This is a genomic window from Colwellia sp. 5_MG-2023, from assembly GCF_030547795.1.
GTDB lineage: Bacteria > Pseudomonadota > Gammaproteobacteria > Enterobacterales > Alteromonadaceae > Colwellia.
The window spans coordinates 1-57,671 of the sequence record NZ_JAUOPW010000005.1 but is presented as its reverse complement, the minus strand read 5'-3'; the positions used below and the strand labels follow the sequence as shown (position 1 = coordinate 57,671).

General features: G+C 36.1%; 48 protein-coding genes, 1 tRNA gene and 1 pseudogene (1 of these 50 running past the window's edge). 24 read left to right on the top strand and 26 right to left on the bottom strand.

The window, feature by feature from the left end:
* Positions 1-841, top strand: the 3' portion of a protein-coding gene (locus Q4496_RS05865; RefSeq protein WP_303610052.1) for a DUF808 domain-containing protein. It extends 113 nt beyond the left edge of the window; the window shows 841 of its 954 coding nt (coding positions 114-954); its start codon lies off the left edge, out of view; the stop codon is at positions 839-841.
* A gap of 311 nt (positions 842-1,152) precedes the next feature.
* Here the strand turns inward: Q4496_RS05865 and Q4496_RS05860 are convergent, their stop codons facing one another.
* Complete coding sequence (locus tag Q4496_RS05860) at positions 1,153-4,017, bottom strand: FAD-binding and (Fe-S)-binding domain-containing protein (protein ID WP_303610051.1); 2,865 nt, start codon at positions 4,015-4,017, stop codon at positions 1,153-1,155.
* A gap of 135 nt (positions 4,018-4,152) precedes the next feature.
* Here Q4496_RS05860 and Q4496_RS05855 point away from each other — a divergent pair, with 135 nt between their 5' ends.
* Positions 4,153-6,435, top strand: coding sequence for a peptidase U32 family protein (locus tag Q4496_RS05855; protein ID WP_303610050.1), 2,283 nt, complete (start codon positions 4,153-4,155; stop codon positions 6,433-6,435).
* 266 nt (positions 6,436-6,701) lie between these two features.
* Here Q4496_RS05855 and Q4496_RS05850 read toward each other — a convergent pair whose 3' ends face one another.
* The 4 genes from Q4496_RS05850 to Q4496_RS05835 form a co-directional block, all read right to left on the bottom strand.
* Positions 6,702-8,861 carry an EAL domain-containing protein gene (locus tag Q4496_RS05850; protein WP_303610049.1) on the bottom strand — a complete coding sequence of 720 codons (2,160 nt, stop codon included), beginning with the start codon at positions 8,859-8,861 and terminating at the stop codon, positions 6,702-6,704.
* Positions 8,862-8,865: 4 nt separating this feature from the next.
* On the bottom strand, positions 8,866-9,360 hold the full coding sequence (locus Q4496_RS05845; protein ID WP_215974413.1) for a Rab family GTPase: 495 nt from the start codon (positions 9,358-9,360) through the stop codon (positions 8,866-8,868).
* 96 nt (positions 9,361-9,456) lie between these two features.
* A complete protein-coding gene (locus Q4496_RS05840) occupies positions 9,457-11,238 on the bottom strand; it encodes a hypothetical protein (protein WP_303610048.1) in 1,782 nt (593 codons plus the stop codon).
* Entirely contained in the window at positions 11,238-11,774 is a 537-nt protein-coding gene (locus Q4496_RS05835) for a hypothetical protein (RefSeq protein WP_215974415.1), read from the bottom strand. The genes Q4496_RS05840 and Q4496_RS05835 overlap by 1 nt, the downstream gene beginning before the upstream one ends.
* Before the next feature lie 382 nt (positions 11,775-12,156).
* Here Q4496_RS05835 and Q4496_RS05830 point away from each other — a divergent pair, with 382 nt between their 5' ends.
* The 4 genes from Q4496_RS05830 (at position 12,157) to Q4496_RS05815 (ending at position 16,568) form a co-directional block, all read left to right on the top strand.
* Positions 12,157-13,695, top strand: a complete 1,539-nt coding sequence (locus tag Q4496_RS05830) for a PAS domain-containing methyl-accepting chemotaxis protein (RefSeq protein WP_303610047.1) — start codon at positions 12,157-12,159, stop codon at positions 13,693-13,695.
* Positions 13,696-13,939: 244 nt separating this feature from the next.
* Positions 13,940-15,100, top strand: coding sequence for a murein transglycosylase domain-containing protein (locus Q4496_RS05825; protein WP_215974417.1), 1,161 nt, complete (start codon positions 13,940-13,942; stop codon positions 15,098-15,100).
* A gap of 244 nt (positions 15,101-15,344) precedes the next feature.
* Positions 15,345-15,980, top strand: coding sequence for a PKD domain-containing protein (locus Q4496_RS05820; protein WP_303610046.1), 636 nt, complete (start codon positions 15,345-15,347; stop codon positions 15,978-15,980).
* 60 nt (positions 15,981-16,040) lie between these two features.
* Positions 16,041-16,568, top strand: a complete 528-nt coding sequence (locus tag Q4496_RS05815; RefSeq protein ID WP_215974419.1) for a hypothetical protein — start codon at positions 16,041-16,043, stop codon at positions 16,566-16,568.
* 359 nt (positions 16,569-16,927) lie between these two features.
* On the opposite strand, the gene fdx is transcribed toward Q4496_RS05815, so the two are convergent.
* The 9 genes from fdx to trmJ all read right to left on the bottom strand — a co-directional run bounded on the left by fdx (position 16,928) and on the right by trmJ (position 24,872).
* Positions 16,928-17,266: an ISC system 2Fe-2S type ferredoxin gene (gene fdx, locus Q4496_RS05810; RefSeq protein ID WP_159818885.1), complete on the bottom strand. Its 339-nt coding sequence runs from the start codon at positions 17,264-17,266 to the stop codon at positions 16,928-16,930.
* A 55-nt stretch (positions 17,267-17,321) separates the two neighbouring features.
* Positions 17,322-19,205 carry a Fe-S protein assembly chaperone HscA gene (gene hscA / locus Q4496_RS05805; protein WP_215974420.1) on the bottom strand — a complete coding sequence of 628 codons (1,884 nt, stop codon included), beginning with the start codon at positions 19,203-19,205 and terminating at the stop codon, positions 17,322-17,324.
* 50 nt (positions 19,206-19,255) lie between these two features.
* Positions 19,256-19,783, bottom strand: coding sequence for a co-chaperone HscB (hscB, locus tag Q4496_RS05800; RefSeq protein WP_215974421.1), 528 nt, complete (start codon positions 19,781-19,783; stop codon positions 19,256-19,258).
* A gap of 315 nt (positions 19,784-20,098) precedes the next feature.
* Complete coding sequence (gene iscA / locus Q4496_RS05795; protein WP_159818879.1) at positions 20,099-20,422, bottom strand: iron-sulfur cluster assembly protein IscA; 324 nt, start codon at positions 20,420-20,422, stop codon at positions 20,099-20,101.
* 60 nt (positions 20,423-20,482) lie between these two features.
* Positions 20,483-20,863: a Fe-S cluster assembly scaffold IscU gene (iscU, locus tag Q4496_RS05790; protein WP_215974422.1), complete on the bottom strand. Its 381-nt coding sequence runs from the start codon at positions 20,861-20,863 to the stop codon at positions 20,483-20,485.
* Between the two features lie 75 nt (positions 20,864-20,938).
* Entirely contained in the window at positions 20,939-22,153 is a 1,215-nt protein-coding gene (locus tag Q4496_RS05785; protein ID WP_215974423.1) for an IscS subfamily cysteine desulfurase, read from the bottom strand.
* 98 nt (positions 22,154-22,251) lie between these two features.
* On the bottom strand, positions 22,252-22,743 hold the full coding sequence (iscR, locus tag Q4496_RS05780; protein WP_215974424.1) for a Fe-S cluster assembly transcriptional regulator IscR: 492 nt from the start codon (positions 22,741-22,743) through the stop codon (positions 22,252-22,254).
* A 319-nt stretch (positions 22,744-23,062) separates the two neighbouring features.
* On the bottom strand, positions 23,063-23,911 hold the full coding sequence (gene cysE, locus Q4496_RS05775; protein ID WP_215974425.1) for a serine O-acetyltransferase: 849 nt from the start codon (positions 23,909-23,911) through the stop codon (positions 23,063-23,065).
* 115 nt (positions 23,912-24,026) lie between these two features.
* The gene (gene trmJ, locus Q4496_RS05770) at positions 24,027-24,872 is read right to left on the bottom strand and encodes a tRNA (cytosine(32)/uridine(32)-2'-O)-methyltransferase TrmJ (RefSeq protein ID WP_215974426.1); all 846 of its coding nucleotides are present in this window, start codon (positions 24,870-24,872) and stop codon (positions 24,027-24,029) included.
* Positions 24,873-25,269: 397 nt separating this feature from the next.
* Here trmJ and suhB point away from each other — a divergent pair, with 397 nt between their 5' ends.
* Together suhB and cobA are read left to right on the top strand one after the other, a co-directional pair.
* Positions 25,270-26,073, top strand: a complete 804-nt coding sequence (suhB, locus tag Q4496_RS05765; RefSeq protein ID WP_215974427.1) for an inositol-1-monophosphatase — start codon at positions 25,270-25,272, stop codon at positions 26,071-26,073.
* A 246-nt stretch (positions 26,074-26,319) separates the two neighbouring features.
* Positions 26,320-27,129, top strand: a complete 810-nt coding sequence (gene cobA / locus Q4496_RS05760; protein WP_303610045.1) for a uroporphyrinogen-III C-methyltransferase — start codon at positions 26,320-26,322, stop codon at positions 27,127-27,129.
* Positions 27,130-27,291: 162 nt separating this feature from the next.
* Here the strand turns inward: cobA and Q4496_RS05755 are convergent, their stop codons facing one another.
* The 6 genes from Q4496_RS05755 to queA form a co-directional block, all read right to left on the bottom strand.
* Positions 27,292-28,677 carry a DEAD/DEAH box helicase gene (locus Q4496_RS05755; RefSeq protein ID WP_252727676.1) on the bottom strand — a complete coding sequence of 462 codons (1,386 nt, stop codon included), beginning with the start codon at positions 28,675-28,677 and terminating at the stop codon, positions 27,292-27,294.
* A 267-nt stretch (positions 28,678-28,944) separates the two neighbouring features.
* On the bottom strand, positions 28,945-29,892 hold the full coding sequence (secF, locus tag Q4496_RS05750) for a protein translocase subunit SecF (protein WP_215974429.1): 948 nt from the start codon (positions 29,890-29,892) through the stop codon (positions 28,945-28,947).
* 21 nt (positions 29,893-29,913) lie between these two features.
* Positions 29,914-31,761, bottom strand: coding sequence for a protein translocase subunit SecD (gene secD, locus Q4496_RS05745; RefSeq protein WP_215974430.1), 1,848 nt, complete (start codon positions 31,759-31,761; stop codon positions 29,914-29,916).
* Between the two features lie 331 nt (positions 31,762-32,092).
* Positions 32,093-32,428 (bottom strand): preprotein translocase subunit YajC, encoded by a 336-nt coding sequence (gene yajC / locus Q4496_RS05740; RefSeq protein WP_215974431.1) that lies wholly within the window; start codon positions 32,426-32,428, stop codon positions 32,093-32,095.
* A 164-nt stretch (positions 32,429-32,592) separates the two neighbouring features.
* Positions 32,593-33,726, bottom strand: coding sequence for a tRNA guanosine(34) transglycosylase Tgt (tgt, locus tag Q4496_RS05735; protein WP_215974462.1), 1,134 nt, complete (start codon positions 33,724-33,726; stop codon positions 32,593-32,595).
* A gap of 117 nt (positions 33,727-33,843) precedes the next feature.
* Entirely contained in the window at positions 33,844-34,902 is a 1,059-nt protein-coding gene (gene queA / locus Q4496_RS05730) for a tRNA preQ1(34) S-adenosylmethionine ribosyltransferase-isomerase QueA (RefSeq protein ID WP_215974432.1), read from the bottom strand.
* Between the two features lie 246 nt (positions 34,903-35,148).
* Here queA and aceK point away from each other — a divergent pair, with 246 nt between their 5' ends.
* The 6 genes from aceK (at position 35,149) to argS (ending at position 42,257) form a co-directional block, all read left to right on the top strand.
* Positions 35,149-36,900, top strand: a complete 1,752-nt coding sequence (gene aceK / locus Q4496_RS05725; protein WP_215974433.1) for a bifunctional isocitrate dehydrogenase kinase/phosphatase — start codon at positions 35,149-35,151, stop codon at positions 36,898-36,900.
* A 289-nt stretch (positions 36,901-37,189) separates the two neighbouring features.
* Positions 37,190-37,266 (top strand) — tRNA-Trp (locus Q4496_RS05720).
* A gap of 312 nt (positions 37,267-37,578) precedes the next feature.
* A complete protein-coding gene (locus tag Q4496_RS05715; RefSeq protein WP_215974434.1) occupies positions 37,579-37,980 on the top strand; it encodes a DNA polymerase III subunit psi in 402 nt (133 codons plus the stop codon).
* Between the two features lie 93 nt (positions 37,981-38,073).
* Positions 38,074-38,532 (top strand): ribosomal protein S18-alanine N-acetyltransferase, encoded by a 459-nt coding sequence (gene rimI, locus Q4496_RS05710; RefSeq protein WP_252727678.1) that lies wholly within the window; start codon positions 38,074-38,076, stop codon positions 38,530-38,532.
* 199 nt (positions 38,533-38,731) lie between these two features.
* The gene (gene prfC, locus Q4496_RS05705) at positions 38,732-40,321 is read left to right on the top strand and encodes a peptide chain release factor 3 (RefSeq protein ID WP_215974464.1); all 1,590 of its coding nucleotides are present in this window, start codon (positions 38,732-38,734) and stop codon (positions 40,319-40,321) included.
* A 175-nt stretch (positions 40,322-40,496) separates the two neighbouring features.
* On the top strand, positions 40,497-42,257 hold the full coding sequence (gene argS, locus Q4496_RS05700) for an arginine--tRNA ligase (protein WP_303610044.1): 1,761 nt from the start codon (positions 40,497-40,499) through the stop codon (positions 42,255-42,257).
* 113 nt (positions 42,258-42,370) lie between these two features.
* Here argS and Q4496_RS05695 read toward each other — a convergent pair whose 3' ends face one another.
* Together Q4496_RS05695 and Q4496_RS05690 are read right to left on the bottom strand one after the other, a co-directional pair.
* The gene (locus Q4496_RS05695) at positions 42,371-42,628 is read right to left on the bottom strand and encodes a hypothetical protein (protein WP_252727680.1); all 258 of its coding nucleotides are present in this window, start codon (positions 42,626-42,628) and stop codon (positions 42,371-42,373) included.
* Positions 42,629-42,654: 26 nt separating this feature from the next.
* Positions 42,655-42,990 carry a ribonuclease E inhibitor RraB gene (locus Q4496_RS05690; RefSeq protein ID WP_215974436.1) on the bottom strand — a complete coding sequence of 112 codons (336 nt, stop codon included), beginning with the start codon at positions 42,988-42,990 and terminating at the stop codon, positions 42,655-42,657.
* Between the two features lie 104 nt (positions 42,991-43,094).
* On the opposite strand from Q4496_RS05690, the gene Q4496_RS05685 reads away from it, so the two are divergent.
* The gene (locus Q4496_RS05685; RefSeq protein WP_215974437.1) at positions 43,095-43,997 is read left to right on the top strand and encodes an RluA family pseudouridine synthase; all 903 of its coding nucleotides are present in this window, start codon (positions 43,095-43,097) and stop codon (positions 43,995-43,997) included.
* Between the two features lie 216 nt (positions 43,998-44,213).
* Here Q4496_RS05685 and Q4496_RS05680 read toward each other — a convergent pair whose 3' ends face one another.
* The 3 genes from Q4496_RS05680 to Q4496_RS05670 all read right to left on the bottom strand — a co-directional run bounded on the left by Q4496_RS05680 (position 44,214) and on the right by Q4496_RS05670 (position 46,223).
* Positions 44,214-44,810 carry a DUF2238 domain-containing protein gene (locus Q4496_RS05680; protein ID WP_303610114.1) on the bottom strand — a complete coding sequence of 199 codons (597 nt, stop codon included), beginning with the start codon at positions 44,808-44,810 and terminating at the stop codon, positions 44,214-44,216.
* A gap of 80 nt (positions 44,811-44,890) precedes the next feature.
* A complete protein-coding gene (dapA, locus tag Q4496_RS05675; protein WP_215974438.1) occupies positions 44,891-45,799 on the bottom strand; it encodes a 4-hydroxy-tetrahydrodipicolinate synthase in 909 nt (302 codons plus the stop codon).
* A gap of 31 nt (positions 45,800-45,830) precedes the next feature.
* On the bottom strand, positions 45,831-46,223 hold the full coding sequence (locus Q4496_RS05670) for a hypothetical protein (RefSeq protein ID WP_252727682.1): 393 nt from the start codon (positions 46,221-46,223) through the stop codon (positions 45,831-45,833).
* Between the two features lie 254 nt (positions 46,224-46,477).
* On the opposite strand from Q4496_RS05670, the gene Q4496_RS05665 reads away from it, so the two are divergent.
* From Q4496_RS05665 to Q4496_RS05650, 4 genes are all read left to right on the top strand, one after another.
* Positions 46,478-47,770, top strand: coding sequence for a CinA family nicotinamide mononucleotide deamidase-related protein (locus Q4496_RS05665; protein WP_303610043.1), 1,293 nt, complete (start codon positions 46,478-46,480; stop codon positions 47,768-47,770).
* A 189-nt stretch (positions 47,771-47,959) separates the two neighbouring features.
* Complete coding sequence (locus Q4496_RS05660) at positions 47,960-48,286, top strand: hypothetical protein (RefSeq protein WP_215974440.1); 327 nt, start codon at positions 47,960-47,962, stop codon at positions 48,284-48,286.
* A 107-nt stretch (positions 48,287-48,393) separates the two neighbouring features.
* Positions 48,394-50,082, top strand: coding sequence for a DUF342 domain-containing protein (locus Q4496_RS05655; protein WP_303610042.1), 1,689 nt, complete (start codon positions 48,394-48,396; stop codon positions 50,080-50,082).
* Between the two features lie 7 nt (positions 50,083-50,089).
* Positions 50,090-50,869, top strand: coding sequence for a DUF2884 family protein (locus Q4496_RS05650; protein ID WP_303602193.1), 780 nt, complete (start codon positions 50,090-50,092; stop codon positions 50,867-50,869).
* Positions 50,870-50,934: 65 nt separating this feature from the next.
* Here Q4496_RS05650 and Q4496_RS05645 read toward each other — a convergent pair whose 3' ends face one another.
* Complete coding sequence (locus Q4496_RS05645; RefSeq protein ID WP_215974443.1) at positions 50,935-52,596, bottom strand: electron transfer flavoprotein-ubiquinone oxidoreductase; 1,662 nt, start codon at positions 52,594-52,596, stop codon at positions 50,935-50,937.
* Positions 52,597-52,965: 369 nt separating this feature from the next.
* On the opposite strand from Q4496_RS05645, the gene Q4496_RS05640 reads away from it, so the two are divergent.
* The 5 genes and pseudogenes from Q4496_RS05640 to Q4496_RS05620 all read left to right on the top strand — a co-directional run.
* Positions 52,966-53,718: an electron transfer flavoprotein subunit beta/FixA family protein gene (locus tag Q4496_RS05640; RefSeq protein ID WP_215974444.1), complete on the top strand. Its 753-nt coding sequence runs from the start codon at positions 52,966-52,968 to the stop codon at positions 53,716-53,718.
* Positions 53,715-54,641, top strand: coding sequence for an electron transfer flavoprotein subunit alpha/FixB family protein (locus tag Q4496_RS05635; protein ID WP_215974445.1), 927 nt, complete (start codon positions 53,715-53,717; stop codon positions 54,639-54,641). Before Q4496_RS05640 ends, Q4496_RS05635 begins: the two co-directional genes overlap by 4 nt.
* Before the next feature lie 249 nt (positions 54,642-54,890).
* Complete coding sequence (locus Q4496_RS05630) at positions 54,891-55,229, top strand: stress response translation initiation inhibitor YciH (protein WP_303495271.1); 339 nt, start codon at positions 54,891-54,893, stop codon at positions 55,227-55,229.
* Positions 55,230-55,564: 335 nt separating this feature from the next.
* On the top strand, positions 55,565-56,917 hold the full coding sequence (gene gdhA, locus Q4496_RS05625; RefSeq protein ID WP_215974447.1) for an NADP-specific glutamate dehydrogenase: 1,353 nt from the start codon (positions 55,565-55,567) through the stop codon (positions 56,915-56,917).
* 458 nt (positions 56,918-57,375) lie between these two features.
* Positions 57,376-57,495 (top strand): annotated as a pseudogene (locus Q4496_RS05620) (IS630 family transposase); the annotation flags it as partial.
* Positions 57,496-57,671 lie beyond the last annotated feature (176 nt).

Here is a 57,671-nt window from a genome sequence, read left to right as displayed (position 1 = left end):
CCTTGCCGTCAATGCAGAACAGCTTTCTGGTGGTATACGTGCTGATCGAGAATTACCTGTAGTTTGGGCGGTATTTAAAGGTTCAATGCTCAACAAGGCCATGTTAGTTCCTATAGCCCTGTTACTTAGCTATTTCTTACCCATGCTCATTATGCCGTTACTTATGCTAGGTGGAGCCTATTTATGCTACGAGGGTTTCGAAAAAGTTTGGCATAACGTTACAGATAAAGCCGCAGTTGAAGCGCATAAAGCAAAATTAAAATCCGCATTACAAGATCCAAACATAGATTTAAAAAGTTTTGAAAAAGATAAAATAAAAGGCGCTATCAGAACAGACTTTATACTATCTGCTGAAATTATAATTATTGCCCTAGGTACTATTGCTGATAAAGACATCTCAACACAAATATCAGTATTGGTTTTTGTCGCAATTTTAATGACTGTTGGCGTATATGGATTAGTTGCATGTATTGTTAAAATTGATGATGGGGGTTTAGCGCTAATACAAGATAAGTCGGCATCGATATGGGGAAAGTTCAAACGTGCTTTAGGAAGGCTGATGATTGGCTTTGCTCCGAAATTAATGAAATTTTTAGCCATTGCAGGTACGGCAGCCATGTGGCTTGTTGGTGGTTCACTTATCACACACGGTATACATGCCACGCAAACTTATATAACCGCAGTCGCTGACTTTATGGCAACAACTCCATTTATCGGAAATGTACTTTCAATGATTACACCATTGACCATCGATTTAATTGTTGGCTTTTGTTTAGGTGCTTTGTTGGTTTTTATTGAAGTTATGATTAGAAAAATAGTCGTTAAACCTGAGCATGCATAGTTTTACAAATCGTTATGCTGTGTAGTTCAAGAGACTCAGGGTCTCAGCTTTATTCAACCGTACGTTTGGGATTCCGTATTAAGTGACCTACGGAATGACAGCGCTTGGTGATCATTCTGAACTTGATTCAGAATCCCAATCGTTATGCTGTGTAGCTCAAAGGGCTCAGAATCCCTTTCTTATTCAACCACACGCGTGGGATTCCGTATTAAGTGACCTACGGAATGACGGCGCTTTGTCCGTTATGCTGCACGCTTTGTCGCCATTCTGAATATTCTCCGTTATTATAAACTTAATTCAGGCTCTTACGTTTAATGTCTAACAACCTCGCCTACTTTCTTTGTTGTTACTTTATCAACTAAGTAAATAATCGACTGATAATCAATACCCGCGTGTTGAGATAAGCCAATCTCACAGGTCCTGCTATTACTATAACCTGCGGTACAACCTTGAGGTACTTGAGCTTTTAACGGCGCCAGTGCGTTGTCATTTAGCTCAGGCGTGGTAAACCCTTTATCGCCCGCGAAACCACAACATTGAATATGCTCAGGAATTATCACCTGAGTACTACAACGCTCGGCTAATTGTTGCATTTTTCCAGCTAAGCCCATTTTACTGCTAGAACAAGTAATGTGTAACATAATAGGTTCATCAACAGGAGTGAAGTTCAAATGATTAATCAAAACTTCTTCAACAAAACCAAAAGGTTCAAATAGTGAAAGCCCCCTAATTTTATCTTTATTTTCTAATAACATCGATTTACAAGGGCTGGTATCGATTAAAATAGGATACTTACCTTGCTCACTTAATATCGCTAACTTATCAAGCATTGCATTACTTTTTTGCTCTGCTTGTAAAAACATGCCTTTACTATTAAATGGCATACCACAACATTCGCCCGTAAAATCTGGACTGATAACATCAAATCCAGCTTTTTCTATCAACGATAAAGTAACGTCTGTTAGCGAGCGCTGGTCTGTTGCCGTTAATGATTGCCCCATGTTGCGACTTGAGCAGCTTGGGATATAAACCACTTTAGGTCGATAACCTGCTTCGTTAACATTGCTATTAGCTTTAATTTTCGTAGGATTATAGTGTGCTTTTTGTGGTATATATTTATTCCACAGAGGTAACTTATTTGCTGAAAGCTTTCTAATAGTACCTGTCACTCCTGCCATCACTTTATTACCCAATAAACGTTGGCCAAAGCTTGCGACTGCTAATGTCATTCGAGTTGTTTTTTCAACTGTAGAGAAGTTATTAGCAAAGGCATTAGCCACACCTTGGTGACCTTCATTATTGCGATGACGAAGCTCTCTAATAAGGTCACCCGTATTAATACCGACGGGGCAACGTTCAGCACACAAGCCTGTTGCAGCACAAGTATCGATACCTAAATAATTAAAGTCTTTTTTCAGCTCTGCTAACAATTCAGGGTTTTCATTAGTCGAAGTTAAACGACTAATTTCTCGATAACTGGTAATACGTTGACGCGGCGTGAAACTAAGGCCATTAGATGGACAGACAGGCTCACAAAAACCACACTCTATACATTTATCAACAATAATATCTGCGGCGGGTAAGGCTTTTAAGTTGGTAATATGTGCATGAGCATTATCATTAATAATTACACCAGGATTAAGCAAACTTTGAGGATCAAACAACTGCTTTATTTGCTGCATTAATGCCAACCCTTCGCTGCCCCATTCTAGCTCAACAAAAGGGGCCATATTACGGCCAGTACCATGTTCTGCCTTTAAAGAACCTTGGTAATCGACAGCAACAAGTTGACAAACATCGTCCATAAATGACTGATAACGCTTTATTTCTTTTTCTGTTGAGAAGTCTTGAGTGAAAACAAAATGTAAGTTCCCTTCAAGAGCATGACCAAAAATAATTGCTTCATCATATTGATATTTAGTAAATAACAATTGCAAATCAGCAACCCCATCAGCAAGCCTAGCAACAGGAAAAGCAACATCTTCAATAATTACAGTCGTTCCCGTTTCTCGAACAGCGCCAACAGCAGGAAAAGTGCCCTTTCTTATTGCCCACAATTGAGAATATTCACTCGCAACATCAGTAAATTTAATCGCATTGGTTTGTTCAAAATCAGCTAACATTAATTCAAGTTCAGCCACTTGTTGCCTTAATATTTCAGCGTTAGCTGCACAAGTTTCGATTAACAGGGCGCCAACATGTTCATCAAGCGTATTGATAAAGTCAGGCAAACCATCCATATCGCTAACCGAAGCTAACGCACGTCTATCCATCAACTCCACGGCTGAAACATTTGCACTAGCTAATGCAGAGACAGCATGACAAGTAATTTGCATAGTGGGGAAAAAAACTAAGGTTGATGCACGATATTTATGTTCAACAACCGTGTTATAAGTGATAGAAGAAATAAAGCCTAAGGTACCTTCAGAGCCGATCATTAAATGCGCTAAAATATCGATAGGATCCTCAAAATCCACTAACGAATTAATAGCATAACCAGTGGTGTTTTTTAATCTATATTTATGATTGATTAACTGGCGTAAATTTTCATTCTTATTTGTTTCTAACGCCAAGCTTTTAATACCGCTTAACAAGATACTATGCGTTTTTCTAAATTCACTAACACTATCTTTATCGCCAGTATCTAACACGGCACCATCATGTAAAACAACACGAATACTATCTAAGGTGTGATAACTATTTTGTGCCACACCGCAGCACATACCACTAGCATTATTAGCAGCAATACCTGCAACTTTACAGGTGTTAATGGAAGCAGGATCAGGTCCTATTTTTCGGCCATAAGGCAGTAAATATTTATTTGCATCTGCACCAATAACTCCAGGTCCTAATTTTATTTTTAATCCTAAATCGACTATTTGATGATTTCGCCAACTAGTGGTTAATAAAATAAGGATAGAGTCAGATTGAGCTTGCCCAGAAAGACTAGTACCAGCAGCTCTAAAAGTAACCGGTAATTTAGCAATAGCAGCGTGATTTAATACTTTTATCACCTCCGCTTCGGTATCAAGTATTAATACTAATTTAGGGACTAGTCGATAAAAGCTTGCATCAACCCCAAAAGCTAGCCGCTTGGCATAACTACTAATAATTCGTTCTTCAGGCAAGAAGCAAGCTAACATTTTCGCAAAGTGTTGGTACGGTGGAAGTAACATAAAAACTCTCTAATTAACGAGTAAGCCCTAAGCAAAGGCGACTCAACTTATTTAACGCTATTCTTTCGGTAAGTATACGGGTAAAATCCCTCTTTTAAAATTATACCAATCAAAGTTGTAAAGTAGGTTATAAAAATGAGTTCTGAAATTGAATTATTAGCACCCGGTGGCGATGTTGATGCGATTAAAGCGGCAATAATTGCTGGTGCCGATGCGGTTTACTGTGGTCTAGATACATTCAATGCCCGAAATCGAGCGTCTAACCTATCCTTTGATGAATTAGTGGGTGTTATTCGATTAGCACACCAGTATCAATGTAAGATATTTCTCACATTGAATATCGTTATTTTAGAGCGCGAATTTAAATCATTAGCAAAACTGCTAAGTAAATTAGCCAATACCACGCTTGATGGGGTAATAGTGCAAGATATTGGCATGTTCAATTTAATCACCAAGCACTTTCCTACATTAGACATTCACGCATCAACACAACTTACCACGCATAATGTTGGTCAAATTCCATTCTTGAAAAAGTTAGGTGCTTCACGCGTTAACTTATCAAGAGAGTTGAGCTTAAAAGAAATTAAAGTGATAACAGCGGTAGCCGCAGAGCATGAAACCTTAGTAGAAGTTTTTGTGCATGGTTCACTCTGTGTTGCTTTTTCAGGTTTATGTTATTCAACTTCTGCCAGTGTTGGTAATTCAGGTAATCGAGGCCGTTGTAGCCAAGCTTGTCGTGAAGAATATGAAACAACGCCTTCAGGCAATAACTTTCCGCTGAATATTAAAGACAATTCGGCCTTTTTCGACTTACCAGCCCTTATTGAGGCAGGTGTTCATTCATTTAAAATTGAAGGTCGTATCAAAGGCGCAAACTATGTACATACCGTAGTAGATAGCTTTCGAAAACAAATTGATGGCTTCGTAAATACTGGTGAGCTAACCGAAGATGGCGAGCGTCTTTATCAAGTATTTAACCGTGACTTTTCTAATGCTTTCTTACGTGGTGACTTGAACCAGTCAATGTTTATTGATAACCCACGCGATAATTCAACTAAGCATGCAGTAGATAAAAGCAAAGCAATTTCTGTGGTTCAAATACATGAAGTTGAACAAGAGCTTCATCAACAAAACAAAGAAATTAAAGCCACTGTTTTTGATAAGATCAAACATTTAACCATTGAAAAACTATCACTGACATTAACCTTTTCAGGTGCACTGGATCAGCCTTTAACGATCACAGCAAATGTGATTGAAAAAGACGATAATATTGAATTTAAAGTGCAATCAACCAGCTTACTTACACAAAGTGATAAAGCGAGTATTGATTCAAGCGTTATCGATAAGCGTTTTAAAAGCTTTAACAACAGCAGCTATAATTTAACAGCAATCAATATTGATAATTTAGCACAAGGGTTAAGTATTCCGTTTAAAGAATTAACCGAATTGAAAAAGCAACTCGCGTTAACCTTAAATAACAACAAAGCAGTATTACCCGAAGTGACACTGCCACCACTTAAAAATTATCCTAAACCGACAAACGCTCAAGCAGAATATGTTAAGCCTAAGTTATCTTTACTGATTTGTGATGAAGAAGATATTAATTTAACTAACGTAACAAATGCTAACGTTTACTTTAAATTACCCGATGCTTATAAACGTGGTTGCACTAAATACGTTGATTTTTTCAAACAAAATCCAAAATTAATCCCATGGTTTCCATCGGTATTAATAGGTAAAGATTACGACGTTGCTTTAAATATTTTACAGCAAGTCAAACCTGAATTGATTGTAACAAATAACACAGGTATCGCTTATGAAGCACACCGGTTAGGCATTAAATGGATTGCAGGTCCATTTTTAAATACAACAAACTCTTATGCTTTATTAGCAATGAAAGAAACCTTTGATTGTAGCGGTGCGTTTATCTCAAACGAAATTAACAAGCAACAAATGAGAAGTATTGCCCGTCCTGAAAATTTTGAATTGTTCTACAGTATTTATCATCCTATTTTATTGATGACTAGCCGACAATGCTTCTTCCAACAAAGTGTCGGTTGTGAAAAACCAAGAATAGATAACGGTTGCATGCTCTCGTGTGATAAATCAACGAGCATAACCAACTTGAAAGGTGATAATTTTGCTATTGATAAACAAAAAGCAGGTTACCCAAGTATTTATAATCAGGATCAGTTTTTAAACATGGAGATCATTAACGATCTCTCTGATTTATATGATGGTTTTATGATTGACCTAACCAACATTGGCGCCGGCGATAAAAAGTCACCAGATAAAGTTGTATTGATCCGACAGTTTGAGCAACTACTAGCTAAAGCTGCGGATGAAAAAGAGGTTGAACATAATATTAATGCACTAGTACCACAGTCAACGAGTGTTCAATATTACAATGGCCTTTAGTTGAGTACAATTAGCTTATAATAGGAGGTTCCGTATTAAGTGACCTACGGAATGATGGAATCGACGACTACCGAATTAGCTTCTCGTCATTCTGAACTTGAGTCAGAATCTCATTCGTTATATTCCGTAGTTCAAGGGATTCAGGATCTCACGCACTATTCAACCACACGTGTGGGATTCCGTATTAAAATACCTACGGAATGACGGAGCTAGTGACCTAAGAAGTAGCATTTGAGAAGATCAATGTCATGAACGTATGTGGGTCATTAGCTTGAATGAGACTCAAAATCTTTCTTTTTTTGATTTTGAAGTAACATAATAAAAGAGCTAAACTCAATTGGCTTACTAAAAAAGTAACCTTGCACTGAGTTACATGAGTTTTGTTCAAGGAAGTCTAACTGTTCTTGAGTTTCAACACCTTCAGCAATAACTCCTAAATTTAAATTATGTGCCATAGCAATAACAGCTCTAACAATCGCTTTATCGTTATCATCACTAACAATATCTCTAACAAATGATCGATCAATTTTCAAAAAATCTAAAGGTAGTTTTTTTAAATACGCCAGCGAACTATAGCCAGTTCCAAAATCATCAATAGAGACACTTACACCAATAGCTCTTACTTTATTCAGTAATTTTTCAGTAATAGCATAATCATCAATCATCACGCCTTCCGTGATTTCTAACTCTAATAAACATGGGTCTATTTTATTATTCTTAATACAAGCATGCAGATGAGGAAAAAGGTTTTCATCAAACACTTGAGCAGGTGACAGGTTCAGTGATATTTTAACTTTATGTCCCATTTTGTTAATTTTATCCACCATTTGACAAGCTGTATCAATTACCCACTTACCAATAGTAATAATTAAGCCGCTTTTTTCAGCAATAGCAATAAAAGAGTCAGGAAACAGCATTCCTTTCGTAGGATGATTCCAGCGAATTAACGCCTCTGCTTTTACAATTTTATTAAGTTCTAAATCTATAATAGGTTGCAAAAACAATTCAAATTCATCATTTTTGATAGCTTCTCTTAGCTCATGCTCAACTTCAATAATAAGGCGCGATGCATCTTTCATAGACTGAGAATAAAACTGTAATGAATTAGCTTTTGATCTTTTACCGTTATAAGCACTTAAATCAACAAACTTCATTAATTCTTCAACACTATGTGCATCATGGGGGAAGTTAGCAGCACCTATACTTAAATTAACATTAAAGCTCTCTAATTCACTTGTTTGAAATGGCTCTCTGGTACAGTCAAGAATTCTTTCAACTACACCTTCACAACAAGCTTGATTATCGATATCAGTTAATATAATAGCAAATTCATCACCGCCTACCCTTGCGATGAAATCAGATGTTTTAATACTACTTTTAATACGACCACTGACTTCAATAAGTAACTTATCTCCTTCATCATGACCATAGAATTCGTTATGACGCCTAAAATCATTAACATCAACATACAATAAATAAAAAGGAATATTAGATATTATTTGTTTTTCCAATCTTTGCCAAAACGAAATTCGGTTAGGTAGTTGAGTTAACAAATCCTGTAAATCACTTTTTTCATTTCGTTGTACTAAATATTTAATATTACTTATGTCATTAGCAAAAATAATCCAGTTCTTTATTTCATTTAAATCATCTAAAACGGGATATAAAGCAACTTTTAACCATTTCAATGTCGATGGTGGCGACATCCAACATAGCTCGCCATCCCAACTAGATTTAGTAGCGATAATACGTTCATATTCTGGTAATTGATTTTTTAAAAGTTGTACAATAATATCTACAGGATTTGAAGACTCATGAGTTGAAGAGACACCTTGTTCAAATAAATGTAACGCAGCTGTATTAGCAATAATAGTCGTTAAATCACTTTTTGTAATAAGTACTGCAAAGCCGGCATTCTCAATTGCTTTCGTTAGCGCGGTAATAATATTTTCTTGTTCGTAAGGTTTATTAAAAATAGCGAGAATTCTTGTATGCAAATACTCATTTTGTTCTATTAAATGATCATTATAGAGAGAGAGTTCTCGAGCAGACTGCATTGTACTTTGGCGAAGTGTAAAGTCTTCAGTTTGATTGCTGATAATCAGTAAACTTTGATCGTCTTGTTTAATTGCAATCGCTTCTAAATGTAATTCTTTGTTGTTTGCAACAACTTCAGTCCAAAAGCCAGAGCGAACCCGATTATCTTCACTGCCATTCCATATTAGTTGCGCATCAATAAGAAAATCTTGTAAAAAAGGTGTGTTATCGTCAATACTAAAAACTTTTTGACTAGCAGAAAGAGGAAGTAATTCAGTTGCCCATAAGCAAGAGCCCCCAACAAGTTTAAAAAGATTAAGACTACCCTCAACAGGTTCTATAATCACTTGTTGCATTGCATTGAGTACATTATTTAGTATCGAAGTCATGCGATTAACTCTCTTGCAGCAATTTAGCCAACTCAATAAACATGTTATCTACATTTGCACCGGTTTTAGCACTTGTATAGAAATGTAAATCAAACAAATCGTTATAATCTTCTAGCCCTTTATCTTCCCAATGCCAACTTGGTTGTAAATCACTTTTATTGATAGCCAGAATAGCAGGACATTTAGCAACTTTACGGGCGAGACTGTGAATCTCTAAACCTTCAATTAAAGAGGTTGTGCGTGTTTGATCAGCCACAATAATATAGGCTGAGGCGCCACGTAAATAACGTTCTTGAAAAGCATTATAGCGATCATTACCTTCAATATCCCAAAGCATAAATTGCAGAGAATTATTTTCTAGCGTGACAACCTTTTTATCAATTTTAACACCGATAGTGGTTAGGTATTTTTCATTAAAAATGCCTTCCACAAATTGCTTAACTAAACTTGTTTTTCCTACGCTAGACGCACCGAGTAAACAAATTTTCTTTTGAATCAAAAGCCGTCTCCAATTTCTGTATAGTGCTGTTAAAATGCCAGTTGATATACGGCATATCCCTTTTAACGTTTATTCTACATTTACATTTGTACTTGATTACATTTCATTGTTTGTTTTTTCATCATTACTTACATATAGCACGTTAAAGATAACTTTTCTTGCATTATTTTTTACTTTCATAATATCTATTTGCCCTAAACCTGTAACATACATTTGCGCTTTACTTAGCCCTAAAAGGTTTAAAGCATCACCCGTATTTTCTCCGCGTTGCCTACTTAATAACGTATTCTTAGCAATACTACCTGAATTATCACTACAGCCAATAATGACTAGACCAACGTTTAAATCAAGTTGATCGGCTAATTGATTTAGTTGATGAAAGTATTGATAAAGTTGCTGCAGAGTTAATTGCATACTAGGTGTTACATCAGCACTAGCAACAGGAAACTCAAGTTGAATCGTTGATATTCTACCAACTAAATCTTTAAATATTTGCGCTTTAATCGCCTTACTTGTAATAGCTTCATTAGCAAAAGGAGGCTTAATATCCTCTATTATTAAGTTTCTTTCTAACGTAAAACCAGCAGCCGTCAGTGCACTTAGTAGTTTTGCAGACTTTAATACCGCTAATGTCCCCGACAAGTGTAAAATTTTGCTATGCCACATCATGGTAATTTCAGGGTATTCGAGCAAAATTCTCTGTGCTCTAGTATTTAGAATTTCAAGGTCTAAAGAATGATAAAGTCGCTCAGTTAGTGATAATTGCTCAATAGTTAAATCATTTTTTTGTAACCAATCAGAAACAGAGATAGCATCAGGATCACGTAAAATATCAAGCACAACCTTATTATGATCTTGTACTTCAATATGATTAATAACAACACCTGACTCATGATCTAAAGTCATCAACTTATCGTTTAATACTTGATTTTCCCACCACTTTACTGTCTGAAAGCCAAGAATAATGATAAAAAATAAAACAGCTAACCAAGCAAACCAAGGTGTTTTGTTATTTTTAGGTTCAGTTGTTTTTTGCTCTGCTAATAAACAATCTCTCAGTAAATTTTCGGCAGTAACAAAGGCTTCATTATCGCCGTTAAACTGCATAAGCTCACTAGCATATAAACTGTGAATACTTTCTAATATTATTTGTAGTTTATCACTAACTTTTTGCGGTGGTTTACCTGTTACCGCAGCTACAACCAAGGCATTAGGCCCAGGCTTTATTAATAAGGTGAAATTATCGGTTGTCACCGTTTCTAGCTGTTCTTTTAATCCATCTTCATTATCTAAGAAAGAATCACCAACAAAGTCATTAATTGCCGTTAACATAGAAGAAATTAAATCAGCATCACTTTTCGCTGTGTTATTAAAATTAACCGAGTTAAGTAATAAACCTGTTTCTCGGTGGATCAAAAAAACATGTTCAACTCGATAGACAAATGTTTGTGAAGCAACATATTGGGAGAATTTAACCCCCGCTTGCCAAGCTTTAATACGCCAAGTTAACCCCTTAAATGTGAGACTACTATCAATTAACTGATTTGTTTTTTCCATAAAATCAGTTAGAAAAGCTGTCACGGATTTTCTAACTAAACTGCCCATTAAGGGATAAAGAGAATTAACTAATCTGTCACTATTATGTGCAACCGAATCTTCGACTGCACTTTCTACAATAGGCAATAAAACTTTATTAACTGAGCCATCTTTTTTTTGTCTATCATGTAGTGCTTCAGAAAGTACTTCACCCACAATAGTACGTGCTTCTTTTTGAATAGCGTCGGTTACCACATGACTGTTTTTACCCAGTATTAGCGATCTTAATTGTTCAAGTTGCTGCTGAGATTCAACTTGTTTGGCTTCGGTCGACTTCGACATTACAGCTGGTCATCTTCCAAGTTTGTTGCCATTGTCGCTAGCAACTTAGCCAGTGTTTTCCGGTCTGTTTTAGATGAGCTTAATTCATTTGATACCGCATCAAGGTGATTTTTAAGTTGCTCTAGTTGCTCATTAAAACCATTAGACAGTAAGGCACTTTCGCTGTTCAGCGCCTGTTCAATATCTTTAAAGTCTTGCTGTGTGGCTACGGTAAACATTTCAAATTCTGATACAAGATTGGTATGTTCTTTTTGCATACTCTCTTCATTGTCATCATGACGTTTATCTACAAAATTTACTTGTTTTTCTATATTGTCTAACTGCTGACTAATATCTCTTTGTATTTTTTCTAAACGAATTGTAAACTTTCTCTCCTGTTCGTTGATGGCATGTTCCATATCGCTTCGTAATGTCGTTAGTTGTGTAATTAACTGCTGTTGGGCATCACCAAAGACAATTTGTCTAAGTTGATCAAGTTCTCCAAGGGGGGTAATAGGCTCTTGTGCTGCTTTATCGTTTTTGTTTTTATTTGACATACGAATATTCCATTTAAGCAAAAATAGTGCGTTATATTTTTTGTATTCCAGTAAATTTAAATATACTTATCGAGATAGAGCTTTTTAAACTGATTTAAATTAATACTATAGCACCACAATGATTATTATCTATACAGTATCCTAACTTTATTTTTTAAACTTACTTAATAAAGCTAACATTAAAATTAGCGCAACTATTGAAAAGTTTACTACTATAGTTATGAGCCTCTTAATAGCTCTTTTAATAGCTCTACTTACCCATAATCAGTGTTTAAAATATAACAAATATATATAATTCAATTAGCTACATTAAAAAATATTGACTATAATGGCGTAGCAAAATAAATAAAACGAAGTTTCAAAGTTAACTAAAGGATAATAAATGGCTAATACAACCAACAAAGAACTCAATTTTTCAAATGATGAACAATTAGTTTCTATCACCGACTTACAAGGAGATATTGTTTATGCAAATGAAGAGTTCTGTCGGGTAGCTGGCTATACTTTAGAAGAACTTAAAGGACAACATCACAATATTGTTCGCCACCCGAACATGCCAAAAGAAGCGTTTGCTGATATGTGGAAGAAGTTAAAAAATGGTGAATCTTGGCGTGGTATGATTAAAAATCGTTGTAAAAATGGCGATTATTATTGGGTAGATGCCTACGTAACCCCTTTATCAGAAGGAGGTAGAATTACCGGTTATCAATCAGTCAGGGTAAAACCCACGACTCAACAAAAAAATGATGCTCAAAATTTTTATGATAAATTAAATGCCCAAAAAACTGTGACAGATTTTCACGCAAACACAAAATTAAAACGTCTTATTATCGGACTTATTCTCGCCACTTCCCTTTTATTTTCTTTATTATATTTAGACTCATATATCACCGCAGTTATTATTTTGTTTAATATCATGGCCACAGCACTTATTTTTTCTGAAGAATTATTTACCTTTCCAAACTATGTAGAAGAAATTAAAAAACGTTCTGATAGTCCATCTCGCTTTATTTTTACCGGTAAGGGCTTAACCAATATAACGAAATATCAAACTACCTTATTGCAAGCGCGTATACGTACAGTTCTAGGTCGTAGTTATGACGCAGGAAAAATATTATCAGGTCAAGCGAGTGCTTTAAAGGTAGCCTCAAACGAAATGCTGACAGGAACTGCCAATATTAATCAACAATTAGAGCAATTCTCTACTGCTATTGGTGAAATGAGTGGCACGATTAATAATGTTAGTGAAAATACGGTATCGACCCATGATAAAGTAACACAAGTTCAACAAGAATGTGACGATGCGACCAATTTAGTAACAAACAATCAGAAAAGAATGAAGAGCCTCGCTAATGATGTTCATTCTGCTGCAAACAGTGCTGAGAGTTTAGTGCTCGATGTTGATAAAATTTCAGGAATCATGAGTGAGATTCAAGGTATTGCTGATCAAACTAATTTACTAGCTCTTAATGCTGCAATTGAAGCAGCAAGAGCTGGAGAGCAAGGACGAGGCTTTGCTGTGGTTGCCGATGAAGTTAGAACATTAGCGAGTAGAACTCAAGATGCAACCGGAGATATACAACGTTCAGTGTTAGAATTACAAAAAACTTTACAAGAGTGGAGTAAAGTAATGCTAGTGAGTAAGGATAGTGCTGAAGCATGCTCTGCTAATACATTAATTATTAAACAAGCTATCGAAAATATCATGAACAGTATTGGTGATGTCAGTGATATGACCGCACAAATATCAACCGCTACAGAAGAACAAAGCGTGGTGTCTGAGCAGATGAATAAGCAAATTACAGATATAGATATTATTTCAAAAGAAAATGAAATGCTATGTAATAAAGTAAGTTTAAGTGGAGAAAATGTTAACAAAAGTGCCAAAGAAATCGAAGAATTGAGTACTACATTCCACTAACCCTCTGATTCATCATTAGGCTTAAAAAGCAATTATCAGTATTATTACTCCGTAAATAGTTTATTCCGTTACAAGTGATTTATGGAGTAACCTATGGAGTAACTGAATTATAAAATATAACTCGACTATGGATTATTACTTTTGCCGATCACAAATCTAACAAAACACACTAAAATGAAAAAGCACCGTGATATAACCAACGACAGTGCTACCAATACCCCCAGTGATATAAAGGGTAACCTTAATGTTTAATAACGTATTAATGATTATTCTTATTATCTGCTTAACTAGCTGTAAAACCACACCAAACTTTGATTCTATTCGAAGCGCCGAAACATTAATTAAGCAAATAGAATCCGATAACCCAGATATTATAGCCATTGCGCAGCAAGCGGTTCACACTAATAAACTGATTCAAAAAGATGTCGATGATATTAAAGCATTGCTCAATGAATTAAGCCAAAAAATTGCTGAGGTGTGGGGCGAAAAGAAACCGCAAGTACCTAATAATAAAAAACTGGTTAAATATACAAATAACTACAGAGCTCGTGCCATTGTTGACTTTGAAAAAGGCACTGTGTTGATCGAAACTTTAGCAGATAACTCTCAAACTAAAACACTTACTAATTTACAAAATGCCATTACTACTACTCTATTATCAACAGCAGATCCAAGTAAAACCGATATATTTTCCAGTGATGCTCCAACACTATCAGGCCAACCTTATTTATATCAGCAAGTACTTGATCATGATAATAAAGCGATTCAATACCAATGGCGTGCTAATCGATTCTCCAAGTATTTGACTGAATTCAAGTTACAAAAATACAGTAACAACGGAAAACAAATTTACGCAGTTAGAATTGATATGGTTGAAAAACATCAACATCTACGTGAACAAAAATACAGTACCTTTGTACTCGCTGCAGCTAAGCGTTATCAAATATCACCACAATTAATCTACGGCATAATTGAAACTGAAAGTAGTTTTAACCCGTTTGCAGTGAGTTCAGCTAATGCTTACGGCCTGATGCAAGTTGTGCCCAAAACCGCAGGTGCTGATGTATTTCAGCGTATTAAAAATAAAAGTGGTATGCCAACCAAGCAGCAACTATTCGATCCTGCTTATAACATTGATATTGGTACTGCCTATTTATATATTCTCAATAATAACTATTTAAATGCCGTAACTAATGCTACAAGTCGTCATTATTCAATTATTTCTGCCTACAATGGCGGTGCAGGAAATGTATTAAAAACCTTTCATAGTAACCGAACAACAGCGATGAAAGTTCTCAATACTAAAACATCTAAAGACGTTTATTATTTACTTACCCAAAAGCATCCAAAATCAGAATCTCGCCGTTACTTAGAAAAAGTAACTAAGGCTGAAAAAAGTTACTGATAGATAATAAGTAGAACGCCTCACGATAATAGTCAGTTCTGGGCTGTTGAATAAACCGAGATTCTGAATCAAGTTCAGAATGACGATAAAGAACGCAGCATAACGATTGGGATTCTGAATCAAGTTCAGAATGACGGAGGATATTCATAATAACAAAAAAATGCACATTATTTGCACATTGACCTATTATTATCTACAGCATATGAATCAATCGTAAATATTCCCCCTTTGGAGAATGTGTCAAATGAAACCATCGCTATTACACATAAAAAAAACGTTAAGCTGTAACAATAATGCAAATACCTTACTAAGTTTATTGCTAGCCTCTTCGCTTGCGGCTTGCGGTAGTGGTGCTAGCGATCCAGCTGACGTAGGTGATGTCGATAATACTGTAGGCACTAACACAGTACCTTTTGCTAATGCTGGTGAAGACCAAATCTTACTTATTGGTAGTACCGCCACATTATCAGGCGAAGCAAGTAGTGATACTGATGGCGATACACTTAGCTACTCATGGAGTTTATCTACGTTACCTGACGGCAGTATTGCTACATTATCTAGCGATACAGACTCGACAACATCATTTTCAGCAGATGTAGCAGGTATTTACGTTGTAACGCTAATGGTCAATGATGATGAAGCAAATAGCGAAATTGACAGTGTTAATATTACAGTGTCTGAAGTCATTGATAGTTCAACTACAAGTATTTTATCTGATTATAGTTACCATGCCTATAATGATTCCGATTCAGTGCAATTAGATAGTATTGTCACCTGGAGTTGTACAGATGAGGATCGTGAAATAGCAGCAAACGGCGTTCCAGATCATGCAGTAGGTACATTCCCTAATAACAACACCCCAAAGAACAGCCTCCTCTAGAAATATCTGTTCTTGACAATATCCAGCTAAATAAAATTAAATAAACTATAAAGTGTCATTATGAAATATATAAAAAATAATCTTTTTTCAGTTCTAACCTTATTTTCTAGCATACTCGTGTCACACAACTCATCTGCACATGTCATTGTGGCACAACGTGGCACACTTAATATCCTTAATAACGGTGTGTTTATGGTACTTTCATTGCCTATAAGCGCCTTTGAGGGGGTCGATGACGATAATGATGGTAAGCTTTCTAAAATAGAATTTACTAAACACCGCAGCGTTATCACCAATGTAATTCACGAAAAAGTCGTATTAAAAGATAAAAACAGAAAACTCGTGTTAGAAGATATGATGCTTTCTCCCGTCACTTCTCATCAGTCGCCACAAGATCCTGTATCACAATTAGTTGTAATGGGGCGCTATAACTTGACTGACTTACTGAGCCCATTAGAGTACACAATAGAGTTATTTGGTACGACACCTGCTGAACAAGTATTAGACGTTGTCGCAACCCGTAAAAGTGATAATCAAAAAAGAAAAATAAAGCTAACACCTAAAAATTCGAGTGTTTCTATTTTTTAATAAAAGTAATTACAGAGTGTTATATCGTCTGTTAATAGATGAATTACGATTAACTTCTCTGTTGATATAATATCAATCTCACTAGCTATGTGATCATTTCTACTGGCTAAAATCACCATCCACATCGTTATTTATTTAATAATTATAACAACTAGTTATTGAAAAAAACGCCTTGTGTTTTATGCTTTTTTTTACGTATAAAATTGTTCACTTAATTAATGAAACGGGTATAAAGTATTCGAAACTATTCTACTGTGTTAACAAAAAAGGGTAATAACAGTGATGTTATTACCCTTTCTAATATTACAGGTCTGAGCCTAACTAAGCTAACGAGAAGCTTTCATTAAACTCAGCTCACTTTAATGATTTTCCGATACCATATTCACAGTATACTTAGGAATATCAACAACTAAATCTTCATCACCAACAATAGATTGACAGCTTAAACGAGACTCAGGCTCTAAACCCCATGCTTTATCTAGCATATCTTCTTCCAGTTCATCGCCCTCTTCGATAGAATCGAACCCTTCTCTAATAATCACGTGACACGTTGTACAAGCACAAACTTTTTCACAAGCATGTTCAATACCGATGTCATTTCTTAAGGCTACGTTTAATACACTTTCGCCTTTTTCAGCTTCAACGACGGCGCCATCAGGACATAACTCTTCGTTGGGTAAAAATATAATTTTTGGCATGTTATTTATCTCTTTTTATCTTTGTTTTGTCATAAGATACAAGTAAGTTGTTTCTTTATAATTTATCGACAGACTGACCACTTAGCGCTTTATTAATAGAACTATCCATACGTCGTTCAGCAAATACATCTGTCGCTTGATCTAATTTTTTAATCGCGGCTTCAATTGCATCGGCATCATCACCTTGACTGATTTCAGCTAACGAATTTATCACTTGCTCAATAGTAGACGTTTCTTCTGCATCAAGTAAATGATGGTCTAAGGCGATTGCCGCTTTAACCGATTCAATAACCCGCGCAGCCTCAACCTGTTGCTCTTTTAACATACGAGCATCAATATCCGCTTTAGCGTTGTTCATTGAATCTTTAAGCATTTGTGCAATTTTACTATCGTCTATGCCAAAAGAAGGTTTCACTTCAATGCTTGCTTCAACACCTGATGATTTTTCCATTGCACTAACTGATAATAACCCGTCAGCATCAACTTTAAATGTTACACGGATATGGGCGGCACCTGCTGTCATGGCAGGAATACCTCGTAATTCAAAACGGGCTAACGAACGACAATCATCAACAAGCTCTCGCTCACCTTGTAAAACATGCACAGCCATGGCTGTTTGGCCGTCTTTGAAGGTAGTAAACTCTTGCGCTTTTGCTACAGGAATAGTGGTATTACGATGAATAACCTTTTCAACCAAACCGCCCATCGTTTCTAAACCAAGCGATAACGGAATAACATCAAGTAATAATATATCACTGTCAGGTTTATTACCCGCAAGGATATCAGCCTGAATAGCAGCACCAATGGCAACAACTTTGTCTGGGTCAATCGACGTTAATGGTGTTTTATTAAAATATTTTTCTACTTCACTGCGTACTAAAGGCACACGTGTAGAACCACCAACCATTACAACTTCAAGCACTTCATCAACACTAATATTAGCGTCTTTTAAGCTTCGACGGCATGCTCTTAAGGTTTTTTTCACTAACGCTGAAATCAAGCCATCAAACGTTTCTTTTGAGATGTTAGTTGACCATACTTGTTCATTCTTTTCGTTTGATTCATCAGCACTCAGCGTTAAGGTAACCTCAACATTATCCAAGGTCGTTAGTTGTTCTTTTGCATAACAAGCTTGTTTTATTAATTGACGCTCAAGTGTCGGAGACAATGGACGAGTTAAACCAGCCTGCTCAACTAAATAATCAGCAAGAACAACATCAAAATCATCACCACCTAATGCTGAATCACCTCCGGTAGAAAGTACTTCAAAAACCCCTTTATTCAAACGTAATACAGAAATATCAAAAGTACCACCGCCTAAATCATAAATAGCAATAACACCTTCTTGTCCTGAATCAAGACCATAAGCAACAGCTGCTGCCGTTGGCTCATTAAGAAGACGTAATACATTAACACCCGCTAATTTTGCTGCATCTTTAGTACTTTGACGTTGTGCATCATCAAAATGGGCAGGTACAGTAACAACGACGCCGGTAAGCTCTCCACCGAGTGCTTGTTCAGCACGTTGACTTAAACTTTTTAGAATTTCAGCCGACACTTGTACAGGGTTAATATTACCTTTACGTGTAACAATTTCTGGCTTATTTTCGTCACCCGTAAATTGATATGGTAAAGAAGGATACTTACTTTGAATATCAGCTAAAGAGCGACCAATTAAACGTTTAGCCGATACTATAGTATTTTGAGGATCACTCACGCTTAATGATTTTGCTCCTTCACCTACCAAGATATCATTGGGTTGATAACTCACAATAGAAGGTAATATATCACGCCCATCTTGGTCAACTAACGTGCTCGCTTCACCACTTTGCACACTCGCAATAAGTGAATTTGTGGTACCTAAATCGATACCTGCAGCTAATCTATGTTCATGAGGTACTGTGCTAAGTCCGGGTTCTGCTATTTGTAATAAAGCCATGTTTTAATTATGTTCAGTTATTTGAGTTAAAAAGTAAAAGACGCTGTTTGCTAATCGTCAAACAAACTATCTTCAAGACGATCTACTTCAATATTGAGTTTTTGATAAAATTTCAATTTACGTAAGTTATCGCATGCTAACATATTAGCTGCATCAGTGTTTTCGCAAATTTGTGCTTGTAACAAGCTAAAATGTTGCTGATATTCTTGAGCAAGCTCTTGTTGGGCAGCAGCTAAAGCCGCATCAACATCTTCAGCATGAGTAACCTCTTCCAACATCTCTCTAAGTTCCATTTGCCTCATTAAAAAGCGAGTATCACCAAAAGTATGTTGCTCGTTCGGTAATTCTACACCTCGTAAAGTAAGAATATATTCCGCACGTGCTAAAGGTTGTTTGATTGTTTGATAGGCATCGTTAAGCTCTGCCGACTTTTGTACTGCAATGAGCTGTTCTTGGCTAGAAGCATGGGCAAACTTGTCAGGATGAACCGACTTTTGCAGTGTTTGATAGGTTTGAGACAGTTGATTTAAATCGACATCGAAACTAACTTCAATCCCGAATAATTGGAAGTAATTCACTTGGTTACCTAAAGAATTTAAACTCGATTAAGTTTTTTGAATGATAGTTAAAGTTAACGTTATTTAGTGCTAATACAATAAAAGCTAAAACAAGAGCACGAAAATAGACCTTAATCATTATTTCGTACATCCTGTTTTGTGCTCTATACTTGTATTTTGTACTTCAGTTCAATTATTACTTTTTATGCTTGCATTCCGACTCAGTATTTTTTAGCAATTGACTCTTCAGATAATAATATATTATTCAACGAATTTATAAATACTAATAACACAATACTAGAGCCAAACAGAAGCAAACAATAAAGTACTTAGCCGTTATACGTTAAAGCTTTCACCACAGCCACATTCGCCCTTAGCGTTTGGGTTGGTAAACTTAAAGCCCTCATTTAGGCCTTCTTTAACAAAATCTAACTCGATACCATCAAGATAAACTAAGCTTTTAGTGTCAATGATTATGTTAACGTTTTCAATATTAAACATATGATCATCTTCATTTAAATCATCAACAAACTCAAGTACATAAGCCAAGCCTGAGCAACCTGTCGTTTTAATACCTAAACGCAAACCAAGACCTTTGCCTCGATTCGTCATAAAAGATTGAACTCGCTCTGTTGCCGCTGGCGTCATGGTAACTGACATACTACTTTTCCTGTTTTGATTCTTGTACTGAACTTATCTTATTAACTTAAACTCGGTTTATTAACCGTTTTTACTTTTATAATCTTCAATTGCCGCTTTAATAGCGTCTTCAGCTAAAATTGAGCAATGAATTTTTACCGGTGGTAAAGCTAATTCTTCAGCAATGGCAGTATTTTTAATCTGACCGGCTTCTTCAATTGATTTACCCTTCACCCATTCTGTTACCAATGAGCTTGAAGCAATTGCAGAACCACAACCATAAGTTTTAAATTTAGCATCTTCAATAACGCCATCAGCTGAAATTTTAAGTTGTAACTTCATTACATCACCACACGCAGGTGCACCAACCATACCTGTTGCTACAGATGGATCACTCTTATCCATAGAACCAACGTTACGTGGATTTTCATAATGATCGATTACTTTTTCGCTATAAGCCATAATATTTTCTCCTAACAGTTATCACTTTCTTTTTAATCCTTACCAACCTAATTGCCAGTAAGGAATAGATTAAAATTAGTGAGCTGCCCATTCAATTGAGTCTAAATCAATACCGTCTTTGAACATTTCCCAAAGCGGTGACATATCACGTAAGTGACCAATAGATTTCTGTATTAAGTCGATTGCATAATCAACTTCTTCACTTGTAGTAAAACGACCAAAGCTAAAACGAATTGAGCTATGTGCCATTTCATCATTTAAACCAAGCGCTCTTAACACGTAAGAAGGCTCTAAACTTGCAGAAGTACAGGCACTGCCTGATGATACAGCTAAGTCTTTTAACGCCATAATTAATGATTCACCTTCAACAAAGTTGAAGCTTACATTTAAATTACCAGGATAACGTTTGTCAAAGTCGCCGTTAACAAACACTTGTTCCATTTGGTTTAAACCAGCCCATAAACGATCGCGCATAGCAGTTGCATGTGCAAGATCTTGTGCCATTTCTTCTTTTGCTATACGGCAAGCTTCACCCATACCAACAATTTGGTGAGTCGCTAATGTACCAGAACGCATACCACGTTCATGTCCACCACCGTGCATTTGTGCTTCAAGACGAATACGAGGTTTACGACGTACATATAATGCGCCAATACCTTTAGGACCATACATTTTGTGAGCTGAAATTGATAACAAATCTACTTTTAGATGCTGTAAATCAATATTAATTTTACCAGCACTTTGTGCAGCATCAACATGGAAAATAATTTTACGTGCACGACACATTTCGCCGATTTCGCCAATATCTTGAATAACACCAATTTCATTATTTACATGCATAATACTAACTAAAACAGTATCTTCGCGCATAGCTGCTTCAAGTTTTTTCAAATCAATCAAGCCATTATCTTCAGGATCAAGATACGTAACTTCAAAGCCTTGACGTTCTAATTCACGACATGGATCTAATACAGCTTTATGTTCTGTTTTACACGTAATAACATGCTTACCTTTTTTACTATAAAAGTTAGCAGCACCTTTAATAGCAAGGTTGTCTGACTCTGTAGCACCTGAAGTAAAAACAATTTCACGTGGATCAGCATTAATTAATTCAGCAATTTGGTTACGCGCAACATCAACTGCTTCTTCGGCTTGCCAGCCAAACTTATGTGAACGGGATGCAGGGTTTCCGAAATGACCATCAGTAGTCATATACTGCATCATTTTTTCAGCAACACGTTTGTCAACAGGGGTCGTTGCTGAGTAATCAAAATAAATAGGAAGCTTCATTGGCTCTCTCTCTCCACTTGTACGAATATTTAACTTAGCGCTTTATCAACTAACTATTGCTCTAAATACAGCACTAAATTAATGTAAAAGTTAATACGTTATAAATTAATAGGAATAATGGTTTCTAACGATGACTCTTTTTTACCAGATATATGCATATCACTTTGGCGTTGTGACACAGTTTTCACATCATTTTTAGTAATAAGTTCAGCCAATGATATGTTTTGTAAAAACTCTTCAATACGCTGACTCAAACCTTGCCATAGAGAATGCGTTAAACATTGCTCTCCTCCTTGACAGTTACCCTTGCCCTGGCACTTTGTCGCATCAACGCTTTCATTAACAGCGCTAATAACATCAGCAATAGCAATTTGTGCTGAACATCGACCTAAGCGATAACCACCACCAGGGCCTCGGATGCTAATCACTAAACCGCTTTTACGTAATTTAGAAAACAATTGCTCTAAATACGATAAAGAAATGCCTTGTCGCTCTGAAATATCAGCTAATGATACCGGGCCACTTACTGCATGAATTGTAACATCAAGCATTGCAGTTACGGCATAACGACCTTTAGAAGTTAATTTCATAATGTGCCCATTTAATCCACGTTAGTGACATATTTGATGACATATATAATCAGCTATTTTAATAGTACATAACATTGCGATAACGCACTGAATGCGATAATTGAGCGCAATTTTACATAACCCTACAAAATAGTCAAACATATACCCGAGTAATCTAGTCAAGTATTTTACACTAAGATCATTAAATGGAAAAGTAATACTTGACTATTTTAATCAACTATTACTTTTATAGTAAGAAAATCAAAAACAAAAAAGACAGTAATTAAAACAAAATCAACAACTTATATTTAAATTATATTTATTAAAGCTACATTTCTGTTTAAATTTCAGGATCAAAGCTTTCTACTTTGCTTTCTCGGCGTTTAGCCGCAGCTTTTTTATCTTCCACAAATTCGCCAACACGTAACTCAGGTAAATCGTTCGGGCAAATATTACCACCTAACTGATTCACTTCTTTACAAACCTTTGAAACACGGTCGTCCATTAAATGCATATGATCTAACAAGCGCCCTATTGCTTTAGCCACAGGATCAGGACTATCCGCAGAAACGGCATAAGCATCGAAGCCGAATTTTTTCGCCGCTTTATCGCGCGACTCTTTATCTAAACTGGCACCAAGTTTTTCACCCAACTCTTTATCAAGTAACGAGTTAGTACGGCCATTAACAATACGTGCAGGAATACCAACGGCAGTCGCATTTGCAGGTAAATCTTTAACAACAACAGAATTGGAGCCGACTTTACCGCCCTTACCAATAGTAATAGGACCAAGCACCTGAGCACCAGCACCAATAACTACGTTGTCTTCTAGCGTAGGGTGACGTTTTCCAGCGTTCCAACTAGTACCACCTAAGGTTACGCCATGGTACAAGGTAACATCGTCACCAATTTCAGAGGTTTCACCAATAACAACGCCCATACCGTGATCAATAAAAAAGCGACGACCGAGTTTTGCACCTGGGTGAATTTCAACACCCGTTAACCATCGAGAAAATGTAGATAGTACACGTGCCAATAACTTCCAATTAGCCTTCCATAGTTTATGACTTAATCGGTGAATCCAAATAGCATGTAAGCCGGGGTAATTAAGTAATACTTCAAGGCTGGTACGGGCGGCAGGATCTCTGTCGAAAACACTATTAATGTCTTCTTTAATACGGCTAAACATATTGGTTCCTTTCTTTCATTCACTGACTAAACTTACTGACTGGCTACTAACCATAATTTAATAGTTACTGAGCGCTTTCACAGAGTATTTCTCTTATTAAAATTACAGAACAGTATTAATTTTTTTCACTTTTATGATCGGATGCTTTGTCTATTGAAGTCTTAGCAGAAGCTCTTTCAACTGAAGCAAGAATACCACGCATCATTTTTATTTCTTTTACGTCTGGGCGAGCACGGTTAAACAATCGTCTTAACTTAGTCATCACTAGACCAGGGTGACTTTCAACAATAAAACCAGTACCTAACAATGCATTCTCAAAATGCTGATAAAAGCGCTCAGTTTCTTCCGTTACTGGATACACTTCATTGTCTTCACTTTTCGCATTAATTATTTTTTTACCGATATAATTACCATTACCAGTACTACGCTCTTGATGTTCATTATCAATAGACAACAAATAACTAGTACGAACCTCATAGCTTAGGGTTTGCACTGCCATAGCTAAATTTAATGAACTGTAATCAGGATTAGCTGGGATTTGCACATGAAAATGACACAGCTGTAGTTCGTCATTAGTCAATCCACTGCTTTCTCTACCAAAAACTAAGGCAACCGGATATTCATGTGCTTCAGCAATTAGTTTTTCACCACAACCTCGTGGCTCTAACATAGGCCAAGGTAAGGTACGTGAACGAGCACTGGTGCCAACAACCAAGCCACAATCTTCAATTGCTTCACTTAAAGTACTAACAACTTTGGCATTTGCTAACACATCAGTGGCACCAGCAGCTAACGCTTGCGCTTGACCATTAGGCATTTCTATTGGATCAACCAAAATTAACTGGCTTAACCCCATTGTTTTCATCGCTCTTGCAGCGCTACCAATATTACGGCAATCGGACGTATTTACTAAGACAATACGCACTTGATCTAATAAACTATTACTTTTTGAATCTGACATGTTACTTTATGCTCTTACTTTGTTTCATTGTTGGCTGGCTTTACACTACATTAAAGAAATATATAAAGTAATTGCCTCCCAGTTTTTATGCCTGTGATTCTAACATAGAAGAATACTGCTGTGACTAATAAAAAACACGTAAAATCAACAAATCAAATTCGCTTAACATAGTTTATTTTCCTATATAGCTGCTCACACAAAGTCATAGCAAACATAAACAGCTTATAAATTAAACTATTTATTTCAAGTTCCCCCCTCGCTAAAAAGATTAGAACTTGCTATACTGCGCGCGCTTGAAATTATAAGGGGACTTATCCCTGATAGATAAAAATATATTTTCTCTATCTTTCAAAGCGACTCGTTCTTTTAAAAGCCATTTACAAATAGGTACATTATTATGCATCCCATGCTAAATATTGCCGTGCGCGCTGCGCGCAATGCAGGAAAAGTTATTATTCGCTCATTTGAGCAACTTGATAAAGTAGAAATTGAATCAAAAGGTTCTAACGACTTTGTGACCAGTGCTGATCTTGCAGCAGAAGAAGCAATCATTGAAACTATTCGTAAATCATACCCTGCTCACACGATTATAGGTGAAGAGTCAGGCGTATTAACTGGCTCAGACGATGACTATCAATGGATTATTGATCCATTAGATGGCACAACAAACTTTATTAAAGGCATTCCACATTTTTCAGTATCAATTGCACTGAAAGTAAAAGGAAAACTTGATCAAGCCGTAGTATTTGACCCTATTCGTGGTGAAGTATTTTCTGCAAGCCGTGGTAAAGGCGCACAATTAAACGGTATGCGTATTCGTGTAAAAGCTCATAAAGAATTATCAGGCACAATTATAGCGACGGGTTTCCCACATAAACAAAAGCAGCATACAACGGCCTATATGGCAATGTTTACTACTTTATTTAAAAAATCATCCGATCTTCGCCGTGCAGGCTCTGCAGCATTAGACTTAGCCTATGTTGCCGCGGGTCGAGTTGATGGTTATTTCGAAATAGGTTTAAAACCTTGGGATACTGCTGCGGGTGAATTACTTGTTATCGAAGCCGGTGGTTTAGTAACAGATTTCGTTGGTGGTCATAACCATGCTTCATCTGGAAATATTGTGGCAAGTAGTACAAGACTACAAAAAGAAATTTTACAAAATATTCGTCCGCATTTAGGCGAAGCGTTAAGTAAGTAGTTAGTTGCATAACTAAGTCACTATTTAACTAAGTAAGTGGCTAGCACAGCTAACAATACCAACAACGTATAAGTTATATTTTTAAAAAGCGCCTATTGGCGCTTTTTTTGCTTTAATAAAAGATGAAACATAAATACAATTAAAAAATTATCTTCTGTTAGCGTCTTAATTAGAAGTAAAAACTAGTAACTAATACTGAAACAGTTACGAATATTAACCCCACTATTAAAAGCAGCCAGATCCATAATGAAATCTTTTCCGCAGTATATACCACCAGCACACAAACAACTTTTCACCCATGGCGAAGTTGCTTTAGTTGGCGCAGGCCCTGGTGATCCTGATCTATTAACCTTACAAGCTTTTCGATTCATTCAACAAGCAGAAGTTGTCATTTATGATCGTTTGGTAAGTGAAGAGATAATGGCGCTATTGCCCGCTAGCTGCGAGAGAATCTACGTAGGTAAAAAACAGGCTGACCATCGTGTTCCACAAGACACTATTAATCAAATTCTAGTAGACAATGCCAAGTTAAATAAGAAAGTATTACGACTAAAAGGTGGTGATCCCTTTGTGTTTGGACGTGGCGGTGAGGAAGCGAAATTTATAGTAGATAGAGGTATTGCTTGTCATATCGTTCCTGGAATGACAGCCGCATCCGCCTGTACCAGCTATGCAGGTATTCCATTAACACATCGAAAAGTTGCTCGAAGCTGCACCTTTATTACCGGTAATGTGCAAGATAATGGTGCACTTGACCTGCCTTGGAAGACATTAAATGATCCTGAGCAAACCGTTGTGTTTTATATGGGGATAAAAAGTTTACCTATTATAACCCAACAGCTAATTGAGGCTGGCCGTAGTGAAAATACACCAGCAGCATTAATCAGAAAAGGCACACATCAATATCAACAAGTGATTAAAGGTAACTTAGCAACGTTAGAAGAGCTTGTAATATTACATAACATCAAGCCACCTAGCCTAATTGTTATTGGTGATGTGGTTGATACCTTTGCTGAGCTAGAGTTGAAAAACTTAGGCTATTTAACACCCGCGTAAGTACATTAACAATATAAACGAAGAGCGATAACAAGAGATACCTTAGCCGCTATTATTTAGCTAAACTTGAATGTGACTAATAAAACTTAAGTACGATTAAATTGTTCCTACAACCTATTCGATATAGGCATTTTTAAACGTACTTAAGTACTCTGTAGTGGTTTATGTGTTGTTGTTTCTTCTTTTACTTGCTGTCGCAGGTTTAGCATTACGTGGCTTTTGCTGGGCATTACTGTTATTTTTATTGTTAACACTTTTCTGACCATTGTTGCCAGAACGTTGACCAGCTTTATGTTCAACCTTTTCACCATTAAACGCTTTTGCTTTCTTTGGCTTCTTCGCTTTTAATGCTCTAATTGCTCTAGACTCACCTAACTCATTAACAGGAATAAATTGCTCTAGTATTTTACGTTCAATATGTTGCTGAATAACATTTTCAATATCCCATAGTAAACTCAATTCATCAGCACAAACAAGTGATACAGCTTGCCCTGTGTTACCTGCACGCGCGGTACGTCCAATACGATGAACATAATCTTCCGGTACATTCGGTAAATCAAAGTTGACTACATTAGGTAGCAAGTCAATATCAATACCACGCGCGGCAATATCAGTGGCAACTAATACCTGTACAGTACCGTCTTTAAAAGACGCTAACGCTTTAGTACGTGCACCTTGGCTTTTATTACCGTGAATAGCCGCTGCGGTTAACCCCTCAGCTTCTAAATATTTCGTGAGTTTATTTGCACCATGTTTAGTTTTGGTAAACACAAGCACTTGTCGCCATTCATTTTCTTTAATTAAATGTGTTAATAGCGCTGGTTTACGTTTTTTATCTACCGGTGTTAGCCATTGCGTCACTTTTTCTGCAGTTGAATTTTCAGCATTAACAGAAATTTCTAATGGGTTATGTACTAATCCTTTAGCTAAAGCACGAATATCAGCTGAAAATGTAGCTGAGAAAAGCAAATTTTGACGCTGCTTAGGTAGAACAGAAATAATTTTTTTAATATCACGAATGAAGCCCATGTCTAACATACGGTCAGCTTCATCTAAAATAAATACTTCTAATTGAGAGAATTTAACTGCATTTTGATTATATAAATCCATCAAACGACCAGGAGTCGCAACTAATACATCAACCCCTTGCCTAAGTCGCATCATTTGTGGATTAATTTTAACGCCACCAAAAACAACAGTTGAATGAAGATCTAAATATTTGCCGTAGGTTGCAATACTGTCACTAACTTGTGCTGCTAGTTCTCTAGTTGGCGTTAAAACTAAGGCTCTAACATTATTTGATTGCACTCGACTTTTTGCAGTACCACCTTTGGATAACTTTTCTAATAAAGGTAAGGTAAAGCCTGCTGTTTTACCTGTGCCTGTTTGTGCGGCTGCCATTACATCTCTACCAGCAAGTACTGCAGGAATAGCCTGTGCTTGTATTGGTGATGGTGTGTCGTAACCTTGGTCACGTACGGCTTTAAGTAATGGCTCAGATAAGCCTAAGTCAGTAAATTTAATTGTATTAGTGGCAATGGTGCTCATAAATAATCTCTTGGGTGATGTTCTGGAATACGAGCAGCGATATCAGCGATTAATACCTAATGGTATAAGACAACCTGCTAATTATACCAATGGGGACATTAGAACGGTGCAGCATACAGTATGCGTGTCTGTAGTGCAAAACTTTACCCCTTTTACTCATAAAAAATCGCTGTTGGCGTATAAAAAAAACCGAGCAACAAAGTTGTTCGGTTTTTTTTATTGAGTAGGTTAACCAAGATATTGGATAGCCCGTAAAATAAGACTAGCTTATGGCATCATTTCTTCTTGATCTTCACCTTCTTTTTCAATAACTTCTGGTATTAGATCTTCTCTTGAAATCCCCAAACCTAATGCAACTAAAGAGGCTACATAAATTGAAGAGTAAGTACCTACAAACACACCAAATAGTAAAGCCGTTGCAAAGCCGTGAATTAATGCCCCACCTTTCCAGAACAATGCAGCTAATACTAATAACGTTGTTATTGACGTAATAATTGTTCTGCTCAACGTTTGAGTCAGTGACATATTAATTATTTCTTCTGGTGAAGTATCACGTATTTTTCTAAAATTCTCTCGAATTCGATCTGACACAACAATAGTATCATTAAGTGAATAACCAATAACGGCTAATATTGCTGCAAGTACGGTTAAATCAAATTCTAACTTTAAGAAAGAGAATAGTCCAAGTGTTAATAAAACATCATGAAACAAAGCAACTACAGAGCCAACCGCAAAGCGCCATTCAAAACGAAAAGCAACATATACTAAAATACAAATAAGCGCTGTTAGCATGGCTAAGCCACCCTGCTCTGCTAATTCATCACCAACACTAGCACCAACAAACTCAATACGGCGCATATCTACTTTTTGATGTGTACCTTCTTCAAGAATAGCCAGTATTTCATTACCCAGCATTTCCGCTTTCACGTCATCACGTAGACCTAAACGAATAACAACATCACGACTACTACCATAAAATTGCACCTTGGCATCTTCATGATTATTGTCTTCCATAAGTTGACGTAGTTTTTGTAAGTCGGCAGCTTCTTCAAAACCAACTTCAATTAACGTACCACCAGTGAAGTCTAAACCAAAGTTTAACTTATTAACCGCTAATGAATAGGCTGCAGCCATCATTAATAAAGCACTAAAAACCATCGCAAATTTGCGATACTTCATAAAGCTGACGGTTTCTTTTAACTGTAAAATTTGCATTATATTTAAATTCCCGTCTGACTATATCGATAACTTTTCAAGGCGTTTTCCACCCCAAATAGAATTTACTACGGTTCGTGAAGCAATAACCGATGTAAACATTGAAGTAATAATACCTATTGATAAGGTAACTGCGAAGCCTTTAACAGGCCCAGTGCCAACAGCAAATAATATTAATGCGGCAATTAAAGTAGTTATATTGGCATCAATAATGGTTGAAAACGCTGCTTCATACCCTTGGTGAATTGCTTGTTGAATTGTTTTGCCTTCACGTATTTCTTCACGAATACGTTCAAATATGAGTACGTTAGCATCTACCGCCATACCTACTGTTAGTACAATACCCGCCATACCAGGCAATGTTAATGTAGCTCCAGGAATTAACGACATTATGCCCACAATTAAGACTAAGTTAGCAAGTAATGCAACGTTAGCGACTAAACCAAAAGCACGGTAATAAATAGCCATAAATACAAATACTAAGCCAAAACCTAGTAAGATAGCTTGGAAACCTAATTGAACGTTTTCAGCACCTAATGTTGGACCAACTGTACGTTCTTCAACGATGGTAATTGGCGCAATTAACGCACCAGCACGTAATAATAAAGCTAAGTTATGCGCTTCAGCTTGTGAGCCAGATCCAGTTATACGAAAAGTTTTACCTAAACGTGCTTGGATAGTAGCAACTGAAATCACTTCTTGAACTTTTTCAAAAATAATATTTCCGTCGGCATCACGACGTTCTGTTGGCTTATATTCAATAAATACTGTAGCCATAGGCTTGCCAATATTGCTTTTAGTACCGTTAGACATTTTACTACCGCCAGCACTATCAAGTGAAATATTAACTTGTGGACGAGAGTACTCATCAAAACCTGAAGTAGCGTCAGTAATATGATCACCGGTTAACATAATACGCTTTTTCAATAAGGTCGGTTGACCGTCTTTATCTGTTAGTAAAATAGAGCTAGGTGGAATTCTGCCATTTAATGCAGCAGATAAGTCACCTTCTGTATCAACTAAACGAAACTCTATTGTTGCCGTAGCATTTAGAATTTCTTTTGCTTTGGCGGTATCTTGAACGCCAGGTAATTCAATAACAATATGCTTTTTACCTTGGCGTTGAACCAATGGCTCAGCAACACCTAACTCGTTCACACGGTTACGAATAATAGTAATGTTTTGTTGAAGGGCATATTCTTGAATTTCTTTAAGTTTTGCCTCAGTCATTTGTGCTGTAAGCGTTAACGTGTCGTCATCAGAGTTGAATAATAAATCGTTATAACGTCTTTTCAGTAACGATAAACCTTGCTCTAGATCTTCTATTTTACGGAACTTAACTGTAATAAAGTCGCCATCATCTTTTACGCTGCGGTAACGAATTTTTTCGTTAAGTAAATCACCACGAAAATCACCAACCATACCTTCTTTAACTTTGTTAATGGCTTCTTGCATATTAACTTCCATTAAGAAGCTAACACCACCACTCAAATCTAAACCTAGTTTCATTGGTGTGCCACCAATGCTTGCCAGCCAATCAGGCGTTGCCGGTGTTAAGTTTAGGGCTACTGAATATTCGTTTCCTAGACTATCATCTAACACATCACGTGCTTTTAATTGGTCTTCGGTATTTTTAAAACGTGTTAATACTTGGCCGTTTTCTAAGGCAACACTAGCGTATTCAATATTGTTGTCAGTTAAGTGCCCTTTAATTGTATCAAGGGTGGTAACGTTTGCTTCAACACCACGTAAACCAGAAACTTGTACGGCTGGATCTTCACCATATAAGTTAGGTGTGGCATAGAGCGCACCTAAAGCAACGATTAACGCTACCATTAGTGTTTTCCATAAAGGGTATTTATTTAACACAATTCTTCCTTTTTCTATTTATTGTGTTCATGTTTTATTCTTATAATAATTAAGTTAATCTAATTATTTGAATGAAACATAAACGAAACAGCTATTAGTTTTCTTTATTTCAACTTTTCTCTTTATAGCTTTCGTTAATGCATCAACTATTCACTATATATCAACGACCTACCTGCCGTTAGTGTTAAACTTGTGATCTCATATTTAAACATCTATTCAGTTAGTAATGTCACTAAAAGGAAATACTAAATTGACTAATACCAATAAGTATTTCCTTCCTGCTACAATGTTAAATAATCTCAATTCAAGTTAAATAGCAAAGAGGTGAATACTATAAAGATTTCATTGTGCCTTTAGGAAGTACTGCATTAACAGCGCCTTTTTGTACTGTTACTTCTGTACCTTCAGCGATGCTTACAACGATAAAGTCTTTTTCGTCAGATACTTTAGTTATTTTACCAACGATGCCGCCTTGCGTTAAAACTTCATCACCTTTCGATAAAGCTGACATTAAGTTTTTATGTTCTTTAACACGTTTAGCTTGTGGACGATAAATCATAAAGAAAAATACTAAACCAAATACCGCTAACATTATCATCATTTCCATACCACCACCGGTTGATGCTGGAGCGCCTGCGGCGTGGGCTGTACTTATAAATAAACTCATAATATCCTCTTACTTTTTTATAATTAGTTAGTTGCTTTTCAAGTAATGCTAAGCGACTAGGTTATTTCACATTTGACGATTATTCGTCGTTTTTTTCTACTATATGATGTGCTCTTAATATATATATTCTAAACATTTATATTGTAAACATTCATATCTGAATTTTAAATTTGTTTACTACCTTCGGCTAAAGGTGGTACAGGCAAACCTCTAAGTGAGTAAAACTCTTCAACAAAGTCGTCTAATTTACCTTGCTCTATCGCATCACGCAAACCTTGCATGACTTTTTGATAAAAGTGTAAGTTATGTAATGTATTTAGTTGCGAGCCTAAAATTTCTTTACACTTATCTAAATGATGTAAATAGGCTCGTGAGTAATTTTTACAGGTATAACAGTCACAGGTTGGATCTAATGGTCCAGTGTCGGTTTTATTTGTAGCATTACGAATTTTTACCACCCCTGTATTAACAAATAAATGTCCATTACGTGCATTTCGTGTTGGCATCACACAATCAAACATATCAATACCGCGACGCACACCCTCAACTAAATCTTCAGGTTTACCAACACCCATCAAGTATCGGGGCTTATTTTTAGGAATCAAGGGGGCAGTATGATCTAATATTCTGATCATATCTTCTTTTGGTTCACCTACTGATAACCCACCGATTGCATAGCCGTCAAACTCAATAGCTTTTAGACCGTTAATTGATACTTCGCGTAAGTCTTCGTACATGCCGCCTTGTACAATACCAAATAATGCATTAGGGCTGTCACCATGTGCATCTTTTGAACGTTGTGCCCAACGAAGTGATAGTTCCATTGAATCTTTAGATTCTTTATGTGTTGCAGGATATGGCGTACATTCGTCAAAGATCATAACAACATCTGAATTTAAACTACGTTGCACTTCCATTGAACGCTCAGGCGTTAACATAATTTTCTCGCCGTTTACAGGTGAACTAAAACGTACCCCTTCTTCGGTAATTTTACGCATTTTACCTAAACTAAAAACTTGAAAACCACCTGAATCAGTTAAAATTGGCTTATCCCAATTCATAAAGCCATGTAAACCACCATGCTGCTCGATAATATCTGTACCTGGACGTAACATTAAGTGGAAAGTATTACCTAAGATAATATGGGCACCCGTTGCTTCAACTTCTTCAGTTTTCATGCCTTTTACAGTACCGTATGTACCAACAGGCATAAAAGCAGGTGTTTCTACTATGCCACGCTCAAAGGTTAAGCGACCACGACGAGCCTTGCCGTCAGTGTTTAATAATTCATACTTCATTCGTTGTGTCATAAATAATTATTCCTACCTATCAGCGAAACAGGCTGATGGTTCTTATTCAAAGTGTCTACCTTGTACGGCTAAACATTAATTATTGTTCCGTTAGTGATAGTGTTGTTAACTATTTTTAGCAAGTTCTTGTTTTGTAAGAAACATAGCATCACCATAACTAAAGAAACGGTATTTTTCACTAATCGCATGTTGATATGCATTCATAATATGATCATAACCTGCAAAAGCGCTCACTAGCATTAATAAAGTTGATTCAGATAAATGAAAATTAGTTAATAATGCATCAACTAACTGAAATTCATACCCTGGTGTAATGAAAATATCAGTATCACCATAAAAAGCCGTTAACTCAGTTCCTTTTTCTTGTGCTGATTTTGCCGCACTTTCTAATGAACGCACAGAGGTCGTACCAACAGCAACAACTCTGCCACCAGCAGCTTTAGTTTTATTTATTTGACTAACAACTTCATCTGGCACTTCAACATATTCGGCATGCATAATGTGGTCTGCAATTTCATCAACTTTTACTGGCTGGAATGTGCCTGCGCCTACATGCAAAGTAACAAACGCAAGTTCAACACCTTTAGCTTTAATTTGCTCAAGTAAGGCATCGTCGAAATGTAACCCTGCGGTCGGTGCAGCTACAGCACCAGGCTTTTCATTGTATACAGTTTGATAGCGTTCACGATCACTATTTTCATCTGGTCTATCTATGTATGGCGGTAACGGCATATGGCCAATATCATCCAAAATAGAAAGTATTGATTTATCACCTTTAAATTTCAGCTCAAATAAAGCACCATGGCGAGCAACCATCGTTGCTTCCGCCTTTCCTTCAAGTATAAGCTCAGCACCTATTTTAGGTGATTTACTCGCACGTATATGCGCCAATACCGTACTTTTATCAATGAGTCTTTCAACCAAAACTTCAATCTTACCACCACTGGCTTTTTGTCCAAACATACGTGCTGGAATAACGCGGGTATTATTAAACACTAATAAATCACCTGCGGTTAATTGTGCCAATATGTCTTTAAAACCAAGATCAGCGATTGCGCCACTATTGCCGTTAAGCGTCATTAAACGACTTCCTGTGCGTTCTGCCATAGGAAAACGAGCAATTAACTCGGAGGGTAAATCAAAAGAAAAGTCAGATACACGCATAGTAAATAGTTAAGAAAACCTTGCTGAAAATAAAGAGAAATATGAAGCGCGTAATTTTAGAGATCCCCGCCTTTGATAGCAAGTTAAATAATGTTTTTCCCTTTACAAATGCTAGTTTAAGCTCTGTTACATTAATACATATCAATATAACTATGAATTATGTTGAATATTTTACTAAAAGAGTCTGTTTAATTACTTATTTTCGAGTATGCTTTTATTATCTTTTCTCAATATTTGTGCCTGATTATGACTAACCTTGCTTCTACAATAGCGAAACATATAATTAACGGATTTGACCGACATATACACCTGTTTATTGAAATTACGAAATCAGCACAACAACGTTTTCAGCAGTGTCAATGGGCAGAAATTCAAAAGGCTGCGAAAGCAAGAACTACTTTTTATGAACAACGAGTAGAAGAGTCTTTTAATACACTTAAAAAAGATTTTTCAATTACGTCGCTTGATGACGAACTATGGTTACAAGTTAAAAAAGAATATATCGACTTATTAGCTGTTCATAACCAACCGGAACTTGCTGAAACATTTTATAATTCAGTATTTTGCCGTTTATTTGAACGTAAGTATTATCACAATGATTATATTTTTGTAGAGAGTACCGCTCATCGTTTAGATGATAGACCAACCCCTAAAATTTACACTAGTTACAAACCAGCTGAAAAAGGTTTAAATCAAACCATTTGCGATATTATGAACGCGCACAAAAGCACAGTGCCTTTTGTTGATCTTGAGGGTGATGTAGAAGTATTAATTCGTGCCTTTCGCCGCAAAGCACACAAAACACTTGCGAAGGTTAAAGATTTACAATTTGATATTTTAAACTTCACTTTTTACCGCAATAAAGGTGCTTACTTAATTGGTAGAGTTTTATCACCTGCCGGTGAAACACCTTTTATTGTTGCTGTTTTAAATAATGAAAAAGGCGGTTTGTACATTGATGCGTTACTAACTAAAAGTGAAGATATGGCGGTAGTATTCGGTTTTGCTCGTGCTTACTTTTTTGTTGATTGTATACATCCTTATGCATTAGTAAATTTCTTAAAGAGTTTAATTCCACATAAAACAAAAGCTGACTTATATTCTGCTATTGGTTTTCATAAAGAAGGAAAAACACAATTTTACCGAGATTTTTTAAATCATCTTGATAACAGTGATGATAAGTTAACCTTAGCGCCTGGCATAAAAGGCATGGTGATGTCGGTATTCACGTTGCCGTCATACCCTTATGTTTTTAAAATAATTAAAGATAAATTTTCCCCAAGTAAGAATATGACTCGCGCTGATGTAAAAGGAAAGTACCGTTTAGTTAAACTTCATGATCGCGTAGGACGTATGGCGGATACCATGGAATATTCCGAAGTTGCCTTTCCTAAAGATCGATTTAACGATGAATTATTAGAAGAACTTCACAAAGTTGCTCCCTCCCTAATTCGCTATGAGGATGATTTACTGATTATTGAGCATTTATATATAGAACGCCGAATGGTGCCGCTAAACCTTTATTTAGCAAAAGCGAATGATGAAGAGTTAGAGGAAGCACTCTACGGTTATGGTCAAGCCATTAAGCAACTTATTTCGGCTAATATATTCCCTGGTGATATGTTGCTAAAAAACTTTGGCGTGACTCGACATAATCGTGTGATATTTTATGATTATGATGAAATTACCTATATGAATGAAGTTAACTTCAGAGTAAAACCTGTTGCGGTTACTGAAGAGCAAATATATGCCGCTGAACCTTGGTATTCTGTTGCACCTGGCGATATGTTCCCTGAAGAAATAGCAACATTTGCCTTGGCAAACCCTAAATACCTGAAAGCATTTAAAATTCACCATGAAGATTTACTAACGGCAAGTTACTGGCAAGAGTGTCAGAAAAATGTAGCAAAAGGTCTTTATGTTGATGTTTATCCTTATCCCGATAAATTCAGGTTTTGTGAAATGAGAAAGTCGATGAACAAGCAACCTGTGACTTAAATAGAAAATGAAACTCGCTCCTAAGCTAAATGTTCTACTTAACATTTAGCTTATTATTTTCTTTAATTAGCTATTTTCAAGCTCATTAACAAACTAATGAGCCAAATTCAGGTTTTCACTTAGACTGCTGTCACTCAATTTAGCGACTAAGGTTATTCCAAATGAATCATAGTTAGTCGTAAATACAACAAATTATGGCGGTTAAATAACCGAACAGACAAATAATTCAATTTTATAACAATTTATTCTTTACCTTTTGCTGTTCATCAGTATAATTCAAATCCGTTGCAGGGGTGTAGTTCCAATTGGTAGAACAGCGGTCTCCAAAACCGATGGTTGGGAGTTCGAGTCTCTCCACCCCTGCCATATTCTTAAGGCCTAGAATTTATTCTAGGCCTTTTTCGTTTCTTCTTCTTTATTTTTTATTGCTTAGGGTAAACATTCGAAGAATCTCCCCTCACAATCAATATTCTTTGATTAGACCTTATTTATAGCAATCACCCTGCACAATTTTCAGACCATATAGTTTAAGGTTGGCTATTCTTTAGTAAAGTTTACTTTTTAGTTTTTACTAATTCTGGCATCATGTGCCCTAGTATCATTTTCAAATTGATACTTTCTAACTTATACGTTCTAATTTATACAGATAGAACTAAAGCCTTTTTATGAGTACCTTTTATGGCTATTAACCAAAGACAATTCGAGCAACTTACTGAAATGGGCATTAGCTTGTGGCAGCATAAGATTGTGGCAGGTAACCATAACTCATCAAATAAAGATAACGGAAAGGCGGCAATAGATTATCTAGCACAAACAGAAATGACATTATCTGATTTATTAACTAAACAAGTTTTTATCGATATATTACAATCTGTCGATATCTCTATTGGTGAAGTTAGTTATAAAAAAAATCACCTCGACTTAGGCTTATTTAATTGGTATTTCAATTCAACAGAGAATAATGAAATAGCCATTTATTGTGATAACAATAATTTATTTAGCCCAAGTATTGCAAAGATCAGTCAATCTCCAACATTAAAAAAACAATTATGGCAAACCATTACCCAAAAACTACTTTGAACCACTAATAATAAAAACTAAGACTTCAAAAGAGTACTTAACGTTATTAACTGAAAATAAGCAGTACTAAATTAAGAGCCAACGATTAAAACCATGAGTAATTTATTGAAATATACCCCGATAACAACTGACGATATATCTCAGTTAATGCCGATAGAAAATACTTGTCATTCTCACCCATGGACTGAAAAAACTTTTTCAAGTTGTATTGGTGGACGATACTTTGGTGAAAAGCTTGCGGAGACAACAGAAAAAATCATTGGCTTTTATGTTGGTGAATTTGTAGTTGATGAAGCAACTTTAATGGATATATGTGTTGATCCAACAGAGCAAAGTAAAGGCTATGGCAAAAAACTATTACATCACTTTATTGAGCAAGCAAAAGCAAAAGGTGCTATTAAAATTTGGTTAGAAGTACGAGCAAAAAATATAAGTGCGCAAATGCTATATATGAATGCTGGCTTTATCGAGATAAGCCGTCGAACTGGTTATTATCCAAGTAGTAAAGGCTTTGGCTATGAAGACGCTATTGTTATGTCGCTTAAGCTCTAGCTATACAGTTATGCCATATAAGAAAATTATTTAGCATTACCTAACACAAAAATAAGTTAATCTGCACAAAAATAAAAAGTCGCTTAATGCGGCTTTTTTTTTTGTGCTATAATGCGCCAAATTTTTTTTCAATTATGATTATCCTTAAAATATAAGGGTTTTCATGTTGAGTACCTTTGTGTTTACCAAGGCAGTATTAATGACAACCGACACTTTACAGGCAGCAGCGGTAAATATCCGCAGAACCTTTGCTATTATTTCGCATCCTGATGCGGGTAAAACGACTATAACTGAAAAAGTACTTTTATTTGGTCAAGCCCTACAAAAAGCCGGTACGGTAAAAGGCAAGAAATCAGGTCAACATGCAAAATCTGATTGGATGGAAATGGAAAAAGATCGTGGTATTTCAATTACTACTTCAGTAATGCAATTTCCTTACAATAATTGTTTAGTTAACTTGCTTGATACGCCAGGTCATGAAGATTTTTCTGAAGATACTTACCGTACTTTAACAGCGGTTGATTCATGTTTGATGGTTATTGATGTAGCTAAAGGTGTTGAAGCACGTACCATTAAATTAATGGAAGTTACTCGTTTACGCGATACACCTATTATTACTTTCATGAACAAAATGGATCGCGATGTACGTGATCCAATGGAAGTGATGGATGAAGTGGAAGATGTACTAAAAATTAAATGTGCTCCTATCACCTGGCCAATAGGTATGGGTAAAGAGTTTAAAGGTGTTTATAACTTAATCACTAACGAAACTTTTTTATATCAGTCTGGCTTAGGTCATATGATTCAAGATGTTCGCATTATTAAAGGTTTAGACAACCCAGAGCTTGATGCAGCTGTTGGTAGTTATGCAGAAGATTTACGAGATGAATTAGAACTTGTGCAAGGTGCATCACACGAGTTTAATTTAGAAGAATTTTTAAAAGGTGAATTAACACCGGTATTTTTTGGTACAGCTTTAGGTAACTTTGGCGTTGACCATATGCTTGAAGGCTTAACAAAATGGGCACCTAAGCCACTTCCTCGTGAAACAAATGTTCGTACTGTTCATGCGGAAGAAGAAAAATTTTCTGGCTTTGTATTTAAAATTCAAGCCAATATGGACCCTAAACATCGTGACCGTATTGCTTTCATGCGTATTTGTTCAGGCAAATATGAAAAAGGCATGAAAATGAAACAAGTTCGCTTAGGTAAAGATGTTAAAATTGCTGACGCGGTAACCTTTATGGCAGGCGATCGTTCAAATGTTGAAGAGGCTTACGCCGGCGATATTATTGGGCTACATAACCACGGTAGCATTCAAATTGGCGATAGTTTTACTGCTGGTGAAGATATGAAGTTTAGTGGTATTCCTAACTTTGCACCTGAAATGTTCCGTCGTATTCGTTTACGTGATCCGCTTAAAGCCAAACAATTACAAAAAGGCTTAATTCAGTTATCTGAAGAAGGTGCCGTTCAAGTATTTAGACCATTTATTAACAACGACATGATTGTTGGCGCTGTTGGTGTTCTTCAGTTTGAAGTGGTTGTGCAACGCTTAAGAACTGAATATAAGGTTGATGCGATTTATGAACCAATTAGCGTAGCAACAGCACGTTGGTGTACTTGTGATGATGAACGTACTCTAGAGCAGTTTAAGAAGAAAGCGGGGGATAACTTAGCATTAGATGGAGGTGATAACTTAACGTATATTGCACCAACGATGGTTAATTTGTCTCTAGCGCAAGAGCGTCATCCAGAAATAGCGTTCCATTCAACCCGTGAACACTAATTTTGCTTCCTAAATAAATTTTTTGCGGTATTGTCGGCGTAATTTTATCTAGTCACATAGGAGCCTATGCTCCCTGATAAAATTGCTTAACGGCTTTACTAAAATCCAATTTAGTTTGCAAAATACGTGAACTACTATTGGCAAACGAATAAAATAAACGAAAAGATTAAACAATATGAATATTAAACAAATACTTGCCGAAAAAGTTAGTGCCGCTATGGTTGCTGCTGGTTTACCTGAAGACACTAACCCCGCTATTAGTTTGTCAAACCGTCCACAATTTGGTGACTATCAAGCCAATGGTGTGATGGGTGCAGCGAAAAAACTTAAAACTAATCCACGTGAATTAGCGACTAACGTTGTTGAGCAATTAGATTTATCTGGTATCGCAAGCAAAGTTGAGCTGGCAGGCCCAGGCTTTATTAATATTCATTTAGATGAAGCTTGGTTAACAGCTCAACTAAACCAAGTCGCTAAAGATGACTTTACCGGCGTGACACAACGTGGTGTTAACGCTAATGATGACGCGAAAACAGTGGTTGTTGATTACTCCGCACCTAACCTAGCTAAAGAAATGCATGTTGGTCATTTACGTTCAACTATTATTGGTGACGCAGTTGTACGTGCTTTAGAATTTCGTGGTGACAAGGTTATTCGCCAAAACCACATGGGTGATTGGGGCACGCAATTTGGCATGTTAATCGCTCATTTAAGCGATAAACTGGCAGGTAATGAAGTTGCTGAAACAGCACTTGCTGATTTAGAAAATTTTTATCGCGAAGCAAAAATTCGCTTTGACAACGAGGAAGGCTTTGCCGATAGAGCTCGTGCTGACGTAGTTAAATTACAAAGTGGTGATGAAGCCTGTGCTAAATTATGGCAACAGTTTATTGATATTTCTATTACCCACAGTGAAGAGATTTACGAAAAGCTTAATGTCTCATTAAAACGTTCTGACATTATGGGTGAAAGTGCTTATAACGATGACTTATCTACCGTTATCGATGAGTTAATGGCAAAAAAAATTGCTGTTGAAGATCAAGGCGCTAAAGTTGTTTTCATTGATGAAATGGCAAATAAAGACGGTGAGCCATCAGTATTTATAGTACAGAAATCTGGTGGTGGCTTCTTGTATGCAACTACCGATTTATCAGCCTGTCGTTACCGTAGCGGTAAGTTAGCTGCTGATCGTATCATCATATTTACGGATGCTCGCCAAGCACTGCATTTTAAACAAGTTGAAATTGTTGCTCGTAAAGCTGGCTTCTTACCTGAAAATGTCGGCTATCAGCATTGTCCGTTTGGTATGATGATGGGGGATGATGGAAAACCATTTAAAACACGTACCGGTGGCACAATTAAGCTAGCTGAATTACTTGATGAAGCGGTTGTTCGTGCAAGCGCTTTAATTAAAGAGAAAAACCCTGAAATTAGCGACGATGATTTAGCGCTAATCTCTAAGAAAGTAGGTATAGGCGCTGTTAAATTTGCTGACTTATCTAAAAACCGTACCAGTGATTACATCTTCAACTGGAAAACTATGTTGAGCTTTGAAGGTGCAACAGCACCTTATTTACAATATGCTTACTCACGAATTCAAAGTATTTTTTCTAAAGCGGGTATTAAGCCTAGTACATTAAAAAATGATGTAACGATTAATATTATTGAGCCACAAGAAAAGGCGCTTGCCTTAAAGATATTACAACTTGAAGACACGATTGATGCAGTAATTAGTGAATGTACACCGAACTTATTATGTAATTACCTTTACGAATTAGCTAGCCTGTATATGACTTTTTATGAAGCCTGCCCTATTCTTAAAGAAGACATTAGTGATGACGTAAAAACATCACGTTTAGCATTATGCCAAGTAGTTTCAGATACATTAAAACAAGGCTTAGACATTCTAGGTATTGAAGTAATGGACCGTATGTAAAAGTCAATTTTTACAAGTAAAGCCTATCTTACAAGTAAAAACCATGAGATTCCGTTGTTCACCGAATACGGAGTCTCATGAATTGACTATGCCAGTTAACTATTTAGCATTAGCTAAGCAAAATCTAACTGCAGATCAGTACAGCCTTTTTTACAACGAATACCAGGAATAATACTACTGTCAGTAGTGAGTTTTTCCTGCTTACTCTTATCTGACTTAGCTTGCTTTGGAGTAGAAAGTAGCAGTGGTTGCTGACATTCAGGGCAAATAACAGTTTGTCCTGCCATAACTTTTTTCATCATTTGTTTTTGTTTGGCAAATGAGTCTTTACTCGCTTTTTGTAATGCTGCAAACTTTTCAATATCTATCATTATTCTTTCTTCTTTTATATGAAAAGCTAAACACAGTAAAAGCCATCAAACTTGCCGTTTAAAGGCGCACAACTCGCTTCTAATAACTCTTGATAAGCACTAATATTCTCATGACTTAACGGCATTTCTGGGTAAGCTGTTATTTCCCAAGGATAGGCTTCATCATCTTCAAAAGGTGTAAAAGATAACTTTTGATTATTCTCAAGTAATAATTGACCAAATTGTAACGCTAACGTCTGCGATGGAAATAATACTGAGAATTCGACTTCTCTTGGAACTTCTAGATCACCACCACTTTGCTCAAGCTCCCACAGGAAATTACCAATATTGTCTTGGGGGAAAAGGCTTAAATCACGACTCATATTACACTCTTTAACATCTATATAAACGTCTATCTTACCTGATAACGTTTAGCGCGTAAAAGTGTTAAACTAAGCTTTATATCTTTTCCACCTTTTTAACATCTATGACTCTTATCTTCGAACACCATATAACATTTGACCCAACACTTAATGATATAAGTAATACCGCTTTAGCTGTACTCTGCGCCAGCTTGAAAGAAACAGAGTATGCCCTTAGCACAAGTCAAATTAAGCAAGCGATCAGTAAAGGTGCTTTATGGCTAACGCGCGGTAAACACACGCAACGGTTAAGACGTGTAAAAAAAGCGCTATTACCTACAGATAAGTTACACTTCTACTATAATGAAGCCGTACTTGCCAGTGAGGTAACTGATGCAAGGCTAATTAGTGATGAGGGTAAATATAGCGTGTGGTACAAACCTTTTGGCATGTTGTCGCAAGGCTCTAAGTGGAGTGACCATTGTACTATTGCGAGGTTTGCTCAACAACATTTAACACCTGAACGACCTGTTTTCATTGTTCATCGTTTAGATAAAGCCGCCACGGGATTAATACTCATTGCACACAGTAAAAAAGCGGCAAGAGCATTAACTAATATGTTTGAAAGTCGTTCTACTACCGGTAATTTACTCGCCAAAAATTACCAAATTATTGTACACGGCAACCATAGCACTAACCCGCAGCCACAAATTATATCTAGCGAAGTAGACGAGAAAGCCGCTCGCAGCATTTTTACTTGCTTAGCTTATGATAGAACTCATGATCAGTCGCTTATTAGTGTCAAAATAGATACAGGGAGAAAACATCAAATACGTATTCATGCCGCCAGTATTGGCTTTCCTGTTGTAGGTGATAGATTACATGGTATTGCGAATAGTGATTCAACAAAGAACTTGCAACTATGTGCGGTAAGTTTATCTTTTATTTGTCCATTTTCTACTGAACAAGGGCAACCAATTCAAAAGAAATTTGAGATTCCTGATGCGCTTAAACTGAGTTTTGTTTAAGGTAGCATCCTGAGCTATTCAACCACACGGATGGGATTCCGTATCAAGACACCTACGGAATGACGGCGATTTGTCGCCATTCCGAACTTGATTCAGAATCTCTCATTTTATTCAACCACACCCTTGGAATTCCTCATTAAGATACCTACAGAGTGAAAGAAATGGTGACACACGCAATGAGAAAATAGCCACCAAAGGAATGATACCGGTAGTGACCTACGAGATGGCTGAATTCAATTGCTTATCGTGATACTTAGCAAGGAAAACTATCGCACAAATGGCACCTACTAATGCTATAGCCATATCTGATTGTGTATCCCAAATATAACCTTGCGTACCTAAGAATGCTTCAGCATTTTCTCCGCTTAAAATAGCAACCCACCACTCGATTAACTCATAAAAGGCACTAAATGCTAAGCAGATAGAGATTATAAAAGTATTAAGCCACGTTTTACCATTCACCACCTGTTTCCGGATTAATATCTCACGGGCAAGAATTGCTGGTACAAATCCCTGTGCAAAGTGCCCTACTTTGTCGTAGTTATTACGATCTAAATTAAAAATATCTTTAATCGTGTCAAATAATGGCACTTCTGCATAAGTATAGTGACCACCAATCATCAAAATAACACAATGCAGTAATATTAAAACATAAAGTAAAGGTGTTAACCGAAAAGAGTAGTAGGTGAATAATATTACCGCACCTATCACCGCTGGTAGCACTTCAAGAAACCAAGTAAGGTAATCTTTAGGGGCAATAGCTGACCACAGCAGTGTTGCTAGGTATATAAAAGCCCATAAGTATTTATTCATTGTCTGCCATTCTTTTTCACTACTCACTTTTCGCTTTGTAATTTTAAGTTTTTAGTCTTTTGATGTTAATGTTGACAAAACTAAATACAATATTTAAAAGCATCATCATCAAGTAATGATAAAGATTCACCGACAAGGTCACTCGTATTAAGTGCCGCTAATAAATCTAACCCTTCTTGTCTTTGCTCTTTTGTTAAGGCTTTATAAGGTAAACGAAAATTAGTTGATACCGCACCAGTCATCATTAATGCAGTATTAATGGCAATAGGGTTAGGTTCACAGAAAAGCCATTTTATTAAGCTTTGTAAACGACTATTCAATTCAGTACTTTCTTTATCCATCAATTGGCGCATTAAGCCAGGAATAATATTAGACGCAACAGAAATTGTACCGTGTGAGCCATGTTGATGTCGTGCAGTATGACACTCATCATCATTGCCAGACCAACAAGCAATACCTTGTTTTTCGTAATGAGCAATACGTTCGTTGCCACCACATTCTTTCACACCAATAAAGTTTTTATGTTTTGCTAATACTTCAATCATATCAGGCGTTATATCTTGACCTGTGCGCCCTGCTACATTATAAATAAATGTAGGACCAATATCTAAGGTATGAGTAAAATGCTCAAGCACACCCGCAATGGATGTGCGACCATAATAAGGGTTTATTTGTAATGTAGCGTCCATACCTGCAGCAAAACCATGTTTTGTTGCTTTAATAGCTTCACTTGTATTATTACTGCCCGTATTACCAATAATTAATAGTTTATCACCAAATTCATGGACACTGTGGGCAATTAATATTAAGTGCTCTTCCCAACTAAGTAAATGTCCTTCACCTGTTGTACCGCCAACTACAATACCGTCTACACCTGCCTCTATTTGTTTTTTAACAAGGGTGTCATAAGTATTTAAATCAATTTCACCTTCGCTTGTATAAGGTGTTTTTATTGCAGTAATTAAACTGGCTGCTTTGAACTTATTCATTATTTTCCTAGCTTTTAAATTGATAGATAAACTAACAATGACCAATATTGTCAGTAACTTTTCGCATTATAAAAGTTTCATTTGTCTCAACATGCTGATATTCGAAAACGTGATGATTTAACTGTAATACCTTATAAGCATGGTAATTATTACCATCATTTAGATCAGCAGCATAAAGGAGTTCATCTACAATTTCATCTTTAGTAATTGTAAAGTGAATATCGCCTACTAAGCCCCAATCACCTAATTCTGTTACTTGCTCAACAATTTTTTCTGCTGCACCAACTGTGACTTGCAAGGTTATAAAGGTAAATTCAAAACTGCCATCAGCATTTATTTGAGCATACTCTATAATTTTTTTATTAGGCGTTTGAGTATCTTCACGAAACCAACGCCCACATAATAACTCTCTTTCATATTTCACTATAAGTTGCTCACTGAAAAGAAAAGCAAAAACCACTTTCTTATTATACGAATTAGAAATTAATATATATACCTAAATTAAGCATTATCCAAACAAAATAATTTTTACCTTCCTTCATCTTACTTAACACTAAATGTATTAATGTTTTAAAAATTACATACCTTCGAATGAATTTTATAAAGATTTAGATGTAACTCGTTTTAAAAAGGTTTAGATTATATAAAATTTTTTTTATTGAAATGAGATTAAAGCCGATGAAGAAACCAAATGTGCAATTGTTATTAACGGGGAATGAATTAATGGCTGGTGATATTGTTGACAGCAATTCAGCTATGATCGCACAGCAATTAAAAGAGCTAGGATTAGAAATAACAAGAAAAGTGACCATAGCTGACGATTTAGCATTATTGATCAATGAAATAAATTTACTGGCAGAGCAAAGTGATATTTTAATTATTAATGGCGGCTTAGGTCCAACAATAGATGACTTAACAGCATTAGCATTAGCCAAAGCAACAGATGTTGAACTAGCCGAACATCCACAAGCATTAGACCACTTAACTCATTGGTGTAAACGAAGAGGTGCAACGTTAAATGCGCCTAACTTAAAGCAAACGATACTTCCTAAAGACTGCGGTATTATTCCTAATAAAAACGGTAGTGCAGTTGGTTTCAAAGTAAATCATTTACATTGTGATATTTACTGTACTCCAGGCGTTCCTAATGAGTTAAAGACCATGTTAGTAGAAGAAATAGCACCAGATATCGCTAAAGGACTACCGAATGATCTCATTTCAGATGTTACTCGTTTGCAAGTATTTGGTTTAGGTGAATCTGTTTTACAAAAAATGGTAGATGAGCAACTACCCGATTGGCCTGATAATATTGATTTAGGTTTTCGAGCTGGCATGCCATTATTAGAGATAAAATTAACTACCACTAATCAAGAGGCTCATCAACAAAAACACTTATGGGAAGCAAAACTAATAAAGGTTTTAGGTGATCACCTAATTGCACGTATTGATACGAAACCTTTATCTATGGCAGACCATGTACTGTCAAAAATAGCCGATGAAAATTTAAAAATAACTACAGCAGAGTCATGCACTGGCGGATTAATTGCTAGCATGATAACGCAAGTACCTGGCTCTTCTGCACTGTTTGAAGCTGGCTTTGTCACTTATAGTAATAGTATGAAAAGCAAGTTATTAGGTGTACCTGAGCAGTTATTAGTTGAACATGGCGCTGTTAGCGAAGAAGTTGTTATTGCGATGGCACAAGGTGCTTTAGAAAGATCATCAGCTGATTTAGCGATAGCGGTATCCGGTATTGCTGGACCTGAAGGAGGTAGTGAAGAAAAACCAGTTGGTACTGTATGTATAGCTTGGGGAAATAAAAATAATTTAAAATCTATTTGTTTATTAATGCCTTTATCAAGGCATTATTTCCAAAAGTATGTTGCGGCTATTGGCTTAGATTTAATTAGAAGAGAGTTGATTAAGAGCCAGGAAACGCCATTATATATTACCGAACGTAAAAGAAAATAAAATACTATACGCCTGTTTTTTATGCACCCATAACCAATGTAAAGACAAAAATTTATATATTTACATTTATATATTTAGATAAACAAACAGTTACGTTATTATGCTAACTGTTTAAACAATTAATTAAAAATAGCTAATTAAGCAATAGCTAGCTGAGCAATAATGCTGTTTTATATGTAGGAGTCAATTTTGGCTGAAAAAAACTTTATTACCAGTGGTCGAAACACCATAATTCACAAAATAAAAAAGTTTGATCTATTAATTATTAATGGGGATCATCCCATTGTAATAGTTAGTCATAGAGGTATTGGAATTTATAAAGGATTGATTCCAGAAAAACGCTCTATAGCCAAAAAAGCTTATCAAGAGATTGTTCATGTTGAATCAAGCGAAATATTTAGTGAAGTAAAAACGCTATTATTTATACAGGCTCTGGATGGACGAGAGTATAAGGTCGATTATAGCAAAACGAACACAAATAGTTTTATTAAAATTCATCAAGATAATTATATATAGTCTTTCCATATAGCGTTTAATAATATGAATTAGAAAACTAATTTAGCTAAACCATTTAAGTCATTAGGTTAGGTTGATTTATTAATAATAATATCGGAGTATTTCTTATGACCCAATTCAGTTTAATTGCTAATGACAAAAATAATGTTGATTTAATAATAAAGCCAATTAAAGACGGCGATCAGGTTACAGAAACCACAATTCTAGAGCTAATTGAGCAGTCTGAATACAGCCGATTACATATCAACATTGCAAATATTAAAAATGCGATTGCTGAATTAAATGATGTGCTAAAACCATTACAAAGTGGTAAGTTTGGTCGAGAAATAACCTACCAAGTGTTAGAGCGAATTGATGCAACCATCTCAGTATCGATCGACAGTGATCAAATGGCTGCCAGTGCTGAAATAACAGCAGCACAAGGTGGTAAAAATTTATCTGCAAAAGCTATTCTAGAAGCAGCTCAAGCAAGTGGTGTAAACAAAGGGTATAGTAAAGAACAACTTGTTAAGCTTGCTCAATTAGCCGCAAAAGAAAAGCCATTAAGCTTAGTGAGTTTACAAATAGCAACAGGTAAACAAGCAATAAAAGGTAAAGACGCTGTAATAAAGCCACTTGTTGAAAGTGCCCAATCTCGTATTTTACGCCCCAAACAAAGAAATGATGGTAGCGTTGATATGCGAGACCTAGGTGACATCATTTGTGTCAAAGTTGGTGAGCCTCTCGCAGAAAAAATCCCTCATACTCTTGGAGAAAATGGCTACACAGTAACCGCAGCTCCCTTAATTGCAGAACCAGGAAATGATATAACTCTAGTCGCAGGTGATGGTACAGAAATAAGTTCAACCAACAAAAATATACTTGTTTCCCAAAGGGTGGGATTACCCAAAATGATCCCAAATGGCATGGAAGTAGATGAAGTCTATAGGGTTAAAAATGTTACTGTAGGGTCTGGTAATATTAACTTTACCGGTGGTGTGATTATTGAAGGTGATGTCAACGAAGGTATGAAAGTAATTGCTAGTGGTGATATTACCGTAGGTGGTTGTGTCGAGTCTGCTATGATTGAGTCAGGTGGTGATGTTACCATATCTGGCGGTATTATTGGTCATAAGCACGATGTTGAAGCCACTAAGATTACCGATGTAAAAATGAGCGTTAGTGTAAACTCAAAAGGTAACTTATATGCAAAGTATTGCCAATACGCACAGATTAGTTGTAGTAAAGATATCCGCATTGAAAAGCAATTACTCCATAGTTTAATTAATGTTAATGGTAATTTAAAAGTTGGCTCAGAAGACCATGCTAACGGCGTACTCATTGGTGGTTATATTAAAGCAGGTAAAAATGTTAGCGCTGGTTCTATAGGGGCTACAGCTGGAAATAATACTATTATAAGCTTCGAAAATATTATTAATAAACTCAATGACAAAATGCAAGATATCGAATCACGACTACAGTTTGAAAATGACAAAACAACCGAACTAAAAACAGCCAGCGACAAACTAAAACAACTCCCTAAAAGTCCAGCTAACACGGAGATGTTATCTAAAGTTATTTCAACATACCAATTCCATGCTAAACGTATGGGTGAAATTCTATTTGAAAAAGAAGAACATGAGAATATCGTACAAGCCTATATGGAAAGTGTTTCTATTGAAGCGACAGATAAGTTATATCATGGTGTGCAATTTATTTTAGGTGATATTAACGATAGAACTCGAAAAGAATATGGTCCAAGTAAAATGAATTACAAAGATCGAAAAATTCACATAGATCCCATTGTTAATACGTAAAAATATTATGACAAAACTATATATTTTATTAATATGCACCAGCTTATTTAGTTTTAATACCGCTGCTAAGCAGTGTAGTGTAAATTTTAATTATGGCGTAATCATTGACCCTAATCATATTCGGATCATTGACCGTAGCAGAACGATTGTACAAATTAATGATGAAAAACAACTTTTTGTTGAAGGGCGAGAAATAGCACTAACGAATGAACAAGTAGCGTTAATTCAAAAGTTTTCTCTCGGAATACGCGCTCAAGTACCAGAAATAGTTTCTATTGCGATAGAAGGTGTTGATATTGGTTTAAAAGCTGTAAATAAAGCGATTGCTAGCTTAACAGGTGAAAATAGCGCTTCTCAACAAAAAATCCAAGCAAGATTTGATGAACTAAAATGGAGAGTTCGTACTCGCTTTAATCAAAGTGCTAATAACTACTATATAGCACCACAAGATTTTGCCGACTTTGATGACATCTTTACTGGCGAATTTGAACAAGAAATTGAAGAAATAATTTCTGATTCAATCGGTACAATATTATTAGCTGTAGGTGAAGCTATGATAAGTGATAATTCTGACGATAATGGTAGTGAACAGCGTCTTTCTACATTCGACAATAGAATGGATACCATGGGAAAAGATTTAGAATTAGAAATAAGTGCTGGTGCAACTGCTTTAAAGAACAAAGCTGAACAATTTTGTTTTAAATTAACTGAATTAGCTGAAATTGAGAAAAAAATTCATCACTCAATCCACCCCCTTAAAAACTTCAATTTAATAGAAATAAATTAGCATTAAGCTAAAAACAAAAAGTTGCGAACTTTGTCGCAACTTTTTGTTATCCATCATACATAATACTACATATTAGGATAATTTGGACCACCGGTTCCTTCAGGTGTTACCCAAGTAATATTTTGGCTTGGATCTTTGATATCACAAGTTTTACAGTGAATACAGTTTTGAGCATTAATAACAAACTTATCACCCTCCTCTGTTTTTTCCACCTCATAAACACCTGCAGGACAGTAACGCTGTGCAGGTTCATTAAACTTAGCCAAATTAACTGCGATTGGAATATTATTATCAGCAAGCTTTAAGTGACAAGGTTGCTCTTCTTCATGATTGGTATTTGATAAAAATACCGATGAAAGTTTATCAAAGCTTAATTTGTTATCTGGTTTAGGATAATTAATAACAACTACTTGTGAAGCTAATTTAAGTTGATCGTAATCTAGACTGTCATCTTTAAAGTTAAATGGTAGCTTACCGCCAAAAATGTTTTGATCTATTGTGTTATACACGCCACCAAGCATTGTACCAAACTTATGCATTGCAGGGCCGAAATTACGCGTATTATATAATTCCTCATATAACCAAGAATCTTTAAACTTATCAGTATATAAGGTTATATCTTGCTTACCTTCTTCACTAATACTGTCATTAACAATAAGGGTTTCTATAATTGCTTCTGCGGCTAACATACCCGATTTCATCGCAGTATGATTACCTTTGATTTTAGCAAAATTAATTGTGCCAGCATCACAACCGACTAACAGAGCACCAGGCATAGTCATTTTAGGTAAAGAATTGAACCCGCCTTTCGCCATCGCACGTGCACCATAAGAAACACGTTTACCGCCCTCAAGGTACTGACTAATTTTAGGATGGTGTTTATAACGTTGAAATTCATCAAATGGACTTAAGTGAGGATTGCTATAATTTAAATCAACAATTAATCCAACAAAAACTTGATTGTTCTCCGCATGATACAAATAACCACCACCCGTAGTATCTTTGTCTAATGGCCAACCAGCAGTATGAACAACTAAACCTTCTTGATGTTTTTCAGGATCAATATCCCAAATTTCTTTAAACCCTAAACCATAGTGCTGAGGAGAAACATCAGTATCTAAGCCAAATTTAGCGATTAATTCTTTCCCTAAATGTCCGCGACAGCCTTCAGCAAAAACCGTATATTTTGCACGAAGCTCCATCCCAGGCATAAAAGAATCTTTTTCATTCCCTTGAGCATCTAAGCCCATATCACCTGTAATAATACCGCCAACACTACCGTCGTCATTATAAATAACACTTTGCGCAGGGAAACCTGGAAATATTTCTACACCTAATTGTTCAGCTTGCTCTGCTAGCCAACGACATACATTTCCCATACTAACAATATAGTTTCCATCATTATGCATTGTTTTAGGGACTGAAAACCCGGGTAGCTTAATACCATTACTGTCACTATTTAATAAATAAATATCATCGCCAGTCACTTTAGTTGTTAAAGGAGCACCTTTATCTTGCCAATCAGGAAATAGTTCATTTAAAGCTTTTGGTTCAAACACTGCACCTGAAAGAATATGTGCGCCAACTTCAGAGCCTTTCTCCACTACACACACCATTAGTTCTTGTTGCTTCTCTTGTGCTAATTGCATTAAACGACATGCAGTAGACAAGCCAGCTGGGCCTGCGCCAACAATTACTACGTCAAAATCCATCGATTCACGTTCCATGGTATCTCCCAATATTATTTTATTTATAAAAATTCAAACAGTTGTTTGATATTAAAACAGGTGTTTGATATTATCTTATTAACAGTTGCCAAGCAAGGCGGTATTTTCTTAGAAAAACCTTTACTGTAGTTAAATTAGCCTTTTCTACTATACTACAAATTGGTTAGCTGTTTAAAAAACTATAATCACTTCAGAGGTTAAAGATAGTGTATCCTACTTTGAAAGTTTTAACTAAGATTACGTTGACGTTTACGTCAAGCAATAGTAATCTTTTTACAAATGACAATTACGATATAACTTAGTCTTTTACTAAATTAATTTTCATGCAGAATTAATTACTATACTGAATAAAAAAAACCAGAGGCAACGATGAAAATATTAGTTCCAATAAAACGTGTAATTGATTATAACGTCAAGGTTCGTGTAAAACCTGATAACTCCAATGTTGATCTTGCTAATGTAAAAATGGCAATCAACCCATTTTGTGAAATAGCAGTAGAAGAAGCTGTTCGTTTAAAAGAAGCTGGTGTTGCAACAGAAGTTATAGCCGTTTCTGTTGGCAATAAATCTTGTCAAGAACAATTGCGTACCGCATTAGCGTTAGGCGCAGATCGTGCTATTCAAATTGAAACAGATGAAAATTTAGACTCATTAAATATCGCTAAACTTTTACAAAAAATTGTTGAAGAAGAGCAACCTCAATTAGTTATTTTAGGTAAACAAGCAATTGATAGTGATAACAATCAAACTGGTCAAATGTTAGCGGCTCTTACTGGTATGCCACAAGGTACTTTTGCTTCTGAAGTGAAAATTGATGGCGATAAAGTAAATGTTACTCGTGAAATTGACGGTGGTTTACAAACACTAGCACTGAACATGCCCGCTATCGTAACAACTGATTTACGTTTAAATGAGCCTCGTTATGCATCATTACCTAATATTATGAAAGCAAAACGTAAACCATTAGACGTTAAAAACGCCGCTGATTTTGGCATTGATTTATCGCCACGTACTAAGTTACTAAAAGTAACACCACCAGCAGAGCGTCAAGCAGGTATTGTTGTTGAAACTATTGATGAATTAGTAGAAAAATTAAAAAATGAAGCCAAGGTGATCTCATGAGTATTTTAGTATTTGCAGAACACGATAACAGCACATTAAAGGCTGAAACCTTAAAAACAGTTGCCGCCGCTCAAGCGATTGGTGGCGACATTACATTATTAGTAGCTGGTTATAATTGCCAAAGCGTTGTTGATGCTGCGGCTAAAGTTAATGGGGTTAGTAAAGTTTTAGCTGCCGATAATGTAGCTTATGAGCACCAATTGGCAGAAAATGTTAGCTTGTTAGTTACAGAGTTAGCCGCAGACTATGAACACATTATTGCTACTGCATTAACAACAGGCAAAAACTTTATGCCACGAGTAGCGGCATTATTAGATGTAACACAAATTTCAGACATTATTGCAGTAGAAAGTAGTGATACATTTGTTCGACCAATTTATGCAGGCAACGCTATTGCGACAGTACAAAGTTTAGATAGTAAAAAGGTTATCACAGTACGCTCTACAGGCTTCGATGCTGTAGCTACAGACGGTAACGCAGAAGTTGTTGCAATTGATACTGTGACTGATGCAGGTAATTCAAGCCATGTAAGTGATGAGCTAACTAAATCTGAACGTCCAGACTTAGGTGCCGCTAGTATTGTTATATCAGGTGGTCGTGGTATGCAAAATGGCGATAACTTCAAGTTACTTGACGGTATTGCTGATAAGCTTGGTGCAGCAATTGGTGCTTCACGTGCTGCTGTTGACGCCGGTTTTGTACCTAACGACATGCAAGTAGGTCAAACAGGTAAAATTGTTGCTCCTGACTTATATATTGCTGTTGGTATTAGTGGTGCTATTCAACATTTAGCAGGGATGAAAGATTCAAAGATCATTGTAGCGATTAACAAAGATCCTGAAGCTCCTATTTTCCAAGTAGCTGATTACGGTATTGTTGCTGATTTATTTGATGCTTTACCAGAGCTTGAAAGTAAGTTATAAACATTATATTAAATAATGTAAGTCTGCCTTTAAGATTTAACTTGCTATAATAAAACCACTCTTAGTAGTGGTTTTTTTTCATCTACTTCTTTAATTTAATATTTTAATATAGGCTTGATTAAATAAAAAATCAGTCAATTTACTACTCTTATCAATTTGATATCAACTAACTAGGTATTTATTACAATGAAAGAAAAACTTTCAAGCCTTGCAGACCTTGCTTCAGCTTTTGGGAAAGCACCTGTCAATATAGATAATGATCAATCAGATACAGATGAATCATTAGTATACTCCACCAACACTGGCCGTATAAAAGCTAAAAAACAAAACGCCAATGTAATGCCAAGTGATGGCTTTGCCCATGTACGTAGAGAAACCAAAGGCAGAAAAGGTAAAGGTGTAATTGTTATTAGTGGCTTAGGATTAAATAACACAGAGTTAAAATCTCTCGCTAGTAAATTAAAAAAGAGCTGTGGTACAGGTGGTAGTGTTGTCGCTGAAACAATTGAAGTTCAGGGCGATAAAAGAGAGTTAATAAAAGAACTTTTAGAAAAAAATGGCTATAAAGTTAAATTTATTGGTGGGTAGTCAGTAAGAGCTTGTGATATCAATCAAGGTATCTTCGAAATTCACACTTCCTATTTGATTAACTTGATTCACATCTAAGCCCGCCCTACTCAACAAATGTATAAAAACACTAACAGTAATTGTATATTTATTAGGAACAAAACGAGCTAGGATATTGCTTAAAATAGATTTACTTTAAAGATTAATTTTTTGATAATAACAGCAATAAAACGAAACCTTACCATAGTAAAGACGGTATTTTTATTTAGCCACGCCTCAAATATTCCTATCTCTATCCTTTTCTATAAAATAATTGGGTATACCTTTACTGATAAATAATTAAAAGGATAAATTATATGTCATATATTCATGAAACAATTTCTGATTTAAAAAACACAAGTCCAGCGCAGTGTGAATTTTACCAAGCAGTTGAAGAGGTACTAGAGTCATTAGCACCTATCTTGGAAAGTAATAAGTTATATCAGCAACAAGCTATTATTCAGCGTTTAGTTGAGCCAGAAAGACAAATAATGTTTCGTGTTCCGTGGGTAGATGATCAAGGTCAGATACAAGTAAATAAAGGCTACCGTATTGAATTCAATTCAGCTTTAGGTCCATATAAAGGTGGTTTAAGATTCCATCCTAGTGTTAATGCAAGCATTATTAAATTTTTAGGATTTGAACAAATTTTTAAAAACGCTTTAACAGGTTTACCGATTGGAGGTGGAAAAGGTGGTTCAAACTTTAACCCTAAAGGAAAATCTGATGATGAAATTATGCGTTTTTGCCAATCATTTATGACCGAGCTATATCGACATATAGGGCCAACTACCGATGTTCCAGCGGGCGATATTGGCGTAGGAGCGCGAGAGATTGGCTATATGTTTGGCCAATATAAGAGATTAACTGGCAGATATGAAGGGGTATTAACTGGGAAAAGTTTATTATGGGGTGGATCACTCGTTCGTAAAGAAGCAACAGGATATGGCGTCGTTTATTTTGCTGAGAATATGCTTTCAATTAAAGATGAATCTTTAAAAAGTAAGAAATGTCTAGTTTCAGGCTCTGGTAACGTAGCTATATATGCAATGGAAAAACTTTATCAGTTAGGAGCGACACCTATTACTTGTACCGACTCTACCGGTACTATTTTTCATGAATCTGGTATTGATTTAACGTTAGTGAAACAATTGAAAGAAAAATCCAGAAAAAGTCTAGAAGCTTATTTAACCGAACATAACGATGCTAAATTTATACCAACGTCAGAATATCCTAGTGATGGTCATGCCGTATGGCGTATTAAAGCAGATGCAGCATTCCCTTGTGCGACTCAAAACGAATTAACTCTTGCTGATGCAAAAGCATTGATTGCCAATGGATGCCAGCTTGTCAGCGAAGGGGCAAATATGCCTTCAACACAAGATGCCATAAACACACTCATTGATGCTAAAATTTCTTATGGTCCAGGTAAAGCAGCTAATGCAGGAGGGGTGTCAACAAGCCAATTAGAAATGGCACAAAACGCAAGTATGCAAACCTGGTCATTCGAAGAAGTCGATCAAAAATTACAAATTATTATGAAAAATATTTTTGAAACTGCCCACCAAACAGCAATCGAGTTTGGCCAACCCGGTAATCTGGTATTAGGCGCAAATATAGCTGGTTTTAAACGTGTAGCTGATGCCATGTTAGAGCAAGGTGTTGTTTAGGCTTCTCAACGCTATTTTATAAAGACTGATATTATACAAATTAGATTACATTTAGCATTAACGTAATCTAATTTGTTATGTAACTATTTAAACACTCTATAAAAACTCCTCCTCATTATTCACTCCATCTATACTTAGTAAAACCAAACTAAAAAACGTACAAAAAATACACAAAAAAAATTGGCAATTAATAATTTTTGTCCTATGCTTTAAATGTTGGTAACAACACAAGTAGGAATAACTTGTTATGGAGGCTTGAAGGATTAAGCTAGGTGGCATGAAGCTACTGATGGATGAGAAAAACAGGGATTGTTAATCATGGATGATTTCCCCTGTACTCATCTTTTATCCATAACACTCATAAATATTAAAGTCCAAGTAGCCACACTAACTTTAAAAGCCTACTATTTTCAAAAAGCTGAAAAACTTAATAATATCAAACGGATTAATTAATCGACCAGTTTAACCCAATAGAACAAGTATGGAGTTGATTGCGTCAACATCATTTAGCGAACAAGTGTTTTAAGGGATATGATGACATCCTGGGTGCTTGCTCAGATGCATGGAACTCATTCGTTAGTGATGCTAAGCGAGTAACGAAAATGTGTAGTAGAAATTGGATTGAAGTGGGAACAATTTAAGATGGAATTGGTATAACACCAAACTCTTGAGCAATGTAATATTGTACATCCTTACCTTGTAGTCGGCCTCCATCAGGTTTGATCGCACAATCAATGACGAATTTTTTCAACTG

What these genes read in the sequence shown, in the direction of transcription:
- Q4496_RS05645 (WP_215974443.1), bottom strand. Translation starts at nt 52,596, where the DNA reads ATGGAACGTGAATCGATGGATTTTGACGTAGTAATTGTTGGCGCAGGC.
- Q4496_RS05830 (WP_303610047.1), top strand. Translation starts at nt 12,157, where the DNA reads ATGGCTAATACAACCAACAAAGAACTCAATTTTTCAAATGATGAACAA.
- tgt (WP_215974462.1), bottom strand. Translation starts at nt 33,726, where the DNA reads ATGAAGTATGAATTATTAAACACTGACGGCAAGGCTCGTCGTGGTCGC.
- suhB (WP_215974427.1), top strand. Translation starts at nt 25,270, where the DNA reads ATGCATCCCATGCTAAATATTGCCGTGCGCGCTGCGCGCAATGCAGGA.
- Q4496_RS05640 (WP_215974444.1), top strand. Translation starts at nt 52,966, where the DNA reads ATGAAAATATTAGTTCCAATAAAACGTGTAATTGATTATAACGTCAAG.
- aceK (WP_215974433.1), top strand. Translation starts at nt 35,149, where the DNA reads ATGACTAACCTTGCTTCTACAATAGCGAAACATATAATTAACGGATTT.
- secF (WP_215974429.1), bottom strand. Translation starts at nt 29,892, where the DNA reads ATGCAAATTTTACAGTTAAAAGAAACCGTCAGCTTTATGAAGTATCGC.
- gdhA (WP_215974447.1), top strand. Translation starts at nt 55,565, where the DNA reads ATGTCATATATTCATGAAACAATTTCTGATTTAAAAAACACAAGTCCA.
- Q4496_RS05715 (WP_215974434.1), top strand. Translation starts at nt 37,579, where the DNA reads ATGGCTATTAACCAAAGACAATTCGAGCAACTTACTGAAATGGGCATT.
- trmJ (WP_215974426.1), bottom strand. Translation starts at nt 24,872, where the DNA reads ATGTCAGATTCAAAAAGTAATAGTTTATTAGATCAAGTGCGTATTGTC.
- Q4496_RS05650 (WP_303602193.1), top strand. Translation starts at nt 50,090, where the DNA reads ATGACAAAACTATATATTTTATTAATATGCACCAGCTTATTTAGTTTT.
- hscA (WP_215974420.1), bottom strand. Translation starts at nt 19,205, where the DNA reads ATGGCTTTATTACAAATAGCAGAACCCGGACTTAGCACAGTACCTCAT.
- dapA (WP_215974438.1), bottom strand. Translation starts at nt 45,799, where the DNA reads ATGAATAAGTTCAAAGCAGCCAGTTTAATTACTGCAATAAAAACACCT.
- Q4496_RS05655 (WP_303610042.1), top strand. Translation starts at nt 48,394, where the DNA reads ATGACCCAATTCAGTTTAATTGCTAATGACAAAAATAATGTTGATTTA.
- Q4496_RS05825 (WP_215974417.1), top strand. Translation starts at nt 13,940, where the DNA reads ATGTTTAATAACGTATTAATGATTATTCTTATTATCTGCTTAACTAGC.
- Q4496_RS05835 (WP_215974415.1), bottom strand. Translation starts at nt 11,774, where the DNA reads ATGTCAAATAAAAACAAAAACGATAAAGCAGCACAAGAGCCTATTACC.
- Q4496_RS05855 (WP_303610050.1), top strand. Translation starts at nt 4,153, where the DNA reads ATGAGTTCTGAAATTGAATTATTAGCACCCGGTGGCGATGTTGATGCG.
- Q4496_RS05755 (WP_252727676.1), bottom strand. Translation starts at nt 28,677, where the DNA reads ATGAGCACCATTGCCACTAATACAATTAAATTTACTGACTTAGGCTTA.
- Q4496_RS05840 (WP_303610048.1), bottom strand. Translation starts at nt 11,238, where the DNA reads ATGTCGAAGTCGACCGAAGCCAAACAAGTTGAATCTCAGCAGCAACTT.
- Q4496_RS05850 (WP_303610049.1), bottom strand. Translation starts at nt 8,861, where the DNA reads ATGACTTCGATACTAAATAATGTACTCAATGCAATGCAACAAGTGATT.
- Q4496_RS05785 (WP_215974423.1), bottom strand. Translation starts at nt 22,153, where the DNA reads ATGAAGCTTCCTATTTATTTTGATTACTCAGCAACGACCCCTGTTGAC.
- iscA (WP_159818879.1), bottom strand. Translation starts at nt 20,422, where the DNA reads ATGTCAGTTACCATGACGCCAGCGGCAACAGAGCGAGTTCAATCTTTT.
- Q4496_RS05665 (WP_303610043.1), top strand. Translation starts at nt 46,478, where the DNA reads ATGAAGAAACCAAATGTGCAATTGTTATTAACGGGGAATGAATTAATG.
- argS (WP_303610044.1), top strand. Translation starts at nt 40,497, where the DNA reads ATGAATATTAAACAAATACTTGCCGAAAAAGTTAGTGCCGCTATGGTT.
- Q4496_RS05820 (WP_303610046.1), top strand. Translation starts at nt 15,345, where the DNA reads ATGAAACCATCGCTATTACACATAAAAAAAACGTTAAGCTGTAACAAT.
- fdx (WP_159818885.1), bottom strand. Translation starts at nt 17,266, where the DNA reads ATGCCAAAAATTATATTTTTACCCAACGAAGAGTTATGTCCTGATGGC.
- Q4496_RS05815 (WP_215974419.1), top strand. Translation starts at nt 16,041, where the DNA reads ATGAAATATATAAAAAATAATCTTTTTTCAGTTCTAACCTTATTTTCT.
- Q4496_RS05680 (WP_303610114.1), bottom strand. Translation starts at nt 44,810, where the DNA reads ATGAATAAATACTTATGGGCTTTTATATACCTAGCAACACTGCTGTGG.
- cobA (WP_303610045.1), top strand. Translation starts at nt 26,320, where the DNA reads ATGAAATCTTTTCCGCAGTATATACCACCAGCACACAAACAACTTTTC.
- Q4496_RS05695 (WP_252727680.1), bottom strand. Translation starts at nt 42,628, where the DNA reads ATGATAGATATTGAAAAGTTTGCAGCATTACAAAAAGCGAGTAAAGAC.
- Q4496_RS05685 (WP_215974437.1), top strand. Translation starts at nt 43,095, where the DNA reads ATGACTCTTATCTTCGAACACCATATAACATTTGACCCAACACTTAAT.
- iscR (WP_215974424.1), bottom strand. Translation starts at nt 22,743, where the DNA reads ATGAAATTAACTTCTAAAGGTCGTTATGCCGTAACTGCAATGCTTGAT.
- rimI (WP_252727678.1), top strand. Translation starts at nt 38,074, where the DNA reads ATGAGTAATTTATTGAAATATACCCCGATAACAACTGACGATATATCT.
- queA (WP_215974432.1), bottom strand. Translation starts at nt 34,902, where the DNA reads ATGCGTGTATCTGACTTTTCTTTTGATTTACCCTCCGAGTTAATTGCT.
- yajC (WP_215974431.1), bottom strand. Translation starts at nt 32,428, where the DNA reads ATGAGTTTATTTATAAGTACAGCCCACGCCGCAGGCGCTCCAGCATCA.
- Q4496_RS05690 (WP_215974436.1), bottom strand. Translation starts at nt 42,990, where the DNA reads ATGAGTCGTGATTTAAGCCTTTTCCCCCAAGACAATATTGGTAATTTC.
- Q4496_RS05635 (WP_215974445.1), top strand. Translation starts at nt 53,715, where the DNA reads ATGAGTATTTTAGTATTTGCAGAACACGATAACAGCACATTAAAGGCT.
- cysE (WP_215974425.1), bottom strand. Translation starts at nt 23,911, where the DNA reads ATGTTTAGCCGTATTAAAGAAGACATTAATAGTGTTTTCGACAGAGAT.
- iscU (WP_215974422.1), bottom strand. Translation starts at nt 20,863, where the DNA reads ATGGCTTATAGCGAAAAAGTAATCGATCATTATGAAAATCCACGTAAC.
- prfC (WP_215974464.1), top strand. Translation starts at nt 38,732, where the DNA reads ATGACAACCGACACTTTACAGGCAGCAGCGGTAAATATCCGCAGAACC.
- Q4496_RS05860 (WP_303610051.1), bottom strand. Translation starts at nt 4,017, where the DNA reads ATGTTACTTCCACCGTACCAACACTTTGCGAAAATGTTAGCTTGCTTC.